Source organism: Dyadobacter crusticola DSM 16708, from assembly GCF_000701505.1.
Taxonomy (GTDB): Bacteria; Bacteroidota; Bacteroidia; order Cytophagales; family Spirosomataceae; genus Dyadobacter; species Dyadobacter crusticola.
The window spans coordinates 57,672-115,342 of the sequence record NZ_JNJB01000004.1 but is presented as its reverse complement, the minus strand read 5'-3'; the positions used below and the strand labels follow the sequence as shown (position 1 = coordinate 115,342).

Annotated in this window: 48 protein-coding genes and 2 riboswitches (2 of these 50 cut by a window edge); of the genes, 27 read left to right on the top strand and 21 right to left on the bottom strand. The window is 50.2% G+C overall.

Annotated features, from left to right (window positions below):
- Nucleotides 1-200, bottom strand: the start of a protein-coding gene (locus Q369_RS0103955; protein WP_031526505.1) for an OsmC family protein. 286 nt of this gene lie to the left of the window's left edge; 200 of the gene's 486 nt are visible here — the first part of the coding sequence; its start codon is at nt 198-200; its stop codon lies beyond the left edge, outside the window.
- A 107-nt stretch (nt 201-307) separates the two neighbouring features.
- On the opposite strand from Q369_RS0103955, the gene Q369_RS0103950 reads away from it, so the two are divergent.
- On the top strand, nt 308-1,252 hold the full coding sequence (locus tag Q369_RS0103950; RefSeq protein WP_035332970.1) for an MBL fold metallo-hydrolase: 945 nt from the start codon (nt 308-310) through the stop codon (nt 1,250-1,252).
- 35 nt (nt 1,253-1,287) lie between these two features.
- The gene (locus Q369_RS0103945; protein ID WP_051663908.1) at nt 1,288-1,806 is read left to right on the top strand and encodes a hypothetical protein; all 519 of its coding nucleotides are present in this window, start codon (nt 1,288-1,290) and stop codon (nt 1,804-1,806) included.
- A gap of 78 nt (nt 1,807-1,884) precedes the next feature.
- Here the strand turns inward: Q369_RS0103945 and Q369_RS0103940 are convergent, their stop codons facing one another.
- The 4 genes from Q369_RS0103940 to Q369_RS0103925 all read right to left on the bottom strand — a co-directional run bounded on the left by Q369_RS0103940 (nt 1,885) and on the right by Q369_RS0103925 (nt 5,124).
- The gene (locus Q369_RS0103940; protein WP_051663907.1) at nt 1,885-2,739 is read right to left on the bottom strand and encodes a hypothetical protein; all 855 of its coding nucleotides are present in this window, start codon (nt 2,737-2,739) and stop codon (nt 1,885-1,887) included.
- Between the two features lie 79 nt (nt 2,740-2,818).
- Nucleotides 2,819-3,337 (bottom strand): DUF4142 domain-containing protein, encoded by a 519-nt coding sequence (locus Q369_RS0103935; protein WP_169739234.1) that lies wholly within the window; start codon nt 3,335-3,337, stop codon nt 2,819-2,821.
- Nucleotides 3,338-3,414: 77 nt separating this feature from the next.
- On the bottom strand, nt 3,415-4,161 hold the full coding sequence (locus tag Q369_RS0103930) for an OBAP family protein (RefSeq protein ID WP_031526499.1): 747 nt from the start codon (nt 4,159-4,161) through the stop codon (nt 3,415-3,417).
- Nucleotides 4,162-4,215: 54 nt separating this feature from the next.
- Entirely contained in the window at nt 4,216-5,124 is a 909-nt protein-coding gene (locus Q369_RS0103925) for an isoaspartyl peptidase/L-asparaginase family protein (protein WP_031526497.1), read from the bottom strand.
- A gap of 263 nt (nt 5,125-5,387) precedes the next feature.
- Between Q369_RS0103925 and cphA the strand changes: the two genes are divergently transcribed.
- The 3 genes from cphA to Q369_RS0103910 are packed head-to-tail and all read left to right on the top strand — an operon-like array spanning nt 5,388 to nt 9,635.
- The gene (gene cphA, locus Q369_RS0103920) at nt 5,388-8,033 is read left to right on the top strand and encodes a cyanophycin synthetase (protein ID WP_031526496.1); all 2,646 of its coding nucleotides are present in this window, start codon (nt 5,388-5,390) and stop codon (nt 8,031-8,033) included.
- A gap of 9 nt (nt 8,034-8,042) precedes the next feature.
- A complete protein-coding gene (locus Q369_RS0103915) occupies nt 8,043-8,894 on the top strand; it encodes a cyanophycinase (RefSeq protein WP_229206728.1) in 852 nt (283 codons plus the stop codon).
- 9 nt (nt 8,895-8,903) lie between these two features.
- Nucleotides 8,904-9,635 carry an FRG domain-containing protein gene (locus tag Q369_RS0103910; RefSeq protein ID WP_031526494.1) on the top strand — a complete coding sequence of 244 codons (732 nt, stop codon included), beginning with the start codon at nt 8,904-8,906 and terminating at the stop codon, nt 9,633-9,635.
- Nucleotides 9,636-9,650: 15 nt separating this feature from the next.
- Here Q369_RS0103910 and Q369_RS0103905 read toward each other — a convergent pair whose 3' ends face one another.
- From Q369_RS0103905 to Q369_RS0103895, 3 genes are read right to left on the bottom strand one after another with little or no spacing between them, the layout of a single operon-like run.
- Nucleotides 9,651-10,520 carry an alpha/beta fold hydrolase gene (locus Q369_RS0103905; RefSeq protein ID WP_031526493.1) on the bottom strand — a complete coding sequence of 290 codons (870 nt, stop codon included), beginning with the start codon at nt 10,518-10,520 and terminating at the stop codon, nt 9,651-9,653.
- Between the two features lies 1 nt (nt 10,521).
- Nucleotides 10,522-11,964: a baeRF7 domain-containing protein gene (locus Q369_RS0103900; protein ID WP_031526492.1), complete on the bottom strand. Its 1,443-nt coding sequence runs from the start codon at nt 11,962-11,964 to the stop codon at nt 10,522-10,524.
- A gap of 27 nt (nt 11,965-11,991) precedes the next feature.
- Nucleotides 11,992-12,381, bottom strand: a complete 390-nt coding sequence (locus Q369_RS0103895) for an SPW repeat domain-containing protein (RefSeq protein ID WP_035332968.1) — start codon at nt 12,379-12,381, stop codon at nt 11,992-11,994.
- Between the two features lie 160 nt (nt 12,382-12,541).
- On the opposite strand from Q369_RS0103895, the gene Q369_RS0103885 reads away from it, so the two are divergent.
- Nucleotides 12,542-12,787, top strand: coding sequence for a hypothetical protein (locus Q369_RS0103885; RefSeq protein WP_031526490.1), 246 nt, complete (start codon nt 12,542-12,544; stop codon nt 12,785-12,787).
- Nucleotides 12,788-12,980: 193 nt separating this feature from the next.
- Here Q369_RS0103885 and Q369_RS0103880 read toward each other — a convergent pair whose 3' ends face one another.
- Nucleotides 12,981-14,240 (bottom strand): sensor histidine kinase, encoded by a 1,260-nt coding sequence (locus Q369_RS0103880; RefSeq protein ID WP_031526489.1) that lies wholly within the window; start codon nt 14,238-14,240, stop codon nt 12,981-12,983.
- A gap of 201 nt (nt 14,241-14,441) precedes the next feature.
- Here Q369_RS0103880 and Q369_RS0103875 point away from each other — a divergent pair, with 201 nt between their 5' ends.
- From Q369_RS0103875 to Q369_RS0103845, 7 genes are all read left to right on the top strand, one after another.
- Nucleotides 14,442-17,540: a SusC/RagA family TonB-linked outer membrane protein gene (locus Q369_RS0103875; RefSeq protein WP_084165640.1), complete on the top strand. Its 3,099-nt coding sequence runs from the start codon at nt 14,442-14,444 to the stop codon at nt 17,538-17,540.
- Between the two features lie 31 nt (nt 17,541-17,571).
- Entirely contained in the window at nt 17,572-19,116 is a 1,545-nt protein-coding gene (locus Q369_RS0103870) for a RagB/SusD family nutrient uptake outer membrane protein (RefSeq protein WP_031526487.1), read from the top strand.
- A 113-nt stretch (nt 19,117-19,229) separates the two neighbouring features.
- Nucleotides 19,230-20,321 (top strand): glycoside hydrolase family 43 protein, encoded by a 1,092-nt coding sequence (locus Q369_RS0103865; RefSeq protein WP_031526485.1) that lies wholly within the window; start codon nt 19,230-19,232, stop codon nt 20,319-20,321.
- A 47-nt stretch (nt 20,322-20,368) separates the two neighbouring features.
- Nucleotides 20,369-21,856 (top strand): family 43 glycosylhydrolase, encoded by a 1,488-nt coding sequence (locus Q369_RS0103860; protein WP_031526484.1) that lies wholly within the window; start codon nt 20,369-20,371, stop codon nt 21,854-21,856.
- 38 nt (nt 21,857-21,894) lie between these two features.
- Nucleotides 21,895-22,497, top strand: a complete 603-nt coding sequence (locus Q369_RS0103855) for a hypothetical protein (RefSeq protein ID WP_031526483.1) — start codon at nt 21,895-21,897, stop codon at nt 22,495-22,497.
- A gap of 31 nt (nt 22,498-22,528) precedes the next feature.
- Nucleotides 22,529-23,140 carry a hypothetical protein gene (locus Q369_RS0103850; protein ID WP_031526482.1) on the top strand — a complete coding sequence of 204 codons (612 nt, stop codon included), beginning with the start codon at nt 22,529-22,531 and terminating at the stop codon, nt 23,138-23,140.
- Nucleotides 23,141-23,342: 202 nt separating this feature from the next.
- Nucleotides 23,343-23,876: a YciE/YciF ferroxidase family protein gene (locus Q369_RS0103845; RefSeq protein ID WP_031526481.1), complete on the top strand. Its 534-nt coding sequence runs from the start codon at nt 23,343-23,345 to the stop codon at nt 23,874-23,876.
- A gap of 15 nt (nt 23,877-23,891) precedes the next feature.
- On the opposite strand, the gene Q369_RS0103840 is transcribed toward Q369_RS0103845, so the two are convergent.
- The 6 genes from Q369_RS0103840 to Q369_RS0103815 form a co-directional block, all read right to left on the bottom strand.
- Complete coding sequence (locus Q369_RS0103840; protein WP_051663905.1) at nt 23,892-24,287, bottom strand: response regulator; 396 nt, start codon at nt 24,285-24,287, stop codon at nt 23,892-23,894.
- 80 nt (nt 24,288-24,367) lie between these two features.
- Nucleotides 24,368-25,054 (bottom strand): YetF domain-containing protein, encoded by a 687-nt coding sequence (locus Q369_RS0103835; RefSeq protein ID WP_031526478.1) that lies wholly within the window; start codon nt 25,052-25,054, stop codon nt 24,368-24,370.
- Entirely contained in the window at nt 25,051-25,767 is a 717-nt protein-coding gene (locus Q369_RS0103830) for a DUF421 domain-containing protein (RefSeq protein WP_031526477.1), read from the bottom strand. Before Q369_RS0103830 ends, Q369_RS0103835 begins: the two co-directional genes overlap by 4 nt.
- 27 nt (nt 25,768-25,794) lie before the next feature.
- Complete coding sequence (gene glgX / locus Q369_RS0103825) at nt 25,795-27,987, bottom strand: glycogen debranching protein GlgX (RefSeq protein WP_031526476.1); 2,193 nt, start codon at nt 27,985-27,987, stop codon at nt 25,795-25,797.
- Nucleotides 27,988-28,073: 86 nt separating this feature from the next.
- Nucleotides 28,074-28,334 carry a hypothetical protein gene (locus Q369_RS0103820; protein WP_157488026.1) on the bottom strand — a complete coding sequence of 87 codons (261 nt, stop codon included), beginning with the start codon at nt 28,332-28,334 and terminating at the stop codon, nt 28,074-28,076.
- Nucleotides 28,335-28,360: 26 nt separating this feature from the next.
- Nucleotides 28,361-28,918 carry a DUF4142 domain-containing protein gene (locus Q369_RS0103815; protein WP_169739233.1) on the bottom strand — a complete coding sequence of 186 codons (558 nt, stop codon included), beginning with the start codon at nt 28,916-28,918 and terminating at the stop codon, nt 28,361-28,363.
- A gap of 321 nt (nt 28,919-29,239) precedes the next feature.
- On the opposite strand from Q369_RS0103815, the gene Q369_RS0103810 reads away from it, so the two are divergent.
- Nucleotides 29,240-29,713 carry a hypothetical protein gene (locus Q369_RS0103810; protein ID WP_031526472.1) on the top strand — a complete coding sequence of 158 codons (474 nt, stop codon included), beginning with the start codon at nt 29,240-29,242 and terminating at the stop codon, nt 29,711-29,713.
- An 8-nt stretch (nt 29,714-29,721) separates the two neighbouring features.
- Here Q369_RS0103810 and Q369_RS0103805 read toward each other — a convergent pair whose 3' ends face one another.
- A complete protein-coding gene (locus Q369_RS0103805) occupies nt 29,722-30,393 on the bottom strand; it encodes a DUF6766 family protein (RefSeq protein ID WP_031526471.1) in 672 nt (223 codons plus the stop codon).
- A gap of 34 nt (nt 30,394-30,427) precedes the next feature.
- A complete protein-coding gene (locus Q369_RS0103800; RefSeq protein WP_031526470.1) occupies nt 30,428-31,153 on the bottom strand; it encodes a hypothetical protein in 726 nt (241 codons plus the stop codon).
- A 167-nt stretch (nt 31,154-31,320) separates the two neighbouring features.
- Here Q369_RS0103800 and Q369_RS0103795 point away from each other — a divergent pair, with 167 nt between their 5' ends.
- Together Q369_RS0103795 and Q369_RS0103790 are read left to right on the top strand one after the other, a co-directional pair.
- Nucleotides 31,321-31,575: a hypothetical protein gene (locus Q369_RS0103795; RefSeq protein ID WP_031526469.1), complete on the top strand. Its 255-nt coding sequence runs from the start codon at nt 31,321-31,323 to the stop codon at nt 31,573-31,575.
- A gap of 174 nt (nt 31,576-31,749) precedes the next feature.
- Complete coding sequence (locus Q369_RS0103790) at nt 31,750-32,277, top strand: DUF4142 domain-containing protein (protein WP_084165638.1); 528 nt, start codon at nt 31,750-31,752, stop codon at nt 32,275-32,277.
- Between the two features lie 139 nt (nt 32,278-32,416).
- Here the strand turns inward: Q369_RS0103790 and Q369_RS0103785 are convergent, their stop codons facing one another.
- Both Q369_RS0103785 and Q369_RS0103780 read right to left on the bottom strand, forming a co-directional pair.
- A complete protein-coding gene (locus tag Q369_RS0103785) occupies nt 32,417-32,854 on the bottom strand; it encodes a response regulator (RefSeq protein WP_084165637.1) in 438 nt (145 codons plus the stop codon).
- Between the two features lie 61 nt (nt 32,855-32,915).
- Nucleotides 32,916-37,457, bottom strand: a complete 4,542-nt coding sequence (locus Q369_RS0103780) for a CheR family methyltransferase (protein WP_031526466.1) — start codon at nt 37,455-37,457, stop codon at nt 32,916-32,918.
- A gap of 219 nt (nt 37,458-37,676) precedes the next feature.
- On the opposite strand from Q369_RS0103780, the gene Q369_RS28195 reads away from it, so the two are divergent.
- The 3 genes from Q369_RS28195 to Q369_RS0103765 all read left to right on the top strand — a co-directional run bounded on the left by Q369_RS28195 (nt 37,677) and on the right by Q369_RS0103765 (nt 41,503).
- Nucleotides 37,677-38,108 carry a response regulator gene (locus tag Q369_RS28195; protein WP_205624298.1) on the top strand — a complete coding sequence of 144 codons (432 nt, stop codon included), beginning with the start codon at nt 37,677-37,679 and terminating at the stop codon, nt 38,106-38,108.
- 63 nt (nt 38,109-38,171) lie between these two features.
- The gene (gene pta / locus Q369_RS0103770; protein ID WP_031526464.1) at nt 38,172-40,277 is read left to right on the top strand and encodes a phosphate acetyltransferase; all 2,106 of its coding nucleotides are present in this window, start codon (nt 38,172-38,174) and stop codon (nt 40,275-40,277) included.
- 8 nt (nt 40,278-40,285) lie between these two features.
- Nucleotides 40,286-41,503, top strand: a complete 1,218-nt coding sequence (locus Q369_RS0103765; RefSeq protein WP_031526463.1) for an acetate/propionate family kinase — start codon at nt 40,286-40,288, stop codon at nt 41,501-41,503.
- Nucleotides 41,504-41,520: 17 nt separating this feature from the next.
- Here Q369_RS0103765 and Q369_RS0103760 read toward each other — a convergent pair whose 3' ends face one another.
- Nucleotides 41,521-43,782, bottom strand: coding sequence for a TonB-dependent receptor plug domain-containing protein (locus Q369_RS0103760; protein ID WP_084165636.1), 2,262 nt, complete (start codon nt 43,780-43,782; stop codon nt 41,521-41,523).
- A 192-nt stretch (nt 43,783-43,974) separates the two neighbouring features.
- Entirely contained in the window at nt 43,975-44,607 is a 633-nt protein-coding gene (locus Q369_RS0103755; protein ID WP_031526461.1) for a hypothetical protein, read from the bottom strand.
- A 128-nt stretch (nt 44,608-44,735) separates the two neighbouring features.
- A riboswitch (cobalamin riboswitch) is annotated at nt 44,736-45,147 on the bottom strand.
- Between the two features lie 121 nt (nt 45,148-45,268).
- Nucleotides 45,269-45,415, top strand: a riboswitch (cobalamin riboswitch).
- Between the two features lie 229 nt (nt 45,416-45,644).
- Between Q369_RS0103755 and Q369_RS0103745 the strand changes: the two genes are divergently transcribed.
- The 8 genes from Q369_RS0103745 to Q369_RS0103710 form a co-directional block, all read left to right on the top strand.
- Nucleotides 45,645-46,973 carry a cobyrinic acid a,c-diamide synthase CobB gene (locus Q369_RS0103745; protein ID WP_031526459.1) on the top strand — a complete coding sequence of 443 codons (1,329 nt, stop codon included), beginning with the start codon at nt 45,645-45,647 and terminating at the stop codon, nt 46,971-46,973.
- A 63-nt stretch (nt 46,974-47,036) separates the two neighbouring features.
- Nucleotides 47,037-51,320, top strand: coding sequence for a cobaltochelatase subunit CobN (gene cobN / locus Q369_RS0103740; protein WP_031526458.1), 4,284 nt, complete (start codon nt 47,037-47,039; stop codon nt 51,318-51,320).
- Between the two features lie 15 nt (nt 51,321-51,335).
- A complete protein-coding gene (locus Q369_RS0103735) occupies nt 51,336-53,381 on the top strand; it encodes a magnesium chelatase subunit D family protein (RefSeq protein ID WP_031526457.1) in 2,046 nt (681 codons plus the stop codon).
- 85 nt (nt 53,382-53,466) lie between these two features.
- Nucleotides 53,467-54,948 carry a cobyric acid synthase gene (locus tag Q369_RS0103730; RefSeq protein WP_031526456.1) on the top strand — a complete coding sequence of 494 codons (1,482 nt, stop codon included), beginning with the start codon at nt 53,467-53,469 and terminating at the stop codon, nt 54,946-54,948.
- Nucleotides 54,949-54,954: 6 nt separating this feature from the next.
- Nucleotides 54,955-55,977 (top strand): pyridoxal phosphate-dependent aminotransferase, encoded by a 1,023-nt coding sequence (locus tag Q369_RS0103725; protein ID WP_031526455.1) that lies wholly within the window; start codon nt 54,955-54,957, stop codon nt 55,975-55,977.
- The gene (cbiB, locus tag Q369_RS0103720) at nt 55,956-56,894 is read left to right on the top strand and encodes an adenosylcobinamide-phosphate synthase CbiB (protein WP_031526454.1); all 939 of its coding nucleotides are present in this window, start codon (nt 55,956-55,958) and stop codon (nt 56,892-56,894) included. The genes Q369_RS0103725 and cbiB overlap by 22 nt, the downstream gene beginning before the upstream one ends.
- A complete protein-coding gene (locus tag Q369_RS0103715; RefSeq protein ID WP_051663899.1) occupies nt 56,894-57,424 on the top strand; it encodes an AAA family ATPase in 531 nt (176 codons plus the stop codon). Before cbiB ends, Q369_RS0103715 begins: the two co-directional genes overlap by 1 nt.
- Nucleotides 57,421-57,671: the beginning of an ABC transporter substrate-binding protein gene (locus Q369_RS0103710; RefSeq protein ID WP_031526451.1), read on the top strand. Its footprint extends 925 nt past the window's final position; 251 of the gene's 1,176 nt are visible here — the first part of the coding sequence; its start codon is at nt 57,421-57,423; its stop codon lies off the right edge, out of view. Before Q369_RS0103715 ends, Q369_RS0103710 begins: the two co-directional genes overlap by 4 nt.

Sequence of the window (57,671 nt, the reverse complement as noted above, 5' to 3'; positions counted from 1 at the left end):
AGCTCTTCCGGATTGTGGCGGGCGGGATCACCGCGGAATGCAGGATCTGAGGAAGTAGCGATATCCACCTTTCCATTCACTTTTACAATGTGGTTCCGTTCGTAGGAACGGTAGTCGGCAGTTCCTTTTCCCAGGTTACCGGTCCATTCGATAGTGGTTTTGTACAAATGTTGTTTCATATAAGCTTTACCGATGTGCATGAAGAAAGCGTCTGAGCGCTTGAACCAAAAATATATAAATACCACCAGGGAATGCACTCAATGGCACAATTTTTAAACTCAACACGAAACTTTCAACAATACTAAAAATGGAAAAAGCCACAATCATGAATGCATCGCATTTCAAGGTAGCGGAGGGAGTATGGGGGCTACGGGACATTTTTGTCAATGTATTTTTCATAGCCAATCCCGACAAAACCTGGGTACTGGTGGATGCCGGCCTCAAAACTGCATATCCTAAGATAAAGCAGGTCGCCGCGGAGATATTCGGTGAAAATATGCCGCCCGAAGCGATTGTTCTCACGCACGGACATTTTGACCACGTCGGCTCACTTAAGAAGCTGCTGGAAGACTGGCATGTTCCCGTCGTAGCGCACTTTTTAGAGGTGCCCTACCTGTCAGGTAAGTCTGCTTACCCGCCCGCCGACCCAAGCGTAGGCGGAGGGTTAATGGCGTACATGGCAGATTTGTACCCCAACGATCCCATTGACGTATCCGACTCCATACAAACCCTGCCTGTTACGAGCTCGGTACCTGTATTACCCGAATGGAAGTATTACCACACGCCCGGCCACGCGCCCGGGCATATCAGCTTGTGGCGTGAAAAAGACAAGCTGCTGCTGTCTGGTGACGCATTTGTAACCACACGCCAGGAGTCTGCGCTTTGCGTAGCAACACAGCGGAAAGTGGTGTCGGGCCCGCCTAAATATTTCACTTATGACTGGAAGCAGTCGAAGGAATCTGTCAACATGCTGGCCGAGCTTAATCCCGAAATCGTTGCGTCCGGTCACGGAAAACCAATGTCCGGCGCCGAAATGCAGCAGGCACTGCGCGAGCTGGCCTACCATTTTGAGGAGTCAGCTGTTCCGAAGGTTGGTCGCTATGTAAATGATCCGGCTGTCGCCAATCGCGATGGGGTAGTGTACCTGCCTAAAAAGAAGGCAATGTCCGTCGCCGCCGCAGTTGTGATCGGTGTCGCGCTGCTTGGCATTTCGCTGGCGGTGATCGCCAGCAAACGCGGCCAGCTGTCCTGAATGCGCATATTTCATCAATTCTAAAAATGACTATCATGAAAAAATCAATGAACATTACACTGGCAGCACTGCTGTGTACCGCCACATTATCTTACGCCCAAAGTACGTCGGGCTCCGGCGGATCAGGTAGCGGGGCTGCGAAGAAAACCGAATCGACTTCTTCCCAGCAAACCCAGAGTGGGCAATCTGATACTCAGAAACCAGCTCGCGGCGGCCAGCAAAACGACCGGAAACTGAATGCAAGTGAGCAGCAGGGTGTAAAAGCAAATGAGGTAGGTTCCAGCGTAAGACCTGGCGGCGAATCGAATGAAAACGCCAATTACGTAGGTTCGAACCGCGACGGCGAAGGCGATTCCAAATCAATGCTTAACTCGAAAGAGGCGCGTGAAAAGCGGAGAAAGAATATGACTGAGCCTGATACCACTGTAAAAAGAGGAAGCGGATCATCCCGCAGGAATACCAAAGACCACACAGGTGTTACCGGAAATTACAGGAACCAGGAAATCAAGCATAATCAGAAAACCGGGCCGAGACCATCTACCAAAAAGGATTAAGGTTTAGGAGTATAAAAAAGACGCCCCCGCAGATTTTCTGCGGGGGCGTCTTTTTTATTTTAAAACAACAAAGGAATATTAGTTGTCACCAGAGGCTGAACCGCCTTTGCTTTTGTTTTTACGTTTCTTTTTGCCTTCTGTCTGGCTGGAAGTTCCGGAAGTTCCAGAATCACTTGCGCCTACGCTGCTGGATGATCCAGAACCTGACTGAGAAGAACTGCTACCCGATGATCCGGTTGTTGATCCAGCGCCAGAGCCTGTTGTGCCTGATCCGCTTGTGCTTGAACCCGATCCGCTGGTCCCTGAGCCTGTGGAACCTTGTGTCTGCCGGCCAGTGCTGCCAGAAGTGCCGTTATTTTGCGGATTTGAAGAGCTTCCGCTTTGTGATCCGCTGCTCTGAATATGCGTTGGCGGTGTGCCTGTAGTACCTTGGCTGGTTGAATTAGCACCACCAGTTCCTATTGTACCGCCGGTAGAAGTACCACTTGTTCCCGACGTATTGCCTCCGCTTCCCGCAGTTCCAATGCCGCTTGATCCTGACGTACCTGAACCGCTGGTACCGCCTCCGCTGGTTCCTGAACCGGACGTACCAGTTGAACCGCTACCTGTTGTTCCGCTGGTGCCGGTACCTTGTGAACCCGCAGTTCCCTGTCCAGTGCTTTGTGGCTCAGTAGTTTCAGCGCCGGTAGTGCCGGTCGCTTGTGGCCAGGCAGAGGTACCTTGTGCGCTGCTTCCTTGCGTTTGGGTGGTAGTACCTGTATTATTCCCTGCTCCCTGTGAAGATCCGCTTTTCTGAGACTGCGAACCACTCTGGGTGCTTGTTCCCTGGCTGCTGCCCGTTCTTGGCGTACTTTGTCCTGTTGTCGTCTGTGCGAACAACGATCCTCCTGCTAACAGGAGTAATGCGGCTACGCTAAATGTTAACTTTTTCATAATTCTTAATTTGGTTGATGAACATTTAATTATATAAAAAAACCGGCCGCGTGTGCGATAGTACCGCGGCCGGGTACCTTTACCAGACCATCTCTTTGAGGGCCTCGGCTTTTTGCAGGTGGTGATGCAGGTTGGCCAGCTTACTGCCCGCAAAAGACCGGACTTCATGATCCTGGCCTGATGTAAATTCTTGGTCAAACAACATAATGGTCTCTTTGTGAGATACTACCATCATCAAGGTGTACTTCTTGTCAAATTCCATTCCATTCAATGCGGAAAGGCTGTCTATTTTCATCTTTTTTTCTGGCGACAGCGTTTCAGGCAGATCAACGCCCTTTTTGGCAGCCAAAGCTTTTAATTCTGCTGTTGCCATAGAGTGGTCCATGACCATGTGTTCCCCATAATGCTTCACAGAATCGTGTGCAGCTTTTGAAACCGCGAGCTCGCCCGCTGTAATTTCAAATAAGTTGGCGTCTGCTGCTTTAATCATAAATGTCCTGTCCATTTCTGACAAGTTGTTGTCAACTTCATGGTCCGTGCAGGAAAATGCTGAGATGGACAAAAACGAGATCAAAAGGTAACGTAGTGACTTTTTCATTTTAATTGTTTTTAGTTGGGAAAAATTGAAGTCGCAGCCCATTGATAATAATTGTGCCAAACCCCAGGTTTCCCACATTAATGTTTGTGTACCGCAGAATCTGCTTTGTTGGTAATCACAAACTGGCGTATCTCCCCTTTTTCCCACGCATTCGCCCCGGGTATCAGCTGGGGCATCGGGATATCTTCCCGGTTTTTCCTGGTTTCTTCGGTAGATACATTGAACCTTTTGTCGCGCTCGCTCAACATTTTCTTGTCCAGCTGGCCTTCTTTGGTAAAGCCCATCATGATCATAGGCGAGCCAACTGGCAATCCTCTCTGCTGGTCTGTGTGCCAGGTGTGGATTGTTTTTCCGTAAGTGGAAACCAATTTTTCCATTAGCTCGTGCTCGGCGACTTTGGGAATGCCGGGGGCGATAAGCGAGCCGGATTTAACTTCGTGATGGTGGCTGTGCCAAAGCTTCTTCTCTTCCTCATCCAGCGTCTTAAAAGCTTCTGCCGTAATAATGTACTCCACGCCCATCAGTTTTGCATCTTTTCCATTTCCGTCAAAAATGATGGCCTGATAAAGATCATCGTTAAGCTGACTTACATAATGATGGGCTTCCATTTGTGCATGGATGTTCCCGTTATAAAAATGAAAACCGTCGAGGTAGGCATTGAAATGTTTCAGCGGGGTTTTGTCCTGCAACATATCCGCGCCGGTATTCAGCAGGCGGTCTTTTGCGGTCATTGAGTCCCCGGGCGAGGTAACCTGGGAGCCGGAATTTTTTCCGCCGCAACCCGCGGCGATCATCATCATCAGCAGCAATGTAGTTTGCTTCATAAAATCATGTTTTGATAAAAAAATATAAAATGTATCTGTGGTAAACCCGCCACGTTATTCCGGATCGGCCCAGATGCGGGTACTGCCTTCGCCACGGTCATTTTTCCAGGCGCGCAGCATGCTTTCACAGTTAAAAACCAATTCCACATTTCCCTTTGTATCCACCGCAATCAGCCCGCCTTCACCGCCGAGCCCGGTAAGCTTCTCCATCTGGGTATTGCAGGCTTCGTGCAGGCTGGCGCCTTTGTATTCCACCATGGCGGCAACATCGTAGGCGCTCACAAGCCGGATGAAAAATTCACCGTCGCCGGTACAGGAAACTGCGCACGTTTGATTGTTGGCATAAGTGCCGCCGCCGATTACCGGGCTGTCGCCCACGCGCCCGAACTTCTTGTTGGTAATTCCTCCGGTGGAAGTAGCCACAGCTAAATTTCCTGCCGCATCCAGGGCCACTGCGCCCACGGTGCCTTTCCCGGTATTCCGGCCTTCTTCCTTCTTTTGTTCCTCGGCCAGCTGTTCACGCCGGTGGTCAGTGTCGAAATAGGTATTTTCTTCAAATGCAAGATCATGAACCCGGGCGAAATCCATAGCGCCTTTTGCTACAAGCAGCACATTTTCCGACTCGTCCATCACTTTCCTGGCAAGACTGATCGGATTTCTGATATTCGAAATGCCCGCAACCGCACCAGCACGGCGCGTTCGTCCACACATGGTCGCGGCATCGGCTTCGTGGGTACCTTCGGCTGTGAACACCGAGCCACGTCCCGCGTTGAAGAGCGGATGGTCTTCCAATTCCCGCACAGCCATTTCAACGGCATCCAGGGCGTTGCCGCCATTTGCTAAAACACGATACCCTGCTTCCAAGGCTTTGTCAAGGCCTTTTTGGTAATCTGTCTCCTGTTCGGGAGTGGTGGTTTTCCGGGTCAGCGAACCAGCGCCTCCGTGAATGGCAATCGTGAACATGCTTTGTATTTTTTGGGGTAAGGTCTCCAAATGGAAACTGCGGCCAAATACAAAAACTCTGCCAGCAAAACAGATTTTAGGCAACTCCGCTTCTAAATGCGCAAAATATTCTACGAAAAAGATAACAATCCGACCATTCAAAAACTTTCAAGAGCGTAAGCATGTACAAAGCCGATTGGCATAATATTTAGTAGCCGCCGGATCTGGCCTTTTCAGGGCCAGTTTAAATACATCCACAGTAAGTAAAAGTATCCGGAAACAGTATGAAAATCGTTGATATCCGTTGCATGCGCGGCCCAAATGTTTGGTCGGTACGCAAGAATAAGTTGGTCGTAATGAGGTTAGATCTTGAGGAGCTGGAAGAGCTGCCCACCAACAAAATTGAAGGCTTTTACGAAAGATTGCGAAAGGCAATGCCGAGCCTGCAAAGCCATTATTGCTCCGAAGGCCACCCCGGTGGTTTTTTCGAGAGGGTCAAAGACGGGACCTGGATGGGACACGTCATTGAACACATCGCGCTGGAAATGCAGTCGCTTGCGGATATGGATACAGGTTTTGGCCGCACCCGGGGCACCGGCGAATATGGCGTTTATCATGTGGTGTTTGAATACTATGAGGAAAGCGCCGGCACAATGGCCGCTGAGTATGCCGTGCAAATGGCCGCCGCACTCGTAGCCGGGGCCGCGTTTGACCTGGCAGGTGCAATACAGCAGCTCAAAAAAACATATCAGAACGCGCGCCTCGGCCCAAGTACACAGTCGATAGTAGATGCATGTACGCAGCGCAATATTCCATTCATCCGGCTTAATAAAGACGGTTACGTTCAGCTGGGTTACGGAAGCAAGCAGCGGCGCATTGAGGCAACTACCACCAGCTACACGGGCAGTATCGCGGTATCACTGGCAGGTGACAAGAATGCAACGAAGGAAACGCTGGGCAGGGCTGGTGTGCCTGTACCGGCCGGGGTCACCATCTCCACAGAGGAAGAATTGGAGGGTGCCATTTCAAAGATCGGCTTTCCGGTGGTGATCAAGCCACTTGATGCCAACCAGGGAAAAGGCGTAACTACCGACGTGCAGGATATGCGTGCTGCAGTAGAAGCTTATAACTGGGCTTGCTGTTTTTCAGACCAAGTAATTGTTGAGAGGTTTGTGGTTGGAAGCGACTACCGGCTGCTGGTGATCGACAATAAATTCTGCGCGGCTGCCAAACGTACACCCGCAATGGTTTTCGGAGATGGCATCTCCACAATCAGAGAGCTGATTAACCAAACCAACCTGGACCCGAGAAGAGGCGACGGTCACGAGAACAAGCTAACGCGCATTGTGGTAGACGACATGTTGCTCGGCCATCTGGAAACACAGGGCCTTTCCATTGATACTGTACTTCCATCTGACGTGAACGTAACGGTATCGGACGCGGCTAATCTGAGCAGGGGAGGTACTTCCGAAGACGTGACCGACCGGCTGCATCCGGAGATCGTGATGATGGCCGAGCGTGTCGCGAAGCTGATTGGACTGGATATCTGCGGAATTGATATCATCGCGCAGGATATAAGCCTCCCATTGAAGGCGTCGGGTACTTCGGTGATTGAGGTAAATGCGAGCCCGGGATTTAGAATGCACTTGTATCCTTCATCCGGCAAGGCGCGCAATGTGGGTGACAATGTAGCCGAAATGCTTTTTCCCAACGAGGAAACAGGCCGCATTCCGATTATCGCCATTACCGGTACCAATGGAAAAACAACTACTACCCGCATTACCGCGCATTTGATGAAGCAAAGCGGTGCGACTGTGGGCTTCACTACTACCGACGGGATTTACGTCAACGATTATATGATCGAAGAAGGAGATTGTACGGGGCCGGAAAGTGCGAGGACAATCCTGAAAGATCCGACTGTTGACGTGGCAGTACTTGAAACGGCACGCGGCGGATTGTTGCGGTCGGGGCTGGCGTTTGATCAATGTGACGTAGGCATTATCACCAATGTAGCCGCTGATCACCTTGGCCTGAAAGGAATTAATACGGTGGAAGATATGGTGCGCGTGAAAGCAACTGTTGCCGAATCGGTACGTCCGGATGGTTTCGCGATCCTGAATGCAGACAATGACGAGAGTTACGGGATCGGTGAGCGCCTTAAATGCCGCATAGGACTTTTCAGCATGAACCCCGACAACGAACGCATTCTTGCCCACACCCGCGACGGCGGCCTGGCCTGCATTTACGAGAATGGAGAAATCCGTCTTGTCAACGGAAGCATTAAGGTAACCATAGCCGATGTACAGGCAATTCCTGCCACTTTCGGGGGCAAATGCAATTTTATGATCGAGAACATCCTTGCTGCGGTACTGGCCGCCTATTCGCAGGGAGTGGACGTGCTTCGGCTGACGCAGGGGCTGTACAGTTTTAGAGTTTCCGACGAGTCTACACCCGGAAGACTGAACCATTTTCATTTCCGCAACTTCGATTTTCTTGTCGATTACGCACATAACCCGCACGGCATGAACGCGCTGGGAAATTATTTAGGGAATTTGCCGGCAACCAGCAAGCTCGGGATCATCACGGGAGTAGGAGACAGGAGGGACGAGGATATCCGTGAGCTTGGCAAAGTGGTTGCCGGCATATTTGATGAAGTGATTATCCGCCTGGACGAAGACCTGCGCGGGCGCAAGCACCAGGAAATTATCGAGCTGGTCAAAGCGGGTATCCGGGGTGCTAACCCGCTTTGCAAGATCAAGGTGATCCAGGACGAATTGCAGGCGATCAACTATGCAATCAGGCACTCACGCCCCGGACAGCTGATCGTGCTCACCACCGAGAAAATCAAAATCGCTATTTCACTCATTAAAGGATTTAAAGAACTGGACGATCAGGCCGGCCATTACCAGGGCCAGCTGGCGCTTCATTAGCATTTACACATGATGGATATACCTAAAGGAAAGCTGATACCGATTGGCGGGAAAGAAGCCCGCAGCCCGCAGGATGACAATGGAGGCGGATCCCGCCAGATCACATTCGAAAACGAGGGCATTTTGCAGGAGGTACTTACAGAAATGAAAGGGCCTGAATCGCGGCTGGCGGTGGTGACAACAGCATCGGAGCTGCCCGACGAAATGCGCGATATGTACGTAGATGCATTCGGCAGTCTCGGTTGTAAAAACGTGGAAGTACTCCACCTGGACGGCCGGAATGTGGATAGTAAAAAGACGCTCGGTATTCTGGCAGATGTGGACGGCGTGTTCTTCACCGGCGGTAACCAGGCGCGCCTGATCGACAGGATCTGCGATACGAAGTTTATGGATTTGCTTAAAGAGCGGTACCGTAATGAAGATTTCGTAGTGGCAGGTACAAGTGCGGGTGCAATGGCCATGTCTGCGGTGACGATCCGGGAAGGTTCGAGCACCGAGTCGCTGCTCAAAGGGATTGTGGAGGTGAGCAGGGGATTTACATTATTGCCCAAAACCATTATAGATACCCACTTCATGAGCCGCGGCCGCTTTTCACGCCTGGCCGAAGCATTGCTTCTGAACCCGGGTTTTATGGCACTGGGTATTTGTGAAGACACCGGGCTTGTGATCACGGGAGGGAACCAGCTGCACACGATCGGCTCGGGTGTCGCGCTGATCCTCGAAGCAGACAATATTAAGAGTACCAATTTTGAAGAAGCCAAGAAAATGCAGCCGGTGTATGTAGAAGGGCTAGGAGTACATGTACTTGCCCGCGGCGCGGGGTATTCTCTTAGTGATCGAAAATTCATTGTCGAGAAGTAACGAACAAATATGAAGTCTATCGAAATCAAATCCATTGACCAGTTTATTAGGGATATCGTGGGATTGAAAAATGACGAATTCGACTTTTTCATTTTCAGGGGCCAGCGGATCAATGCACCGCTGGTCCCTTCCATTGCCCGCTACCACCAGGGCCAGGATATCAAGGCTATTGAGAAACGGATGCTGCTGGACCTGAAACGGCGGGGCAAGTTGCTGCTTCCCGATACAATTGGCGAGGAATGGGAGCTGTTGATCCTGGCGCAGCATTACGGGCTCAAAACACGCTTACTCGACTGGTCGAGCAACCCGCTCGTTGCCTTGTACTTCGCGATATGCGACATAGACGATTCTGAAACTCCTTCGTTTGTATACCTATTCCGGGGCTATAATGACCAGGTGATCGACAAAGATGAATTGACGGGGGGTACAACGCTTGACTCGCCGTTTGAAATACAGGAATTGAAAGTACTGCGGCCGTCCCTCAACAATGAGCGCATTATCGCACAATCAGGCTGGTTTACGGTGCATCCTTATTCCGAGGAGAAATGCGGATTTGTACCCATGCAGTTTGATGAAGATGTAAAAGTGAATGTAACGGAATTCACCATTCCGCCCGGCTTGAAACGCGAGCTGATGGAGCACCTGGACATGCTGGGCTTTAACGCACAGACCCTTTTTCCTGAACTTGCAGGACTATGCCACTACCTCAACTGGGAATACCTGTACCAGGTAGCCAACTGACGTAATAAGGAAAAGTCACTGTTTCAGGAATGCGAAAATGTATTCGTTGACGAGCTCGGGCTCTTCGTGATGAAGCCAGTGTGTAGCATTTTCGAGCAGGATCAGTTGCCCGTGGGTGCATCTGCCGACACTTTGTTCAGCCATTTTTTTAGATAAAAAAAGATCTTTTGTTCCCCAGAGGATCAATGCGGGTACTTCAATGTTCCCACTCAGATCCGGCGGGCTTTGGGCAAAAGCACGGTACCAGTTGATCATCGAAGTAAGTGCATTCGGTTGCCGCCACGCGCGTTTGCAAGCTGCAATATCGCTTCTTGAAAACGTACCCGGCCGCGCTGTTTTGCGCATGCTGGCCGCCAGCCATTTGTAATTGAATGCACTGCAAAGCTGTTCTGGTAGAAAAGGAAGCTGGAAGAATGCCACGTACCAGCTTTTCAGCATTTGCTTGGGATTTCTGAGCAGGTTTTCCTGCATTACCCCAGGGTGGGGCATATTGAGGATAATGAGCTTTTTCAGCAGTTCGGGATGTTGCTGCGCGAGCGTCCACGCTACGCCTCCGCCCCAATCGTGCCCGGCGACTGTAACCGGGCACGTGGAGATGGAGGTAATCAATGCAGCGATATCGGCAACCAGGTTATTCAACGCGTAATCTTTTATCGCAATTGGCTTTTTACTCAGATTGTAGCCCCGCTGATCGGGAACTATAACGTGGTAGCCATTCATTGCAAAAAACTCCGCCTGTTTCTGCCAGCTTTCGCTGAACTCGGGAAAACCATGCAAAAACATGATTATCTCGCCGGAGGCAGGGCCCATATGTCCCACGTGCAGCATCAGTCCGTTGACATAATGGTACTCATACCTGAACTTTACCTGTGCCGTTCCCTGCATCCTAATACCTGAAAACAGCGGCAATAACACCTTCTACGGGCATTTCTTCCTTATCCAGCACGTACACTTCGCCACCCGTCTGAATGGTTTTGATCAGCGCCAGATCAAGCAGGTCTTCTGAGTCTTCACCCTCCTGCAATTTCAGCACGTTGTTGGCCTCGTCGAAAGTACCCCAGATATGCTCCGCTTTTTGTACAAAAATGTGCGAAACCCTTCCGTAATGCGCGCCGGGTATGATATCGTTTGCACTTGAAGAAGTAAGCTCGGTGGCAGACTGGTTGGCATAGATCGTCAGCGCCTTTTCAAGCGGCTGTCTGAAATACGGCGTCATAATCTCCCTGGCTTTTTCATAAAGCGCCTGCTTCTCGTCGTGTTCGTGGCTGCCGGTGAGTGCCTCGCTGCAAACATTATGGTAATCGCACACCGACCGGTAAATGGGGATCTCGTACTCAACGCCTGCGAGCAGCAGCGGCACATTCTCGGTATTGAGGATCTGCTTGTACAGGATATCGTCCACGTATTCGAAGTAGGTAGCGATATTCGCTTTTTCATCGGGGTTGCCGCCGCCCATTCCGTGGAAGTTGGCACCGCCTCCGGAACTGTTTGCTACCCGCACAGTGCTCGCGTCTTTTTCAGAAAGACGTTTTACATCCATCATATCCTCCGGCAGATCTTCCACGGGCACATACTGCATGCCGAATGCATCGGCTTTGAAAAGCTTGCATTTAGCTTTACTGATCACCAGCAAATAGAAATATGCCTTTGAAGCCATGATCGGGATCAGGGGAGAAACGTAAAACGTTTTCTCGCACATCACCTCGCTCTCAGGAGCTACCGGCATTTTAATGTATTTGAAATACCCTTCCGAAATGAACACCGCAAGTCCGTTATCCATACTTGCCCAGAAAGCGTCGTCTTTCAGCAGCTCGTAACCAGGAGAAAGCATTTGCTCGATCGCAGCTACCGGTATCTCTTTTTCTGCAAACCTTTTAGCAAGATCCTGTAATGTATTTTTAAATACGATCGCATCCTTTTTCTCATTGACGGCTACGCCGGCTTTATGGGTAGGGATGTATACAGTTGCACAGCAGGAAGAGGTATAGTTTGCCAGCTCGATAAACAGCTCTTTACTGAGTACCTGCGGCAATTCTTCCGGCTCCACGTCTACCGAATCAACAATAGCAAGGTCCTCCGTTTTATCACTTTCGGGCTTGTTTTCCTTGCCTTTGAAGGAATTTTCACCTTTTGAGGTATTTCTGTTCGGGTGACGGATCGGTATCGACGGATCAATGGTGAGGTCATCTTCCACATACTGATCGTCCAGTTCCAGAAATTCTTCCAGCTTGTCTGCCGGTGCATTGGGTATGCCTAATCCCTCTACTTTATTAACCGCTGACGGTTTGCCTTTCGGCGGATGAAACCCGCCTGATTGATCTTTTCCCATAATTCAAACTGATTTTGTACTAAAAACTTAATTTACATTGTGGCTGCGTTCAAAGGCGTTTTCTTCTGCTCCCGTGGCAGTACGTGAGGTCATCAAGCCAGCCGCAGTTTCAAATAGACCCAGTATTACGTGTGGCAGGTAAACCTGATCTGCAAAGCCGAATATCCAGGGAGAAGCGGCCAGGAACAGACCTGTGACAATATCCACATTCAGGTGCACCGACATTGGGATACTTCTTACCATACCTCCCTCATAGTCGGTGAAAATCGACATCAGGATCGCCATCGCACCTACGGCCACCAGGGTCCAGGTAGCGGGCAGTACGTCTTCAAAGTTGGCTATCCAGGGCATTGCGATAAACAGTGCGCCGGTCAGATAGTCCAGTCGGCTGTGGAACTTTGTGCTGATGATTTTCATAATGGTACCCGTTAAATAGTTAGTTGATGATTTGCAAGAATTCCGCCCCGTTAAAAATTATGCCAAAAAGAAGCAGGCAATTCGGGGAAAACGGGATGCCTCAGTCTGGAACGGTTTTGATAGGTCGGCTGGCGCAAATTGAAAACCAAACACTTTTGAGATGAGAAACACGATCAAAGCTTTCGGAATGGTAATGTTGATGGCACTTGCTGCATGTTCACAAGGAGAGAAGGGCGGCGCTGGCGGCAGCGAGGAAAGTACCGGTGCTACTATTGATTCGTCGGTAGTAGGGAAAGACTCAGAAATGGTAGATACCAGGAAGAATATTGAAATGACTGACGAGCAAAAGCAGTCGCTGCCGGGACGAAACAAGGAGGCCACAGAGTCGGATGAAACGAAGCAGTAGGGAGTATTCCAGGAAGTTGTAGCGATCGTTCCCAAGGAAAAACTTCCACGCTCATTAGCACTGAAAATTCTGGTTTTATCGACCCAGATAGCGTCTAAGCAGCAAAACAACATAGTGATCCTGAACGGGCATTATGCATACAGAGCCGGCCAGCTCTTCACAAAGGCTGGCCGGCTGTATATTTTGTGCGGTCTCATTCCGGTTGCATCATAAAGCGTATCCGCACGAGCGTACCTTTACCCGGAATGCTCTCAATGTCCATGGACGCCTTCATCAGCTCGCAAAGTTTTTTGACAATGAATAACCCGAGCCCTTCACTCTCCTTTTTCTGTGCCTGTTCCGCCTGACCAGGAGGAAGTTCTTCCATCAATTGTGGCTCCTGGTGGCTTGCGCTGGTAATTACATTTGGTTTGAGCTGTTCAGCCAGCAATGCAGCCGGGCTGTTGGCGGCAAACCCGGGACCAGTATCCTGGATACTCAGGCTCCATCGCAGCTGATTGTCCAGTGCCCAGGTCACGTATACACTACCACTTTTGGTGTATTTCAATGAGTTGTAGAGCAGATTAATAAGTATCCGCTGCACTTTGACGCGATCGCCCGTTACTTTGAGCTTGTCGGGACCGGCGCCTTGTAAAATCAGTTTGTGGTGCTTGGCAAGCGGTTGCGCTGTTTCCAATGTATCCTTTATCAGCTTTGCCGCGTCAAACTGCTGAATGTCCAGCGCGTCCTGGCCAGCTTCGATTTTGGCATAATCGGTCAGCTGCAGCAGCATTTCACGGATAGATGCCAGGTTCCGGTTAAGCATATCCATCAGCTCCGTGCGCTCTTTTTCGGTTTTGGGATATTCGAGCATTTGGGAGGCTACTGTCATGATGCTGAAACTGGTACGCAGGTCGTGGGAGCTTTGCCGGAGGTGCTCGCCGCGTTTTTCGCCTAGCTGGTGCAGCTGGTCCAATGCAAATTGCAGGCTGCGGGCGCGTTCGGCGGCGTCGTTCTGAAGAAGCTGGTGATAGTAGATCAAGCTGCCTCTGTTGGATTCTCCGTAAACTTTGAATATTTGCTGTTGTACAAAAAGCAGCGTCTTGGGATCCATTTTCCCGGACAATAACTCAAAAGCCTCTACTTCGTCGAAAATCGTTTTAAAAAGGTGCTCCATTTCCGCAATCAGCTCAGCGAGCGAGTAACCTGACTGCCAGCGGTGGAGACCGTGCTCGCTGGCTACTGTGCCTGGATCAAGGGGTACCTCCTCTTTTTTGAGCCGGAGAAACAGCAGCTGTATCAGCACCGGCACCTGATCATTAAATTCTTCCCGGGAAAAGCTGCTTTTACTGCTCATTGTGGGGTCAGCCTCACATGCGAGTCGCCAGTTGGCCAATATCGTTTCGAGCTTTGCCCGCAAGTAGTCTACCAGCTCGTCGATCAGAGCCTCCGTATCGGGTTTTTTTTTGCCCATAAAATTTTAGAGATAATTCACAATCAGACCAATGCGTGTACTAATACCATTCCAGTTGCTCCTTGCTGATTGATGTTACTAGTACAGTTTTGCATTATTTTTCGGATCAATGGCATAATTTTTATCAATAGGCATACCTACATTCTTCGTCACGACCACGTGCTTTCATTTATGTAAAAACCAGTTTACAATCAACAAGCTATGCGCTATTTTACCCTGATTAATCTTGTTATCTTCTTTCTTGGATCGCTGGGGCAGGTTATCGCTCAGGACAGGACAATTTCCGGACTCGTACAAACCGCCACCGGCGAGACGCTTCCCGGTGCGACTGTTCTCATCGCAGGAACCAGCACTGCCACCATCACCGATGCCGACGGTAAGTTTTCCATTAGTGCCCAAACGGGGCAAACGCTGCGGGTTTCATTCATCGGTTATCTTACTTCGGAAGTCCCGGTAACTGAGCAAACCAGTTACACTATTCAGTTGGCCGAGGATGCTCAAAACCTCGAAGAATTCGTTGTAATCGGCTATCAGTCAGTGAGGAGAACAGACCTTACCGGCGCTACGGGAATCATCGATGCCCAAAACACCAACAAACGTATTGCCCGCTCCGTACCCGAAGCTTTGCAGGGGATGACGCCTGGCGTGTCTGTGCGGAACGGCGGTGCTCCGGGGCAGGAAGCGGTTGTCAATATACGCGGGCTTAGTACACTCTTCGGAAATGCAAGCCCATTATATGTGATCGACGGGATGTTTGCTGATGCGAACGTAACCGTCAACCCGAACGATGTGGAAACGATACAGGTACTGAAAGATGCCTCGGCAGCAGCTATCTACGGGTCGCGCGCTGCAAATGGCGTAATCATCATCACCACCAAAAAGGGAAAAGAAGGCACATTGAAAGTGGATGCTTCCGTACGCGTGGGCGTTTCGTCGATTCCGAAAAGATGGGATATGATGAATGCACAGGAATATGTGGAAACCAATACACGCGCCTACCAGGCGGCAGGTTATGCTTTGCAGCCGGCTGTTGCAAATTACAATGGAGGTGTAAATACCAACTGGGCCGACGAGCTGTTGCAGACGGGCAGTATCCAGGATTATAACGTGAGCTTGTCGGGAGGAGGAAAAGACAGCAAGTACCTGATCTCGGGCGGCTATTTCTCCGATAAGGGCGTACTCAAAGCGCGTGACTTCAAGCGCGGCTCTTTGCGGATCAACACGGAAGCGAAACGTAACAATTTTACTTTTGGTGAAAACCTGATGGTTTCAAGCACGGAACGCAATGCGCCATTCCAGGGCGGGTTCGCGGAAGGAAACGCCTGGTACGATATGTGGACAAGCCTGCCGATCATTCCGGTGAAAAGCCCTGATCTGATGAGTACTTCCAATCCGGGCGGCTGGGGTTTTGGTTCATTCAATGCACGGTCGTTTTCAAGAAACCAGGCAGCGATCAATGATATCACACAGTCTACCGCCAATTTCTTCAAGATATTGGGAAATGCGTTTGTCGATTACCAGCTTTTCAAAGGTGTGAATTACCGCTTTAATGCAGGGTTGGAAACAAGCTTTGATAAGACGACTGATCTCAGACGGGAAGGTTTGTGGTACTGGAACCAGTCACCCGAATTTAGCAGCATCGGACAAACTCGGGGGCAGTTCCTGAGCTACCTTTTTGAGCATACCCTCAACTTTAATTTTGCATTCAACAAACACAACCTGAATGGGGTAGTGGGTTATACCCAGCAAACGATCCGCAACGACGATGTGGGCGGGCGCAGGCTGCAACTCGGCTTTTATGGAGGTGAATACTTCACCACGATTAACTCGGCGAGCGGCGGAATGACGGCTACCGGAACACGCTCGCAAACACTGATCAACTCTGCACTGGGTCGGTTGAACTACAACTATGCCGAAAAATATTACCTGACTTTGACATTCCGGGCTGACAAAGACTCTCGCTTCTCGCCAGCTCACCGCACCGGCTATTTCCCTTCGGCAGCGGCTTCCTGGAAGATCAGTAATGAGGAGTTTTTCAAATCGGATATCATCGATGAACTAAAACTGAGGGGTTCTTACGGTGTACTTGGCTCTGCTAACCTGAGCAACTACCAGTTTACGGGCTTTTTGAACCAGGCGCCTCGTGCGGTTTTTGGATCTGGTCAAACTGAATTCCCTGGCGCTACCCAGGCGAGATTGGTTTATGAAGATATCAAATGGGAACAAAAGGCGACCACCAACATTGGTGCAGACCTCACTTTGTTCAATAACAAGCTGTCGATCACCGTCGACGCATTCCGCTCGGTAGCGAAGGATGTGCTGCTCTCGCTGCCGCTGCCGCTTTACATTGGCAACCTGCAGGGTGATCCGCTGGTGAACATCGGGTCCATTGAAAACAAAGGGATCGAGTTTGATTTTACTTACCGGCAAACGTCGGGCCCATTCACATGGAGTGTTGCGCCGAATTTCAGCATTATCCGTAACAAGGTGCTCGAACTCGGCAATCTCGGTGTGGATGAGGAAACGGGACAGCCCAGGAACTACATTCAGTCTGGTAACACGCGCTCGCAGGTGGGCCGCTCAATCGGTGAATATTACCTGATCCAAACGGATGGACTGTTTCAGAACGACGAGGAAATCCAGGCGCACGGAGCCCAGGCTGCTTACGCGAAACCAGGCGATATCCGTTATGTGAACCGGGTTGACCAGGGTACCAACGACGATATCAACGACCGTGACCGGACATTCGCTGGCAGTCCGTGGCCGAAGCTTACTTCCGGGCTGATCCTGAACGGAACCTGGTCGGGCTTGTCGCTGAACATCCAGTTTTACGGTGCTTTTGGACAGAAGATATATAATGATGTGAGAAGGGACATTGACGGAATGGGCTACTCCAACTACCGCAGAGGCATCAATCCCTGGACTCCTGAAAATACGAATACCGATTTCCCCAGACTGGGCGTATCCTACGCCACAGGCGCAGCAGGCGACCCTGCTTCTGCCGATCGCGGGATTGTCTCCAACGTGCGCGCTAATACCGATCGCTGGCTGGAAAATGGTTCTTATCTGAGACTGAGAAATGTGGAGCTGGGCTATTCAATCCCGGAAAGTGTGACGGGGAAATTGCGTGTAAGCAATGCGAGAGTGTACGTGAGTGCGCAAAACCTGCTGACTTTCACCAAATACACCGGACTTGATCCTGATGTAGTGGGCGCCAACTTCAACCTTGAACCGGGTGTGGATGTAGGCGGCTATCCTGCTTCACGAATCATTTCTTTCGGCCTGAACCTGGGTTTCTGATTTCCGGCCTTTTATCTCAAAATACATCGATATGAAAAAGATATTTTTGCTTACCTCATTCATTCTGCTTGTTGCCAGTGCGTGTAACCGCGACTTTGACGAACCCAATCCAAACAATCCAACTATCGCATCTTTCTGGAAAAGCGAGGGCGATGCGATCAAGGGGATCAATGCAGTTTACAGTACTTTCCACCGCTCGGCGACCTTGTATTCACGCTTTTTGTTCTACCACGGAATGCTCCGGTCCGACGAAGGTTACGGCTCGGGCGGCGATATTACGCTGAACAACATCATGAGCTTCAACCAGACCAATTACAACGAAGGTCTGACTGCCGGAACGTGGCAAAATTTGTTCATCGGCGTTTTTCGTGCCAATCAGGTGCTGGCTTACGTGCCTGGTATTGAAATGGACGAAGCTTTGAAAAACCGCATTATCGGTGAGGCAAAATTCCTGCGCGGCTTGTTTTACTTCAACCTGGCGCTGTATTACGGCCGGCCGCCCATTATTCTTACACCTTCTACACCCACCGACCGTCCCTCCAATGCAACCAATGCAGAAGCCTGGGCGCAGGTGGAGCGTGATCTTACCGAGGCTGCGCCTGCATTGCCTTTGCGCTACACAGGCGATGATCTTGGAAGGGCAACCCGGGGCGCGGCAATGGGACTGCTTGGGAAAACTTATCTGCAGCAGAACAAACACCAGGAGGCTGCCAATGCACTTGCCTGGTTTATTACAGGCGAAGGAAACGGTGTATACACTTTGGTGCCGAATTACCAGGACAATTTCAAGGCTTCAACCGAGAACAACAGTGAATCTGTTTTTGAGATACAATTCCGGTTTAACCCCAATGAAAATACCGACGATGACGTAGACGAAACGCGCATTAATAATACGGGTACTTCTATCGCACAATTCTATGCACCTCGCGGCGTAGGTTTCTCCGATGGTGGCGCCCGGCGCTGGCTGGTCAGTGAATTTGAAAAAGAAAATACGGCTCTTGGTACCCGTGACCCGAGACTGGCGGCGACTTTGCTTTTTGATTCCACTGATGTACGCGGACCACAATTTACAATGGTTTACGGGCAAACATTCGCTTCCCGCTATGGTACTTCTGGCGGTGAAAGCAGCTCGGTTTGGTTTAGGAAACAGTTGAATGACAATGAAGCAGGTCGGACCGAAGAAGGTTTCCGCTCACCAAATAACCACCGGCTGCTGCGCTATGCGGATATTCTGCTGATGTACGCTGAGGCATTGAATGGGATCGGGCAAACAGCACAGGCTTACCCCTTTGTAGATATGGTGCGGGTACGTGCAGGACTCCGTCCTTTGACAGTTACCCGACCTGGTCTCACACAAGCTCAGTTTCTGACGCAGATCAAACATGAACGCATTACCGAGTTGACCGGCGAGGGCTGGCGCTTTGCGGACTTGCAGCGGTGGGGCGAGCTCGGCCCGGAACTTGCTGTGCGCGATCCGGAATTCACCAACTTCGTCAAAGGCCGGAATGAGTGGTACCCCATTCCGCAATCAGACATTGACCTTAACCCGAATTTGACACAAAATCCTGGTTACTAACATAAGTCGGCGCTTATCGGCTGCTTTTGAGAATTCCCCATTAAATGCAATGGTACCGGGTAGCTGCCTTGGTACCATTGTTTTTTGTTAAAATGCATTAACCAATTCAAATAATGAATCACGTTTTCAGATCCGCTCGAAATTTCCTGGTTAGCTGGTGCTTTCTGGTGTTGTTCCTCGATGCTTCCTGCAAAAAAGAAGCGAAGAACCCGCTACCTGGAAGCCCCGAGCCCGGCGCACAGCCGGCCGCCACATTTACAAATCCACTGCTGAATGCAGCTCCCGATCCGTGGGTTTACCAAAAAGACACTACCTATTACTACCTCCACACATTGGGTAACCGGATACAGATCTGGAAAACAGGAAAAATGAGCCGGTTGAAAGACGCAGCGCCTGTCACCGTTTTCAGTGCACCGGCTTCGGGTGGCAACTCACGGGATATCTGGGCGCCGGAGCTGTTCTTTCTGAATGGGAAATGGTATATCTATTACACCGGCTCGGATGGGAACGACCGTGAGCACCGCATGTGGGTACTTGAAAATGAAAATCCCGACCCTACGCAAGGTACCTGGACCGACAAAGGCCGACTTACCACCCAGCCTGCGGATCTCTGGTCGATCGATGCGACTGTTTTTCAGCAGGATACTGCGCTTTTCCTGATTTGGTCAGGCAGGCCTTTTGCAGGGGGAAGTACAGACCTGACGCAAAATCTATATATCTCTAAAATGAGCAATCCCTACACACTTACCGGCCCGACTGTCCAGATTGCTTCGCCCCAAAATGAATGGGAGAGACGTGGCTTCCCGGTGAATGAAGGCCCCGAAATATTGCGCAACCCGGCCGGCAAAGTGTATCTCGCCTACTCGGGCAGCTACTGTGGCGACGACCGTTACTCGCTCGGGCTGATCAGCCTGAAAGAGGGAAGTAACCCGGTGGATGCTGCCAGCTGGACTAAAATAGCTGCGCCGGTTTTTACAGGACTGGCGTCGGCAAATGCATTCGGGGTAGGGCACAACAGTTTTTTCAAATCGCGTGACGGAAAAGAAGACTGGATCATTTACCACGCCAACTCGGCCGCAGGGCAAGGTTGCGGCAATGCGAGGAATGTGAGAATGCAGAAATTCACGTGGACTGCGGACGGTTTACCCAATTTTGGAGAGCCTGTTGCAACCGGACAGATAATTCCGGTTCCTTCCGGTGAGTAACCGTTGTTATATTTGGGCATTGTAAAGTATTCACATCAAAAATATCTATGAAGAAACTGACATTTGGTCTGCTATTGTTTTCATTGGTTCAGCTTGCAAATGCGCAGCGTGCGGTGGTACGCGGCGATTTTGCGGATCCATCTATTATCAAAGTCGGAGATACTTATTACGCATCTGCGACAAGCTCCAACTGGGGGCCTGCTTTTCCGATCATGAAATCGAAAGATCTGCAGAACTGGCAGCATACGGGTTCCATTTTCCCCGACCTCACTTCCTGGGCGGATTATTATTACTGGGCGCCCGAGCTCAGTTATGAAGACGGCAAAGTGTATGTGTATTACACTGCTCACAAAAAGGGCGGGAATTTGTGCGTTGGGGTAGCCAGCGCCGATTCACCTGAAGGTCCGTTTACAGACCACGGCCCGCTGGTATGTCAGGAAGTAGGTTCGATAGACGGATTCCCAATACGCGATGAAAACAACAAGCTGCACCTGATCTGGAAAGAAGACGGGAATAGCGTAAATAAGCCAACCCCGATCTGGATCCAGGAAATCAATGCAGATCGCACGGCTTTGATCGGCGAAAAAAACGAGCTTTTCAGAAATGATACGCCCTGGGAAGCGAACCTGGTGGAAGGGGTGTCGGTGATCAAGAATAATGGGTACTTCTATGCCATCTATGCGGCGGCAGGCTGCTGCGGGCCTGGCTGTACTTACGCCACCGGCATTGCCCGCTCTAAAAATCTAATGGGCCCCTGGGAGAAATTTCCGGGCAACCCGATCCTCACCGCACAGGGCGACTGGATGTGCCCCGGCCACGGAACTGCGATCCAGCACAATGGCAAAAATTACTTTATGTACCACGCCTACGACAGGGTATCCAATAAATACACAGGCCGCCAGGCTTTGATCCGCGGGTTTGAATTTACAGCAGACAACTGGCTGCGTTTTACGGACGAGTTCATTGAACCCACCGGAAAAGCAGGTTCTTACACGGTTACTGATAATTTTGACAAAAAAAATCTGGATTTGCAGTGGAGCTGGTCTGTTTTTAATAAGCCGGAAATGAAGCTGGAAAACGGACGGTTGGCAATGGAAATCAGCGACGACCGGGAGGCTTTTATCGCCCGCAGGATAGATAGCCGCAGCTATGAAGCGGTAGTGGAAGTAGTACCGGGCAAGAGCGTGAATGCAGGGGTTGCATTGATCGGGGATGATAAAAACATGATTTATGCTACCACGAAGCAGGATAGTATCGGCATTTCGCTTGTTAAAGACGGCGCAAAAAGTTCACTGGGCAAATTCCCGGTTGCTGCCAAAAACAAGCATGTGTTCCTGAAAATGACGGTAACCAATAACACGGATATCCGTTTTTCATACAGTTTGAATGGAAAGGATTTTAAGTTTTTAAAGATCGACAGTCCGGACATTACCTACCTGCCACCTTGGGACCGTGCTGTGAGAGCCGGGATCGTGGCCAAGGGAATAGAAGGTGATGTTGCTGTTGTTGAGGGATTTGTATTTAAAAGTTTGTAATACGTGATCGTTTAACAATTCATCCAAACAGTTGAGCCATGCAAAAAATAAGGCTATTTTCTCAGTATGATCCGGATGCACTGCTCCTGAAAACCAGGAAGGAAATTCACGATCAGGTGGGCCAGTGGCCGGAAGAGTATCTTTCTTCCGAAAAGATCGGGGAGCACGTGGATGCCCTTAGAAAAACGCACGAGTTGTATTTGCCTGATGTTGATTTCGCAAACGGGCGTGCGATCCTCATTGAGCGCATTTACCCGCTATCGGTATACCAGCCCGGCTCCAAGCCGGATGTAAAAGTCCGGGTGAATGTGCTGATCTACAAATATCCGTTCAAGGCGCAAACCTACCTGCTTGGCTGCCGGCCGCCGGTGCCCGTACCCGATCCCGCAGGTGACTGGTATGCAGATCAGATCAACCAGGAGATTTACCTCGAATATCCCGAATATGACAAGCGACCTAAAAAGACAATCATAGCCCATAACAACTACATTGCCCAGCTGCAACCCTGCTACGCTGCCTTACAGGAGGAAGCGCAGCGGTTTAATGCCGGGCTCGACAGCATCATAGACGAGGCTATCGAGCAGCGCAGGAGTGACATTGAGCATATGAAACGGCTGTTGTCGATGCTGAGCCAAGACTGAATTTTACTTACACTTCACAACCAACTGAAACATGGAAAAAAAGAATCACACAGACGCGGTACCTGAAAACAGGACCGGCGATGAGGTGGATGCCGAAACCGTAAAGGAATGCGCAACCGTAGCGGAAGCAGTCGCGCTTTATAACACAGCAAAGCGAAGACTGCTTGATGTGAACAGCTGGCACGAGGTTTCGGGCGAGCACCTGGCGCATTTTATGCTGGCCGACAGTGCGGGTAACCCCCTGACCGGCCCGGTTCAGAAAGGTGCAATGATCCGGATCGACATTCCGGGGCCAGGTACCAAAGAAGCCGATGGATATGACTGGGTAATGGTGGAAGAAGTAGCCGAGGAAACATCAGAAGGCGTCGAGTCTGTTGCAGTGCGTGTGCGGCCTGCTTCTGATCCCACGTCGGCCACAACTGAAACGGCGCACTTTTATGCGCCGGAGGCTACGAGTACATTCACCATTTCGCGAAATCACCTGACAGTATCAGCCGGCGTGTACGACCGCAATCTGTCGCCCAACCAGGATTCGGAGGGACTGTTCGATAAGATCAGGAATGCGATTGTGGGATTTATAGGTGAAAAAGCCTTGTCAGCAGTTCAATGGGAAGCCTTTACCGAGGGACTGCTCGCCACTTAGGACATTATAACTCTGGGTTGGAAGAAGCCGGGCTGCACTAGTCCGGCTTTTTTCGTTGCCGACTGGAACACTTTTTATATTCAGCAGTGACTTCTTAGCTGTCAATTACACTTCATTCATTTCTGTTACTAGCTGTTAATCAGTGCGAAGCGGCATGATTTGAGCGCGGGCGGTGGGGGATTTATCAACAACAAAGAACCAGATGGAAACTACAATCAAGAATTCACAGTTCTACGACCTTTTTCTTTCCGAGCTGAGAGAGATGCTCTGGGTGGAACAAAAGATGTGGGGTATGCTGCGCCTAATGCAGGGAGTTGCACAGTCACAGGATTTTTCGAGAACATTGGGACAAAGCAGGGTACATGCTTCGGCGCACATAGACCGCATCAGGCACTTGTTTGAGGCGCTGGATGAAACGGCCGCAGGCACCGCGTCAGCCGCGATGGGGAAGCTTCTCCATAGTGTAGAAGCCACAGTGAACAAGAATAAAGACGGGGCAGGAACAGGAGATTTCGCATTGATCATTGCGGCACAAAAAGCCGGTCAGTACAAAATTGCGAGCTATGAAAACCTGATTACGCTGGCGCAGGTGCTGGGGAACAATGAAATGGAAAAAGTGCTTGAAGCCAATATCATCGAAGATGCAGGGACAGACCTGCTGCTGAGAGAGCTTTCTGAGCGGTTTATCTATAAGGAAGCAGCTTCGAGGAGAGTAACCCGCCAACCGGCATTATGATGTAGCCTGGCCGAATCAGGCCAGGCTACTTTGTCTTTCTTTCAATAATCTGGATAATTCAGACAGGTCAACAGGTTTCAGTAAATGCGCATCGAAACCTGCCTGAGTACTTTTAAAGCGATCTTCATCCGCTCCGTAGCCTGTTAATGCAATAATAAGGGGCGATTGTCCCCAAGCTGTCTCGCGGATCTGCCGGCAAGCTTCGTAGCCGGTGATGTCCGGCATTCCTATATCGAGTACAATCGCCATAGGCTGGTATAGTTCAGCGGTAGCGACCCCTTCTGTGCCGCTGTAGCAGGCTCTCGTTTCGTAGCCGGTCAGCTTTAGCATCATGGCGAGGGTATCCGCAGCATCCCGGTTATCATCAACCACGAGTACCCGCTGCTTTTCTGAGCTGGTTCCTGTTTCCATATTTTTCCTGGTTAGTTTATCACGGCAGCCGCGTTACAAATTCATTGCCAAGGCGCTTGGTTTACGGCTAAGCGAATGTATTATTTCACTGCGGCGATAAACTTGTCATTGCCGCAGTTGCTGCACTTCTCATCGGCTTGATTTCCCTTTGCGTAATTCCCGCACTGCTCGCAAACCTCTTCGTTGCAAGTCTCGCTGATCTCGTTTTGGTACTCTTTGTCCCAGATAGGCAAGATCGGCAGACCAGGTACGGTGTCATAGTTTTTGATCATGGTAAATGAACCGCCTGCTTCAAAATAAAGCCTCTTCACTTCACCCAAATGCCGGATATTGTTACCACGCAGCTGCGCAAATGCACGCTCCCGGGTAATACCGGCCCGCTGCATTTGTTTTAGGTTCAGGTGGCTATCCTCGATAATCGGTGTCATGTTTCCCTGGGTAACCGTCTCCAAACGCTGGTTTTTAGCAGAAACACGGGCTACAATCTGCTGAATGGATACGACAATGGCCGCGATTACAATAACGGCCAGGATGCCACGGTCGGGAGATTGAAGCGGTACCCCGATAGCCGCAGCCAGGGACACCATGGCGATCATCTCGTTCCGGCTCAGCTGCGAGGCCATCCTTTTGCCCATCAGCCGCATAGAGATCATCAGTACCAAATAGATAATGACGATCCTGAGTATCACTTCCAGATAAAACTCACCTGGTACGTTCCCGATGAATATTCTTTGCCAATCATTGATTTTGATTTCTTCGGGTTTCATGAACTTACTAGTTGAGATTTAACGGAAACAGTTGCAGGCAGCCAGTCTTGTGAACCGCAAGCCTTACATGGTCGGTCTTCCTTGGTATCATAGATTACCTTCCCGCAGTTGGCACATACGGAGGCTCCATCCACCGGTTCCTGCGAAAACCCAAGTATGGAATCGTCGCTTGGCGGGAAGATCTGCAATCCAGGCTCAGGTTCATCCCTTTTGTAAATGCTGAAAATACCACAGGCTTCCAGATACACACGGCCAACATCTCCCAGGTTGTACACATTCTTGCCCCGTAGTGCCGAGAAGAGCTGTTGCCTGGACACTTTCGATCTAGTCATTTCATTGAGCTGGATCACGCCGTTTTTTACCATCATTACAGAGCCGCCCTGGCTTGCGTGCTCAAATTTCCTGCTCTTGAATTCAGCCCGATGAATGCCCCTTTGAAAAATAAGCGCGCACACCAGGATCATAATTCCCAGTAAAACTCCAAGCTGAGGAATTTGCATCGCAGGCGAGACAATCGCACCGAGCGTGACCATCACCGCCATTTCAGATATGGTAAGCTGGCCGCCCATTCTCTTACCCATCATTCGTACGATGATCAGCAGGGCAATATAAATAATTGCGGTCCGGACGAACACCTCCACAAGGAACTCCGGCGGGGCCTGTCCGAAAAGTATACGCTCCCAATCCCAGGGTATTATTTCTTCCTTTTTCATATCTCCTCAGTCGCTCTATGGTGTTTGTTAAAAGTTGTTGCGTTTCATATTCGGACATTTCAGCACCATTACAGAGCGGTCGGGAATCATCAGTACCTCGCCTGGCTTTAAATCATCGTTTTCTTCGGTGATCATCCCGGCATTGGTATCGATTACAACGTGCCATTCATTGCCGCATTCGGCTGAGGGAAGTGTAAACTCCACCTGCTCAGCTGTACTGTTGAAGATCAGGAAAAAGCTGTCGTCGACAATGCGCTCATTGTTCATGTTCACACAGCGGATACCGTCTCCATTCAGGTATACACCCATCACACGCGCGCTTTCCGTTTCCCATTGCTCATCGCTGACCTGGTTACCGTCCGGCATTACCCACATAATATCCTTTACTTCTGATCCGTGAAGGGGTAATCCCTGGAACCAGCGCCTGCGGCGGAAAGTAGGATGGTCTTTTGAAAACCGGATCAATGCCCGCGTAAAATCCAGGAGATTGCTGTCTGCTTTGTCCCACAGGATCCAGGAAATCTCGTCGTCCTGGCAGTAGCTGTTGTTGTTACCTCCCTGGCTGCGGCCCAGTTCGTCTCCGGATACCAGCATAGGAACTCCTTGTGAAAGAAACATGGTCGCTAGGAAGTTGCGCTTCTGCTTGTTACGGAGCTGGATGATGCTCTCATCGTCCGTTTCGCCTTCTACGCCGCAATTCCACGACCGGTTATCGTCAGATCCGTCATTGTTATCTTCCCCGTTTGCCTCGTTGTGCTTTTCATTGTAGGAAACCAGGTCGTGCAATGTAAAGCCGTCGTGCGCGGTAATGAAGTTGACGCTTGCGGTAGGACGGCGGTAATCTCCCCGGTACAGGTCGGGACTGCCGGTAATCCGGTTAGCAAATGCGCTGAAGGCGATTTCTTCTCCCCGCCAGTAGTCGCGGATCTGGTCGCGGAACATATCATTCCATTCAGCCCAGCCCGGAGGGAATTTACCTACCATATAGCCTGAGTCGCCAATATCCCAAGGCTCGGCGATGAGCTTCACCCGTGAAATCACCGGATCCTGGTGTATGATGTTGAAGAAAGAGCTTAGATTGTCGGTTTCGTGCAAAGTGCGCGCGAGGGTGGAGGCGAGGTCGAACCGGAACCCGTCAACGTGCATTTCAGTGATCCAGTAGCGCAGGCTGTCCATGATCAGCGCGAGTACGTTGGGCAGCTGCACGTTCAGTGTATTGCCGGTACCCGTGTAATCCATGTAAAAACGCGGATCATCTTCGGTAAGCCGGTAATAGGAAGCATTGTCAAAACCTTTGAACGAAAGGATCGGCCCCATGTGATTTCCTTCGGCGGTGTGGTTATACACTACATCCAATATCACTTCGATACCAGCCTTATGCAGCTCTTTAACCATATTCTTAAATTCCCACACCTGCTCTCCATTACGTCCGGTGCTGCTGTAGCGCGAGTCTGGTGCGAAGAAGCCGATCGTGTTGTAGCCCCAGTAATTGGTAAGCCCTTTTTCAAGCAAATGCTGGTCAGCCACAAACTGGTGTACCGGCATCAATTCAATGGCTGTAATGCCAAGCGATTTAAGGTATTCAATCGTAACAGGATGCGCCACGCCTGCGTAAGTACCCCGGATCTCTTCCGGAATATCGGGGTGAGTCATCGTTAATCCTTTCACGTGCGCTTCATAAATGATCGAATCGTGGTAAGGAATGTCGGGGCGTGTGTCGTTTTCCCAATCAAACTGGCAGTCTACAACCACTGACTTGGGGATAAATGGTGCGCTGTCCTTATCGTTAAAGCTCAGGTCTTCCTGCTCGTCGCCGAAGTTGTACCCGAATAATGCCTCATCCCATTTCAGCTCTCCGGCCAAAGCGCGGCTGTATGGGTCGATAAGCAACTTATTTGCATTGAAACGGTGACCGTTTTCCGGCTCAAAGCGACCGTGTACCCGGTATCCGTACAATTGTCCCGCTTTCAGGCCTGGCACATATACATGCCAGATATGGTGCGTAACTTCTTCGATCTTGATCTTAGCTTCTTCCTCCGTGTCGTTTTCAGAATTGAAAAGGCAAAGCTCCACTCCGTCTGCATTCTCGGAGAATACTGCAAAATTTACCCCATTCCCGTCAAAGCTGGCGCCGAGTGGAAACGGTCTTCCCGGAAGTACTTTCAGCTGATTTGAAGAAGGGGATTCGAGCAGCTCGTTTTCTATATGTCTGTCCGCCATGATATTTTGAAAAACCGGGTTAATAAATTGTCTTTTGAGGTCCTGCATTCAGGCGGGCGCCTGAATGCAGGATAAAATAATAGCTCCTATTTATTGTCCTCGAACTTGTCATCGTATTCGTCATTGGGGTTCCTGTCGCCGCTATTGGGCCCGCGTCCTCCTTTGTTGGTAATGCGGGCTTCGAGCTGCTCTTCGGCATCAGGTGCACTGTAGTCAATCCCGTAATCGTCCACCTCGTCGTCATTGAAGTTGTCGGTGCCATTACGCCCGCCCGAAGTGGGGTCATTTTTCAGAACCCTTTCCTTATCGGATTGTGCTTTATCTGATTGTGCTTTATCGTTTTCCATGATCATTCTTGTTTAAAAAAAGCACCTTACATTTCATCCTGCATCATTTCTGCCATTTCCAGGTGGTGCCTCAAAACAGGCAGCTTCTGTGAAGCCCATGATTTCAGCTCAGCATCCTGGCCGGTATTGGATTGTTTCTCAAATAGCGAAACTGTTTCCTTGTGAGAAACCACCATCATCCGCACATACATCATGTTGAATGCAGCGCCGGTAGCGGTGTTCAGACTATCCAGCATTTTTTGTTTTGCCGCACTTAATGTGGTCGGGATTTCCACTCTTTTCGGTTCCGCAAGTCCTTTCAGTTCATTATTCGCTTTGGTGTGGTCGGTGATCATCATTCGTCCAAAGGATTTGACGCTCATTGTATCCGTTCCCATCACCATACCTGTTTTAGTGCTGTCGCCTTTGGCTACGGCAAGTTCTCCTGCTCTCACCTCAAACATGCCACCATCTGCCGCATTTACCACAAACATCCTGTCGGCTTCGGGTACTGTAGTCCCCACATTGTCATCGTCATCATCATTACAGGAAACGGCTACGAACATTCCGGCTGCAAGCATTAACATCAATTTCAACTTTTTCATAAGATGCATTTTTAAGTTTGTTGTTGATAAATTTTCGCGGTCGGTTATAAAAATGTATGCCAGCAACTCTGACATCCCCACTTCCCACCTGTGTGGAAGCGATCTTGGCATGGTTTTTATAAGGGCGTCGCTGGAAAATTTATGGACGGACTTAAACATCGTGTGATATGCTTGTACCCATAGGTATTCTTGTCGTGGCCATCGTGGTCGGGTTGGTTCTCTATCTGAGATCAAAAAAGGTTTAAAATCAACGTTTTTATTCATTTCGCTTATCCCAGTCTCCGGCTGAATACCGGCTGGGAAGTATCATTTTACAGTACCATGTCGGATAATTCAAAGGATATCGTCAAATGTATAGCCCGGGTTTGGAGGTTGATGAAAAAGCAGGAGGAGCTTTTTAGATCGGTAATGGGGCTTGAAATCTCAGCGCGGCTGCGCAGGACCTGCAGTAACGGCTATATGATCTCACTGGTGTATAAAAAGGAGATAGGGGAGCTTTACGAGACTGTCAAATGCAATTTGAATGACGGAGATCTTGCCAGTATTACAAAGAGCAAAAACGACAGGGAAGTGGACGGAGAAGATCTGGCGAAACTACTTTCGCAGCTGATTGAGGAGCAGAAGATTCTGATTAACGCTTACGAACCTCTGCTCGCGCACCTGGATGAGGAAAGCGAGGCAGCATTAGCTTGTCAGGCACATATCACCCAGCTAGCCGAGCTGGGTGATATGCTGGCCGAGGAGTTTGCCGAAACCGCGGAAGATACCGCAGCTTCGTACCCCTCAGTAGCATAACTTACCCTTCATTTGCCGGTTTCCGAGTCGGGGGCGTCTACCGGCTTCGACTCGGGTGAACCTTTCTGGCGGAGGAAAATGGTGAATACCACAATGCTGGCAATCGACAGAAATTCACTTTGCCAGTTCTGGAGGGTTTCAAACCAGAAAGTAGCCTGCATTAAATACTCGCCAACTGTATCTGGTGCTTTTCCCGAAGCTATATTCTGCACATTATGATCAACCCAGCTACCGTAGAAGTGTAGTACCCAGCTGATCAGGAACAAGATCAGGAAGAGCAGGAACAATGAATTCTCATAAATTTTCAATATCCACCCGCCTTTGTTGACTGCCCAGGGCGCATCTTTTCCCGGCCGCGGTTCGCGGTCTACCTCTTCTTTTTCATCCAGCGACTTGGATTCTGCCGAGCCTTTCTGACGCAGTCCCACCGTGAGTACCACGTACAGGGCCATTTGCAAAAATTCACTTTCAAAATTTTCAAAAGTAGCAGAGATAAAGTGGCCGCTTTGCAGGTAAGCTGTAAAGGCGATCCCGGCCGCATTGTCTTTTTCGAGCTCCGAATTGTGCTCGTGCCAGCCGGTCACCGCCTGCGCTACGAGGGTCACCAGAAACAAGGTGATGAATACAATGCTCAGACTGTTGCGATAAAAGAAGGAATGTTTTGGTTCGGCTGTTTTCATGACGGGTTTGTAAGAAGATCGGGAATATTTACACTTATTTGGGTAAAATCGTTAACTGCAAGACTGCAGCTTGCGAGCCGTCGGAATTGGCGCGTTGCCAGCCGAGTGAAAGCGGGAAACGCTCTGCTATGAAAATTTCGATCCCTGCGGTAAGTCGCCCCTTGTTATGTGACCCGGAGATCCAGTCTGCTAGAAAGTGGACTCTTTTATACCAAAATCCAAGATCCACTCCGCTTTGAACGCCATAAACCGGACCATCGCTGAGGTAACGGTGATTACTAATGTACGGACCTGCCACAAACTGGTACTGATCGCGGCTTCCCACTTTGGCGAGTAGATTGGCATATCCGTAATAAACAAATCTGTGTCCGTGCCCGCCGGTAAGGTTTGTGCCCGCAACTGCCCCGAGACCGGTAGAAAAATGCTCGTTCAGTTCAAAGGATTTTTGTGCATTAGCCAGCAGGAGCGGCGCGAATGGAAGTGCTGTTGTGGTATCATTTACCTCAAAATGCCTCGTTTTATAATTGTAATCTACATTAAGGAGGTTAAGCCCGGCTTCCCAGCCTTTTCCGAGACCGTAGGTAAGTGTGGTAGAAGATTCGATCTGGTCGTTAATCTCAAACTGCTGCTGGATACTGATCTGGCGTGCGTCGGCAATGTCTGATGAAGAAACATTAAAAATCGTCAATTGGGCAAAAGAGGGGCTGCACGCAAACAAACTGAAAAGTGCTGCGAGGCAAGTTCTGGAAAGTGTGGTCATACGGTGCTGTGAAGAGTGTGATTTGGGCTGAGAAGAGAAAAAACTGTTCCACTTAGAACCGCAGGTTGTAGCCATTTGAATGGGAAATGGGAAATGTAAAGGTCATTGGAACAATTTTTTGTTCAAACCGGGTGCCTGCAAACGAGTGCAGGTTTAAATCAACAGATATGAAAGATCAAATCAATCCGCAACACCGCGAAGGAAAAGTAGCAGAAGCAATCGAGGAGCAAACCGCCAAGTTGCCTTCGGACATCTTTTTATGGGCTGCCATTGCATCAATGGGAGCGTCACTTACATTGAAAATCCTGGGAAGGAAACATACTGCATTGTTTGTAGGGCAGTGGGCGGCGCCATTCCTCCTGTTGGGAACTTACAACAAGATTGTAAAACTAGAAGGCCACGACGCTGCCGATCATAACTAGTAGTCAGACACACCAGGCAATGCGGCCTGATTATGCATAACCAGTTTGAAAACGTGGGACGCATAATCGGGCCGCTTCCTTTTAGCCGGTTCGGCTTGCAGATATAATCGCCGCATTGGCATACATTTTTAGCCTTAGCGCTCGCTAACTCATTAACATTCAAACCAAACATTTATGAAGACGATTATCATATGGGCAAGTTGCCTCACCGCAGTGGTCATGCTGGCAGCATTGTCGGACCTACAACTTGAATCGCCGGACCAGGAATTTGTCATGAAAGCTGCCGAGGGAGGTATGCTCGAAGTACAGCTGGGTAATCTGGCTGCGAAAAACGGTGTTTCTCCGAAAGTAAAGGAATATGGTAAAATGATGGTGAAAGACCACTCCAAAGTAAATGATGAGCTAAAAGCACTCGCCAAAAAGAAGCAGATCCAGGTGCCTGCTGAACTGGGTAGGGCAGCAAAGCAGCAGTACGATAGTCTCGCAGCGATGAAAGGCGAGCAATTTGATATGCTTTACATGAATATGATGATCGCTTCACACGAACAAACGATCGGTTTGTTTCAGACCGAGTCTAATAAAGGGCAGGATAATGAATTGAAAAAATGGGCGGATACCAAAATTCCGGCATTGAAGCACCATCTCGAAATGGCCGAGGAACTGTTCAAACATTCCAGCAACTCGTCGGCGTCGCACAAATAAGTTAACTACCATTTCCTGCTCGTTTAGCCAAAACGAGCAGGAATTGTGCTGTATTAATTGTAGATAAACTTCATCAGCGGATTCGAACGTCATTTCAATTCAATAGCGTTCGCATAATTTTGCAGCTGAATATGCAGGTTCACTTCACAGTAACCCTGCCCAGCCAGAAATTGCAGATTCCCTGCAAAGTATTTTTGAGATTTTCGAACTCCATCGGCTTAACAACGTACGCGTCTGCGCCGAACTGGTAACACTGATGGATTTTGTCCGTGCGTGTCTCACTGCTCATGACAACTACAGGAATTTCGTTGAGGTAGGTATCGGCTTGGGCTCTTTGCTGTCGGAGGGCTTTAAGGAGGTCAAGTCCGTTCATGCCTGGCATGTTCAGGTCTACGATGATCAACCCCGGCAGCTGATCACTCTTTTCCTGAGTGATGAGCGTGTTCAGGTGGCGGTGCAGCACTTTACCGTCTTCGAAAAATTTCATCGCGTACTGTCCGCCGAATTGTTTAAAAGCTTTGTACAGCAGAAAGTGGTAGTCGGGATTGTCGTCGACAATGTACATTTCTCTAATCATATCAGTTATATTTTCGCCTCCGAGACTACATTGTTCAACTTATGCCACCCGGTTTCACTGGTTAATACGTTTTTGGAAGAGTAACTACAAAGGTTGTACCCGCTTCGCTACTACTGACCTGCAAATCTCCCTGGAGCAGCCTGATCAGGTGCTTTACAATAAACAGTCCGATGCCTTCTCCGTTGTTTTCTTTCTTTCCGGTGCCCTTTTTCTGTTGATTTTCCTCATTCTCATCTCCCAAGATCCGACTGATCAGCTGAGCGGAAATCCCGGTTCCAGTGTCCGAAATGCTGAACTGCCAGCCTGCATTGCCACGAAAGTCGATTTCCTTCCAGCTCACAAGCACGCCGCCGGTGGCAGTATACCGGATCGCATTCAGCAGGAGATTTTGAGCAATGCGCCTGATCTTTACTGAATCCCCGTCAATCAGCAGTTTGGCTGGCCCTTCATATCTAAGCCAGAGATTTTTGGATGCCGCCATTGGGGAAGAACCATCACACAACTCCCCCAACAACTGGGATGCGTCGGCCCTCGCTAATTCCAGTTTTTCCTCTCCCGATTCAAGCCTTGCAAAATCCAGCAGCTGGTTCATCATTTGCGTAACATGCCCGAGGTTACGCTGGAGCATATCGACTGTCTTCCTTTTATCTTCCTCAGTCTCCATGATATTCATGAGCGAAGCTGCCCCACTGATAATACCAAAGCTGCCGCGCAGGTCGTGAAAGGTCGAGCGAAGGAAAGATCCCCGCTGGCGCACATATTCTTTTACCACAGAAAGCGACTCAATCATTTCAACTGAACCGTTCAGCCGCTCGATTAGCTCGTCCTGATGCATTTTCGCTTCTTTCAACAAGCTGATGTCCAGCTCGGTGATCGCCACACCGTGGTCGTGCTGGGATATGGATACACCTGCCCATTTACGTTCAGGTTCTTCGGTGACTATCTCTTCATAGCGGTACTCTTTTCTGGCAAGGACCTCCGTCATTGTTTTTACCTTTTCTGCCGAATAAAGCTCAGAAGCAAGCATTCCTAACAGTTCGCCGACGCGCTTGCCCAGACCTGCTGCAAACTTCTCATTACACACTGCCAGTCTGAAATCAACAGGCTCATCACCCTCGTAAATCCCTTTGAAAAAACCGATAGAAGCAGGTGAGCTGTTGAGCACAGCCTGTAAACTCTCGGCAGTCTGGACCAGTTTCGTTTCTGCCTGTTTGCGGTCAGTGATATCCAGAATAGTTATTACGATTCCTGCCAGGTCCACTTGTCTTGTGATCAGGAAGGCGGCTGTTCTTTCAGGTGCAATCCGCATCCCGCTCACTTCGCGATAGGCGGTGTTTCCTGTTGTAAGTACTTCTGTATAAAGGTCAAACAGCCCAGTTTCGCGGAAGTCAGGATACCATTGCAGCAGCGATTTTTCTGTCAGATCCGCCTCGCTCATTCCGGTGAGTTCTAGCGCCACGTCGTTGTAAATGGAAGTAATAAAATCAACAACTTCCCCCTCAGGCGAATACACGGCTTCCATTAACATCAGTGCGGCTGGTACACCGTTCAGTACGCTGCGCAGCCGGGCGGCCGTCCGCCTCAGTTCGGCATTGGCCCTTTCAAGACCGATATTGGCACTGGTCAGCTCTCTCGTTCTTTCCTCAACATGGAGGTTAAGCTGCTGGGTCAGTGTCTTTTGTAAGTGAATATTGGTACAGGTCGCTATATAGCCGGAGAAAAAGCCTTCTGCCGAAAACATCGGCTTGGTATTTTCCAAAACCCACTGGTACTCGCCGTCGCCTCTGCGCAGCCTGTATTCAGCCGTGTAAGGCGATCTGTCATTCATGCTTTTGACAGAAAGAGCTTTATACCAGTCCTGGTCTTCGGGGTGCATGCTTTCCGCCAGTATATGTCCCTTTTCTTTTTCGTAAGATTGTCCGGTAAAATCCAGCCACGCCTTGTTCAGGTAGTTTACCTTTCCGTCGGGCTGGGAGACCCGGATCATGGCGGTTGCATTGTCGACAAGCTCTTCAAACCATTGCTGGCGCTCTTTGAGCAGATTCTGTGCCTTCTGGTGCTCGGTATTGTCTTCAAAAACAAGCAGGATCGTCTGCTTGCGGTGCAGCAGCACTTTGCGGGCGTTGATCAGCATAATGCGCTCATCCCCGGAGTTTACTTCCAGTTTGACCTCGAAGCCGGTGATAGGTGCATTGCGGCTCACCAGGTTATGCATCAGCTCACGGAAGCCGCTGAAATCAAGTTTGCGATTACCCAGCTCATAGATCGTGCTGCCGACGGTACTCTCCGCATTGGTGCGGAAAACGCGGTAAAATGCTTTATTCGCAACCTTGATCCTGAGCTGGTCGTCGAGCACGAGCGTGGCTTCATTGATGGTGTCAAGGATCGCTTCCGAATAGTCGTAGGATTCGCTGAGCTGGTCGTTTCTTACCTGCAGTTCCTGATTGATCGTCTGCAGTTCCTCGTTCGCCGACTCAATCTCCTCCTTGCTGGTTTCGAGCTCTTCATTAATACTTTGAAGCTCTTCATTACTGCTCACAATTTCCTCATTGGCCGATTGCAGCTCTTCATTGCTGGCCTCCTGTTCTTCAATGATGGAGTGCATATCCTGTCGGAGTGCGGCGAGCTCTGCTTCCAGCATCAGCACGCGCTTGTCCGCTTCCATCTCCACGAAGCCCAACGCCGCCGGATGTTCCTTTGACTCCTCAAAAAGAATCAGGAACAAATGCTGATTGGCCGAATTCGTAATCGGCACGGCTTTAATCTCAACATAGTGTACAACACCATCTACAATTACTTCTAGGCCCGACTTGCTGGCGGGCTGGGAAGTTTTCCGCGCTTTGTGAATCGCATTGCGCAATTCGAAAACAAGTGACGGCCGCGCCATTTTAGACAGGTTCAGGCTGGCTTTGCCCGTGGCATGTTCAAGGTATAAACTCGTGGAGCCGCGGAACTGGAGAATTTCCATGTCCTGATCCACGATAATGCTCGGTGGGACAAAATTGTTAAGCAGCCAGGTGTCAACAAGTTTGTCCAGGTCTTGTGGAGGTAACATCTCCTGGCTCTTGGAAGTAGAAGTTTTGGTGTCAATGACAAAAGAATTCCTCTTGATACTGATATCCGATGGTATCCTGGCGACGGTGTTATTTTTTCTCGCAAATACCTTGTATTCCTTCTCAATCTGCGAGAAGTGCGAAGGCGAGCTTCCCACAGCTTCGGATTTCCCGAGAACAAGCACGCCGCCTGGGTTCAGTGAATAGTGGAAAGTAGCGAGCGCTTTCTTCTGCAGCATATCATCCAGATATATCAGCAGATTACGGCAGGTAACCATATCCAGTCGTGAAAACGGCGGATCTGTGAGCAGGTTATGTGGCGCAAAGACACAAAGATCACGCACCGGCTTGTTGATCCGGTAGTGCTCATCTGTTTTGGTAAAAAAGCGGTCGAGCCGCCGGACTGAAACATCTTTGACCTCACTTTGGGTATACACCCCGACGCGTGCTTTTGCAATGGCAGTTTCACTCAGGTCGGTCGCAAAGATCTGTATAGGAATACTGGCTGTACGTTCACCCAGTATTTCCATGATGATCATCGCAATCGAATAAGCTTCCTGGCCGGTGGAGCAGGCTGTGACCCATAGCCGGATGGGATCTCCCGGGTTTTTGTTTTTGATGATCGCGGGCAGGATCTGCTTTTTGAGGTAATCCATTGTCTGCTCATCCCTGAAAAAGCTGGTTACATTGATGAGCAGGTCATTGTAGAGGATCATCGCTTCGGCAGGATGCTGCTTCAGGTAAGCCATATACTGGCTCAGCTTGTCGAGCTTGTAAAGCAGCATTCGCCTGATAATCCTCCTGCGGATCGTGCTTTTCTTGTAATTGCCGAAATCCATTCCCGCCGAAGACTTTACAAAAGCCAGGATTTTTGCAAGGTCTTTGTCAGTGGAATCTTCTTCGATGCTCTCCTGCGCTTCGTGGGTAAGCTTGAAAACATCGGCATGCTGGCTCAACCGCACCAGCTCGGCAGCGATGTCTTTGGGGCTTAAAACCATGTCAACCACCCCTTCGCTGATCGCAGACTGGGGCATTTCGGCAAACTCCGCACTTTCATCCTGGGCAAAGGTGATACCCCCTGCTACTTTAATCGCTTTTAAGCCCAGCGTTCCGTCGCTTGCCAGACCGGACAGCACAATGCCGATCGCGCCGTCTTTTTGTCTTTCGGCAAGGGAAATAAAAAACTGGTCTATCGGCAGATGAATGTGCGGGCGCGGCTTCCTGGGGACGAGCACCAGTACGCCGTCGATAATTTCCATTCCCTTGTTCGGCGGAATGATATAAAGATGATTAGGCGAGACCTGCATCAGTGGTGTTGCTTCCACCACTTTCATTTTTGTCACCTTCGACAATATGGACGAGAGTCGGCTTTCGAATTCCGGCGAGAGATGTTGAATATAAACAAAGGCGAGGCCGGTATCCGGCGGAAGATGCTGTAAAAGCTCAGTAACAGCCTGCTGCCCTCCCGCAGATCCCCCAATCGCTACCACAGGCACTGGCCCGCTACCAGGTACCAGGTTTACGTAGCCGTTATCAGCATTTTCAGACATTCATTTATTATTTATGGAGTATAAAGGTTCTTGTTTGTAGCGTAAGAGGAAGTAGGTAAAAGTAAAAGTTTTGCATCTATATAAAAAAAATGTGACAGTAGTCTACTTTGATATCAGGAAGATTATTCAAACGCGTACTATTTCGAAAGTGGCATGATTGTTGCTTTTAGCCAAGATTCTCGTGCGTACATTAATCATCCGTATCTGACCAGCGAAATCATGCGACCCGTTTTTATCGTCGACGACTCTGCCGATTACAGGTTCCTGCTGAACCATTTCCTGGGAAGGTTTTTGCCAAAGGAAAAGATCGAGTTTTTCGATGGCGCAGGTTCACTGCTTGACAGAGTCGCTGCAATAGATGGTACCGCAAAAGATGAGGAGTTTCCGGCTTTGATCATGCTCGACCTGAATATGGAAGAAATGAACGGATACGAGCTCCTGCAAATGCTTAAAAACTCCGGCGATGAGATCAATCCAAAATGGAGAGAGATCCCGGTGGTAATTAATAGCGCCGATTATACTGATAGTGTGGCCACTAAGAGCCTTGAATTAGGAGCGATGACCTTTATAAGGAAGTCGGCCGATCTCGCTGATCTCCACAGCCTCAAAGATTTTCTGGCGGGCTATTTGCAAAAATATGGCTCAGATTAGCCACATTGCCTTTAATAGGGCTCGGTTCTGGCTTAGCAGAACTGTCCAAACAGACTTCCTTTTATGACAAAATCCATTTTTATAGCTTCGGCGGAACCATTTACGGGCAAATCTGTGCTTGCCCTCGGCCTGGTCAATATGTTGCTCGGCAAAACCGAAAAGGTAGGGTATTTCAAACCGATCATCTCCGAGCAGCCGCCCGGTAAAAAAGAGCGGCACGTGGAAGCCATTCTCGACTATTTCTCTCTGCCGGTACCTTACGAGGATACTTTCGCATTCACCCGTCAGCAGGTACTACAGTTTACCGAGTCGGAGAACCAGGGTGAAATGCTCGATACTATTATCAGCAAGTACAAAAAGCTTGAAGATACCTACGACTTTACGGTGATCGAGGGCAGCGATTTCCTGGGTGAAGGCATTGCATTCGAGTTTGAATCCAATGCAGCAATCGCCAAAAACCTCGGCGCGCCTGTGCTCGCTATTGTGGGCGGACAGAATAAATCTACCTCGCAGATCGTGAGTGCGGTACTGAATATCCTGCACAATTTCGAAAACAGGGAAGTGCAGGTGGTAGGAATCGTCGTGAACCGCGTAAAGGCGGAGCAACAGGAAGATATCACCGCATTGCTGCAAATGCAGGTACCTGCCCAAATCATGCTGTCGGTCATTCCGTGGAACCAGGATTTACAAAGTCCGACGATGCGGGAAATATGCGATGCGTTGCAGGCTAAGCTGCTTTTCGGCGAAAGTCTCGTATCTAACCAGGTGGACAATTTTGTTACCGGCGCGATGATGCTTCCCAACTTTCTGAACCACATCAAAGAGAATGTCCTCATTGTAACACCGGGAGACAGAGGCGATATTATCATCGGCGCGATTCAGGCCAATCTTTCCACCAACTACCCGAAAGTGGCAGGCCTTGTGCTCACAGCAGGTACCTTGCCCGACGAACCCGTAGTGCGGATGATCGAAGGTTTGCAAACAGTGATCCCGATCCTCGCGGTCGAGAAAGGTACCTTCGAAACGACCACTGCCATTGGCGCTATCCATTCCAGGATCACAGCCGATAACAAGAAGAAGATCGGGCTGGCGATTGAGATTTTCGAGAAATATGTGGATGTGCAAGCGCTCGACGAGCGGATCATTACTTTCCAGCCGCAGGGCATTACGCCGCACATGTTCCAGTACCAATTGGTAAAATGGGCTAAAAACCAGAAAGAACATATCGTATTGCCCGAAGGAAATGACGACAGGATACTGAAAGCGGCTACCCGCCTTGTGAACCAGCAGGTGGTACAGCTGACCATTCTCGGCGACCCTGCGGAGGTAACTGCGTCCTTCAAGCGGCTTGGGTTAAGCCCCGACATGAACGAGATCCGTATCATTGATCCGGCCAACTCGGACAAGTACGAAGTGTATGCTGAAAAGCTGTACGAACTCCGCAAAAACAAGAATGTAAACCAGGAAATGGCGCGTGACCTGATGCAGGATGTATCCTATTTTGGTACCATGATGGTGTACCTGGGCGAAGCTGACGGAATGGTTTCAGGCGCGATACACACGACGCAGCATACGATCAGACCTGCATTGCAGTTTATCAAAACCAAACCCGGTGTATCCATTGTATCGTCCATTTTCTTCATGTGCCTGCCCGAGCGCGTCTCCGTTTTTGGCGACTGCGCAGTGAACCCGAACCCGACGGCCGATCAGCTGGCCGACATCGCGATTTCGTCGGCTGAAAGCAGCGCGAGGTTTGGTATCGAACCCAGGATTGCGATGTTGTCGTACTCGTCGGGATCCTCCGGGGAAGGGGAGGATGTGGAAAAAGTAAGAGAAGCTACGCGCATTGTAAAACAGAAAAGGCCCGACCTGAAAGTAGAAGGCCCCATTCAGTACGATGCGGCTGTGGACCCGATTGTCGGAAAGCAGAAGCTGTCAGAATCGGAAGTCGCCGGCAAGGCCAGCGTGCTGATTTTTCCAGATTTAAATACCGGGAACAATACCTACAAGGCAGTTCAGCGGGAAACGGGTGCACTCGCGATTGGTCCGATGCTGCAGGGGCTGAACAAGCCGGTTAACGACCTAAGCCGCGGCTGTACAGTCGACGATATTTTCAACACAGTAGTAATTACAGCGATCCAGTGCCAGGAAGGCTTGCAGCCTCTTTAATAAAGCCTATGAACATACTTGTCATCAATGCGGGCAGCAGCTCGCTTAAATACCAGTTTTTCAGAATGCCTTCGGAGGCGCCTCTTTGTACAGGTATCATCGAGAAAATAGGCGCAAAAGATGCTTTTATCAAACACAAAACTGTAAATGATGGTATTGAAAAACTGCTGGAAAGCGAGGAACATATCGCTGATCATGCGGTTGGTCTGAACAAAGTACTCCGCCTACTCGCTGATCCTGTTGACGGTTTGATCCAAAATCCTGATGAAATTGCCGCAATCGGCCATCGCGTTGTGCATGGTGGAGATTATTTTTCAAAAGCGACCCGCATTACTGCCGATATCAAAGAGAAGATTAAAGAACTTTCCGGTCTGGCTCCCTTGCATAATCCCGTGAGCTTCGAATGCATTGAAGTAGCAGAAGGGACCTTTCCCCAAGCTTTACAAGTGGCGGTTTTTGATACTGCATTTCACCAGACTATCCCGGAAGTAGCGTACCGGTATGCGATACCGGAGAAGCTTTATGCGGAGGAAAAAATCCGTGTATATGGTTTTCATGGGACTAGCCATGGTCATGTTACGCAAAAAGCAATGCAGTGGCTCGGGAAGCCGGATGCCAAAATCATCAGCATTCACCTCGGCAACGGATGCAGCATTACCGCAGTGGATAGTGGCCGCTCTGTGGACACGAGTATGGGTTTCGGACCTTTGAGCGGATTGATCATGGGCACGCGCTCCGGGGATATTGACCCCTCGGTGCTCCTGCATTTAATGGACAATGGGACGTACACACCCGATGAAATCAGTGAAATGCTGAACAAGCAGTCGGGCCTGCGCGGCTTCACCGGTTCGAACGATATGCGCGACGTGCGCAGGATGGAACGGGAAGGCAGCCGCGCGGCCATCCTGATCCTGGATATGTATGCCTACCGAATTAAGAAATACATAGGCGCTTATGCAGCTGTTTTGAACGGGTTGGATGCCATTGTTTTTACGGCCGGCGTCGGAGAAAACGACAGTGCGATCCGCGAGGCAGTGTGCACGGGAATGGAGTACCTTAATATCCATCTTGACAAAGAAAAAAACAAGATGCGCGGCGCTGATATACGTGAAATCAGCCTTGCCGGCACTGTTGTGAAAATCCTGGTGGTACCTACCAATGAAGAGCTGGAAATCGCACAGCAAACCCTGGCATTATATAAAGAGTTGCATCCAGGTCAGGATTAGATCGCCGCTTTTGTTAGTTAAAACATGATCTGATAGCGCAGCGATACAGCCCTTCCAGGAAGATTATAGCCCCTTTTTTCGTAATAATTTTCGTCCGTTGCATTAGCTAGTTTCATCGTAAGCGAATGCATTGGATTGATCATGAAAGAAGCAGCAAGGTCAAAAACCATGTATTGCGGGTACTCGATCTCGGGATTGACCGGGTCTGTGTAATCAATATCTTTCCGCGTCCCGACCGACCTGCCTGAAAGGCGTACGCGCAGCCATTTGCGGTTGTCATACTCCAAACCATAGTTGAATGTATTTCTGGCTACATTCTGGATATCCCGGGTAGTAGCGGCACCGTCGGTTTCGATGATGAGCTCGCGTGCTTTGAAGATGGAAGAGCCGTTCCAGTAAGCACGCAGCGAGTACCTGAAATCGTGCAATGCGCCGAGGTCGTACGAGAGTTCGGTTTCAAGTCCGGATATATTTGCATCGGCAGCATTGACGAAAGTGGCCCGCGATACGATCACGTCGCCATTTGCCAGCGGCTCGCTGGTCGTTTTGATGATCTTCGCAATGCGGTTATCCACTTTGGTAGAAAAATAAGTAAGCCCGGCGGAGAAGCCCGATTTTGGTTTACGGTAATGCAAGCCCAGGTCCCAGCTGAAGCTGCTCTCATTTTTGAGGTCCGCATTTCCGGCTGTCACCGCGATCCTTCCTTTCGCGTCCCGCACTTCATTGTAACCTGCTACGCTATAAGCATCGGTAGTGACGAATGCACGACCCAATGCGGCTTTAAGTTGCAAAAACGGTATTAGCTGATAAGTCACACCCAAGCTCGGACTGGCAAACGGGTTTGTCTTTTTGCCGGCTTTATAAGTTGGTAAGAGCGCCGTTTCGCGTACATCGAAGGTGATATTGTCGTACCGGATCCCTGGCTGTAAGGTCAGTTTATTGAAAGTCAGCAGTGCCTGGGCGTAAAATGCAGAAGAAATGATCGCGTAGGCTGGCTGTGTAGGTCCGCGCTCTGTGGTATCGTTTGTCCAGCGCCTGCTTTTTGTGGCTGCATTCAGGTAATCATAGCCGAGGATCAATGCGTGTTTTCCCAGTTTCCAGACATCTTTTACCTGTAAACCCTTCCATGTATTCTGTAACTCAGCCGAGCGGAAAGGTACTACCGGCTTGCCGGATACATTCAGGGTGAAATTTTTGGTGTTTTCTTCCGAGGTAAACACTTTCACGGATGGACTGTGGTTGCCGATCTTGCCGGAGAGGGAAAAATCCAATGCTGCCCGATCCACATTCTTGGTGCTTGCCTCAGAGCTTCCCGAGGAGATCTCGCCGGGAGATTCCACATCTTTGGCTTGAAAACTTTCGCCGCTTACATCCACGCGCCAGTTGGTGGTAAGCTGGTACCCCGCCCGCAGTCGCCCGGAGTAATAATGTAATTTGGTGAAAGGTCTTCGCTGTCCATCAGTAACACTTTCATCCACAATTTCAGGTGCACCGGACCTATAATTTCTCTGCGCATTCTGGAAGTCAAATGCGTTACGCAGCCAGTTGTTTTTGCCGATTTTGTAATCTTTCGCACGTTCCAGGTAGTTGAAAGAAAGGTCGTAATCCAGCTTTTTGGTGAGGTTACCTCCTGCATTCAGTCCTGCCTGAACAGTCTGGAAGCTGCCATACTCGGCAAATGCGGCGCCCCCTGTCTCCCCTTTCGAACGAGCAGTAATTACATTGATCACGCCGCCCATTGCCTGCGAACCATACAGCGAAGAAGCAGGGCCTTTCAGCACTTCAATCCGCTGCACGCCATTCAGGTTTATCTGTGAAAGGTTGGTAGCGCCCGCAGGCCGGCCGTCGATCAAGAGCAAAGTCCGCTGGTTCAACCCCGAAAACTGCGGCCGGAAGCCTCTGATCCCGATACCCGACGACAAATTGGGATATTGTATCACATCCACAGCCGCCGTTTTACGAACAATGTCAGTCAGATCAGCCGCAGGAGTAAGGTCAATATCCTCTTTTGAAATCAAAACCATCTTCTGCGCAATCGCCTCAATTTTTGTTTCAAACCGCGTTGCGGTTACGACGACGGGATTCAAAAAATTCTGCCGCGATGAATCAGGAGTTTGTGCGGAAGCAAAGAGGGGTAGCAGGAGGAGAAAGGCATTTGCCACATTAGCTCTTCGTTTTAATCCGCTGATTTGCTTTGTCACACGGACTTTTCGCTTTGTCGCACTTGTTCCCTCTTTTGTCACACTGAGCGCAGTCGAAGTGAAGGAGTAGTACGCCATTTCACTTCGACTCCGCTCAGTGTGACAAAGGGGAGGAGAATCAGTGTGACAAAGGGAAGGAGAATCAGTGTGACAAAGAGGAGAATCAGTGTGACAAATGGAAGGAGAATCAGTATTACAAGGAGAATAAAAAAATAAATACAAGTGCTTCATTTGCATTAGATTGGTTTAAAGCCGAAAAATTACTTGCAGTTACAATCCCGCCGAGCCTGCCAGCGTAACTGCTCCTATGAAAATCGAAAATGCGCCTACCAGGTAGTTGACAATGCGAAGGAATTGCTCGCGGTGGGAGACGAATTTGCTGATTGAGAACGCGAAAAAGTAGCCGTAGGCGGACATCGACAGGATGATACCCAGGCTTTGAATAACAATAATCCATACCGCAGTGCGGGCGTCGCTGGCGGCGAGTGTCAATGCGACTGCGCAGGCGCCGCCGGTACCGGCCAAACCGTGCACCATACCTACCCAGAACGAGCGGCTGAACTTTTGTGAATGGACGCCAGGTGACTGCGAGGTGGGCTTTTTAAAATTTCGCAGGATAGCAACAACACCAAGCCAGATCATCAACGGTCCGACGAGCAGCTCAACTTTGCCGGAGACTTCCAGCGAGAAGGTGGATTTGAGCAACAGCACCAGTACGGCGAAGAGGATCAGGGTGAAAGAGTGCCCGAGCGCCCAATGCGATGATCGCCAGATCAGTTTCCAGCGCTGGCCGGGACTGCGTTTTTTATCGGTAGCCAGAACAGAAACGGCCGCCATGTGGTCGGGCTCGAAGGAATGCTGCACGCCGAGGAGCAGGGAGTCAATAAGCAGAAAATTGATCATCGAATAAAATTTAACCCTGCCAGCGCAGGCTGATTGATTTGATCCGGATTGACAATGGGGGAAACAGGGAAGAAGGCAGGGCGCTATACCGCCTGCCAAAATCCTCTCGCCTTTCTTCCCGAAAGCAAAACGGATATTCTCAAATGGCAGGTCTTCTGGCTCGTTCAGTAGTAGACGCCTTCCCGGAAGGATAATGATCGAATGATCGAATGATTGAATGATTGAATGAGTGAATTTTAATTTTGAATGATTGAATGATCGAATGATTGAATATGGGACGGTCGCAGTTTTGAATAATATTAACTAAAAAACCACTCGTCCGCCGTAACCCAGCCATTCACTAACTCACTCATTCACTAACTCACTCATTCATAATTCTATTCAGTCATTCAATCATTCAATCATTCAAAATTCCCTTCTTCCAGTGGCAAAATGTCAACTCCCAGTAAATGAACTTACAGCAGCGGGTACTGCTCCGGATTTGCACCGGATTCCCTTTTAATCACACCATAGGCGTGAACCAAATGAGGCGCAAAGCTATACCTTTTTGGATGCGGGGAGCAAAAATTTTTGGGACTGCGAAAAGTTCTTCCTCTTGCCCGCCGCCTTCGGGGATTTCTGCAAAATCGTGCTACATTTGCCACAAACAAGTTCTTTGCTATCTTTTTCCAACAGGAAAGGTTTTACTAATCAGTGAATTATTAGGGGAATCGTGTGAAAATCACGAGCTGTCGCGCAACTGTAAGTAACGTTTGAAATTTGATGAAACGTTACGAGTCAGAAAACCTGCCTTTTCTTTGTTGACAATGCTTTCGCGGAATGAAGCTAGTCAGATCTGGATATTGCGTTTCAGGGCTAATGCCCTGTGCTCTTCATTGGGTTTTCTTCTTAATCCAACCTTCCTGTCTTTTTCTTTTTTCTGCCGATCGTATTGTGAGATTTAGCTTGGGGCTTTCGTAATTTTTGTTTGCCACGAATGCACGAATGGACACGAATGCGTGTGCAGGCGGGTGTTGGTGGCGCTAGCAGCAGAACCAATGACCCAGTCCCATTTTCTCATTTCTGCTCCTGCGAGCAATTCGGGTAAGACGATCCTTACGCTGGGCTTACTGCGCGCGCTTACCAGGCGTAGCCTGAAAGTACAGCCCTTTAAGTGCGGACCAGATTACATTGATCCCATTCACCACACCGAAGCGGCTGGGAACCAGAGTATCAATCTGGATACATTCATGTCCTCGGAGGCGCACGTGCAGGCGCTTTATAATCGGTATTCGGCTGGGAAAGATGTCTCAGTAACCGAGGGTGTAATGGGACTTTTCGATGGCGCGCAGAAAATGGATGGCAGCAGTGCGGCAATCGCCGGGTTGCTGGGCGTGCCGGTTGTTTTGGTCGTCGACGCCCGGTCGATGGCGTACTCGGCGGCGGCTTTGCTGTACGGATTCAAAAATTTTTATCCCCAGATTACCATTGTAGGAGTGATTTTCAACTTCGTGGGAACGGAGTCGCATTATCGGTTTTTGCAGGACGCCTGTGCGGATGTGGGCATTGAGGCACTTGGGTTTTTGTCTAAAAACAGTGCACTTGCAATTCCGTCGCGACACCTGGGTTTGCATATTTCCTCGGAAACCGACTACGGGCAAATCATCGAAAACGCAGCCGATGCAGTTGAGCGAACGGTAAACCTGGACCGTTTGCTGGAACTGACCAAGGTTGATTTCAGCCATGGAGATATGCGGCCACCGGAAATAGCAGAAACGGCGGGTAACAGGCTCAGAATTTCCATTGCTCGGGACGAAGCATTTACATTTACTTACCATCAAAATATGGCGGCGCTTGCTGATCTGGGAGATATCACCTGGTTCAGCCCGATTCACGATCACGTCCTGCCTGCAACGGACTTTCTCTACATTCCCGGCGGCTACCCCGAGCTACATGCAGCAGCGCTGAGTGACAACGAAACCATGCGGGAGAGTATCAAAGCTTATTGTGCAAATGGCGGCCTGGCCTTCGCGGAATGCGGCGGACTGATGTACCTCGGCGAGCAACTTACCAACGCGCAAGGTGAAACATTTGAAATGACAGGCGCACTCCCATGCAGCACCAGTATGCTGCATTCCAAAATGGTATTGGGCTACCGCACCGGAGACTGGAATGGGTTGCAGTTCAAAGGCCACGAATTCCATTACTCCGGATTTACAAAAAACAGCTTAACCGAAACCAACGCGCAGATTACGAATGCAAGAGGCATTGAAACAGATACGAAGCTCTACCGCAAAAACAACACTTTCGCCACCTACATGCACATATACTGGGGCGAAAATCAAAGCTTTATAAAAAACCTGATAAATATAAAAGTGAACAACTAAAAAGCTATCGGCCGTCGGCCTAATTATCCGATAGCCGATAGCTGACAGCCGATAGCCATTGAAATGACTCAACACAAACGCCAGCGCGTCACGCGCTCAGACGGAAAATCCATTAACCTTGTGCAGCGCAGGGGACATTTGTCCTACTGCTACAATGCCTGCTGCTGCGGCCGGGTTGACCGTGGCTATGCGGCAATTCCGGTTGAACTTTACAAAAGCGAGTGGCTGAAACGAAAGCTGCGGAACACCGTGCACCTGACCAAAGGCGGCTGTCTGGGCCCTTGCACGCTGGCTAATGTGGTTACCCTGCTTTTTGACGGGCATTCGGTGTGGTTTCATTCGATCAATAATGACTGGCAGATCTTCGCCATTTTTGATTATATCGAAAGCATGGTCAAGGCGGACAGGTACCTCGTGCCCCCCGCCGACCTGGCCGAATACGTTTTTCAATTTTATACGTGGAAAGGATCTGAGAATGCCACTATCGCCGGCGAAACTGCGCTGCCCACAGAAGGGATCGTTTTCCTTACGCATGCAGATACGGACTTGCTGGCCTTGAACAGGGCCATGGAGCTACTGCCAGACGAATTTCCCAAAACATTGGGAATGAGTTTAATGGGTATTAAAAACGAGGAGCAAATGGCGCAGCTGCTGCAAAGGGAGATTGCGGAAGCCAAAATTGTTGTGATCCGCATTCATGGCAGGCTGAGCAGTATCCCGGGTTTTGGCGAGCTGGTGAACCTGGCCAAACAAAGGCAGCAACACCTGATCGTGGTAAGCGGGACGGGTGAATTGAACCCCGAATTTGCGGCAGTATCCACGGTATCGCCGGCTATTTTGCAGGATACATTAAGTTATCTTCAAGCAGGCGGCTACAACAACCTGGCCTCGCTGTTATTTTATCTGTCAGACCATCTGCTCATGACGGGCTTCGGCGCGGAGCCAGCAGCGGCGTTGCCAGAGCACGGTATCTACCACCCCGACCTGCCTGAAAATGCGGATATAACAGACTGGCTGAAATGGCACGATCCATCGCGAGCGACAGTGGCGATTACATTCTACCGGGCGCATTGGATCAGCGGGAACACGGCCTTTGTAGATGCGATGATACAGTCGCTGGAAGAGCGGGGGCTCAATGCATTGCCCGTTTTTACATCTTCCCTGAAATCCATTGATGCGGAGAGGGGTAAGCCGGCGGCGTTCAGGTTTTTCGAGGCGCCCGTGCGTGTGGATGTTTTGATTAACACTATTTCATTTGCAATTACGGATATCCAGCCTGCGGGTACGATCAGCAAGCCCGTTGCGTCGCTCACAGGATTGGACGTTCCGATTTTGCAAGCCATTACGAGCGGAATGGCGCGCGGCCCCTGGGAATCGTCGGCGCGGGGACTGAATCCGCTGGATACCGCCATGAACGTGGCCATTCCCGAATTTGACGGCCGGATTATCACGGTGCCTGTTTCATTCAAGGAAAAAGGAAAAGAAACAAAAGGCTATGAGCCGCTGGCCGAGCGTGTCGACAGGGTTACAGGTCTCGCTCTCCGTTTTGCCAGACTGAAACATTTGAATAACCGCGACAAAAAAGTTGCATTCATTTTTACAAACTCCAATACAAAAGCGTCGCAGGTCGGAAATGCAGTGGGGCTTGATGCACCCGCGTCTCTGATGAATATTCTGCACGCTATGCAGGCGGAGGGATATTTAATTCAAAACCTGCCTGCGACCGGGGACGAGCTGATGCATTCTTTAATAGACAGGTGTTCCTACGACGAAAATTACCTTACACCTGCACAGCTGGGCAATGCGGCCGGGCGCGTAGCAGCGGCACAATATCAAAGCTGGTTTGAAGAATTACCGCTTTTGATCCGGCAAAAAATAACCAAACAGTGGGGCCCGCCTCCCGGGGAAACTTACATACACGACGGGCACATTGCGCTGGCTGGTCTTGAACTTGGCAATGCATTTGTAGCCTTACAGCCGCCGAGAGGTTACGGTATGGACCCTGATGCGATTTACCACCAGCCCGACCTGCCCCCCACGCACCATTATTATGCATTGTACCGCTGGCTCCGCGATGAGTGGCAGGCAGACGCAATCGTGCATGTGGGTAAGCATGGTACCCTGGAATGGTTGCCGGGTAAAGGAATAGGTTTGTCCGAAAACTGTTTTCCCGATGCTATTCTGGGCGATTTGCCGCTATTTTATCCATTTATTATCAACGACCCGGGTGAAGGTTCGCAGGCCAAACGCCGCGCGCATGCGGTAGTGGTCGATCATCTTACGCCGCCTATGACTTCGGCGGATAGCTACGGTGAACTGGCGGAATTAACCCAGCTTGTTGATGAATACTATCAGGTAGAAAGCCTCGATCCGGCCAAGCTGCCGCTGTTGCAGAGACAAATCTGGGACCTGATCCGACAAACCAACCTGGATGCCGATCTCGCCGCCATGCTGAGCCGCGACCACGGTGATCACAAGCACGATTGGGACGATGAAATGACGCCCGAAGGCGTGCCGGTAAGTCTTGCCGAAATGGATGGAAAAGATATAGCACATTTGATCGAAGATATAGACGGATATCTCTGCGAGCTGGGCGCGGCGCAGATCAGGAACGGGCTGCATACGCTGGGTGAAATGCCGACGGGACAAGCACTGACAGATATGCTGCAATCACTTACCCGCCTTCCAAATGCTGAAATACCCGGTCTGCAATCCGAAATGCTGCGGATGTTCGGACTGGATTATGAAGCTGTTTTATCTAAAAAAGGCGAACGTTTAAGGCACGTACCCATTGCTTTGCAGACGCTCGCCGGTAAGCCCATTGTGACAGGCGCCGACGCGCTGGATGCAGTGGATGAATTGAGCAACCACTTGTTCAGCCTTTTGGAAAGCTACGGTTTTGATGTAAAAGCAATCGATCAGGTCATTTTTGAAACACTGGACTTTGTTCCTGAAAAACCAGGGTTTTCGGGTATCAAACGCATTCTGGAATTTGCCTGCAAGGAACTTGTCCCGAATCTTGCAAAAACAGACGAAGAGATAACAAACCTGCTGCACGGACTCTCGGGCGGTTACGTTCCTGCTGGTCCGAGTGGCGCTCCTACGCGCGGAATGGCGCACATTCTTCCAACGGGACGGAATTTCTATGCAGTTGATCCCCGGGTTTTGCCTTCAAAGGCCGCGTGGGAAGTTGGGCAGCAGCTTGCGCGTGAGGTTTTGGAGCGCCATTTAAAAGAAACGGGACGGTATCCGGAAAGTGTGGGGATCAGTATTTGGGGTACCAGCGCCATGCGGACGCACGGGGACGATGTGGCCGAGGTACTTGCATTGCTTGGCGTGCGCCCGCTCTGGCAGTCGGAGAGTCGGCGCATTACGGGCGTGGAGCTGATCCCACTTGCGGAGCTCGGCCGTCCGCGCATTGATGTTACTACCCGCATCAGCGGCTTTTTCCGCGACGCATTTCCACATTTGATAGAACTGCTTGACGAAGCTGTGCAGCTGGTGATCGCCAGCGACGAGCCGCTGGACCAGAATTTCGTGCGCAGTCATTACCTGAAAGATCTTGCCGAGTTACATAAAAACCAGGAGCTCTCACCCGAAGAAGCCGAGGCGCGGGCAGGGTACCGCGTTTTCGGTGCAGCGCCAGGCACTTACGGAGCGGGCATTTTGCCGCTTATTGATGAGAAAAACTGGCAATCAGATGCAGATTTCGCACAAGCTTATGTGAACTGGGGCGGGTATGCCTATTCCAGAAATGCGCAGGGTGTGGATGCAAGAAGCGAGTTCAAAAACCAGCTCGCAGGCGTTGAAATAGCTTTACATAACCAGGATAACCGCGAGCACGACATTTTCGACAGCGACGATTACCTGCAATTTCACGGCGGGATGATCGCTACCATCCGCAACCTCACCGGCCAGCAGCCCAGGCACTACTTTGGCGATTCGCAAAATCCTGCCAAGCCCGTCGTGCGCGATCTGAAAGAAGAAACATTGCGTGTATTCCGGTCGCGTGTTGTTAACCCGAAATGGATCGAGAGCATCAAAAAGCACGGCTACAAAGGTGGTCTCGAACTTACCGCCACAGTCGATTACCTCTTTGGTTACGATGCTACTGCCAGGGTGGTCGACGATTGGATGTACGAAAAAGTAACAGAGACTTACGCGCTCGATCGTTCCATGCAGCAGTTTTTTGAAGAAAGTAATCCCTGGGCGCTGCACGCGATTTCGGAGCGGCTGCTGGAAGCGGCTCAAAGAGGTATGTGGGCGAATCCGTCCCAGGAAGCTTTGGAGGGTCTAAAGGAGCTGTACCTCAAAAGTGAAGAGCTGGTCGAAATCAGGAGTGAATAGGAGAGTCTGAAATACATGAATTTGAACATACCCATGCATTATTATCCGTTTTCCGCCATTGTAGGGCAAGAAAAGTTGAAGCAGGCGCTGCTGCTCTGTGCGGTAAATCCTGGTATCGGCGGCGTGTTGATCAAAGGTGAAAAAGGTACTGCCAAAACAACTGCCGCACGTGGCTTGTCCGCCGTAATGCCGCTGGTAAAACGGGAATTTAGCTTGCTTTTCGATTCTGCTGAAACGGAACAATCCGTTGATAGTCAATGGGTCAAAACTGATTTTGAGCAGATTGCCCCGCCTTTCGTGGATCTGCCCCTCGGGGCTTCGGAAGACCGGCTGATAGGCAGCCTCGATCTGGAAGCGATCCTGTCTGAAAAAAAGAGAAAGCTGCAACCCGGCCTGCTGGCTGCCGCGCACAGGGGTATTTTGTATATCGACGAAGTAAATCTCCTCGCCGACCACCTCGTCGATATTCTCCTGGACGTTGCTGCGTCCGGCATGAATACCATTGAACGCGAGGGACTGTCTGCAAGCCACCCTTCCAGATTTGTGCTCATCGGTACCATGAACCCGGAGGAGGGGAATCTCCGACCGCAGTTCCTGGATCGTTTCGGACTGATGGTGGAGGTAGCTCCGCCGCAGGATATTGCAGAGAGAACCGAGGTTGTGAGGAGAAGAATGGAGTTTGAAGCAAATCCTGCCGCTTTTGTTGAAAAATGGCGTTTGTCTCAGTTGGCACTACAAGAGAGGATACATCGCGCTCAGCTGCTGCTGCCTTCGGTACAAATGCCGGATGGTTTGCTCTCGCTGATCAGTCAGATTTGTATGGAATGGTCTGTGGCGAGTTTAAGGGCAGATATTGTGATGTATAAAACTGCGGTTACGCTTGCCGCCTGGGCGGGAAGATCAGCTGTTATCTCCGATGACATCAAACAAGCTGCCCAACTTGTCCTCATTCACCGGGTCCCCGGGATAAATCCCGGGGCAAGAGATTTTGGGGCTGCGCCGGGGCTTGCGGCTTCGCCTGAGCTTGGGCCTTCGCCTTCGGCTGGGCTTGCGGCTTCGCCTGAGCTGGGGCCTTCGCCTTCGGCTGGGCTTGCGGCTTCGCCTGAGCTAGGGCCTTCGCCTTCGGCTGGGCTTGCGGCTTCGCCTGAGCTAGGGCCTACGCCTGCGGCTGGGCTTGCGGCTTTGCCTGAGCGTGCGGCTGGGGGTGAACTTTCGGGTTTGCCGGAGAGGGGGCCAGGGGGTGAGGAAAAGGTTCTTGGTGTTGCGGCTTTGGGAAATGTGGAATTGAAGTCAGAGGCTGCGGTGGTTGCTCCTGAACTTTCGGGGGGGCGCAGGAGCAAGGCTTGGGATACTGTCAGAGGTATGCAGGTGCGGGTTGAGAAGGATGTTTTTGCCAAAGACCTTGCTGTTACAGCGAGTTTGATGCACGCAGTTGCGCGGGATCCGGATCAGGTTGGGCTGGCGCGAGAGGATTTGCATAGGAAAGTGAAGCAGGGGAAAGCCGGGAACCTGATCCTTTTTGTTGTAGATGCTTCCGGGTCAATGTCGGCCGGGAAACGAATGGAGGCGGTGAAGGGCAGTGTGCTGAGCTTGCTGGAAGATGCTTACCAGAAGCGCGATACCGTGGGCGTGATCTCCTTTCGTGGGTTGAAGGCGGAAGTTTTGCTTGAACCGACTGCCAGTACCGAGCGCGCCATAATGGCCATGCAGTCGCTTCCTACCGGTGGCCGCACGCCGCTTGCACATGCGCTGCAACTCGCGCAGGAACTTCTGACTTCTTATCAAAGCAGGAGTGGGATCAAACCGTTTCTTGTCATTTTAAGTGATGGAAAGGCTAATGTGCCGCTCCCTGGCGGTGGTGACCCCTGGTCGCAAACCGTACAGATTGCTGCACAAATTTCCGGGTTGAACATTCAGTCACTGGTGCTGGATACCGAAAAAGGCTACCTGCGTTTTGGTCGCGCGGCTGAGCTGGCGCAGGCGCTGGGCGCGGAGTGCCTCTCGCTGGATGATATGTCGCAGGAAAGAATTACAAGCTCGGTTACCAGGCGCCTGGGGTAGTTGACGATGCGCCTTTGTAGTGTTTTTGTTTTTGTTAAATGATAATGTAAATGCTAAATAGCTTTTTCAGGACTTTATAAATACAATGTCAATAATCACCCGATTGCGTCCGATTATGTTTGCAGGTACCGGCTCCGATGTGGGCAAAAGTGCCATTGCAGCGGGATTTTGCCGTATTTTTAAGCAGGATGGATTTAATCCCGCCCCATTCAAAGCGCAGAATATGTCGCTCAACAGCTACGTCACTGCCGACGGACTCGAAATGGGACGTGCGCAGGTGATGCAGGCTGAGGCGGCTGGTATCGCTTGCCATTCGGATATGAACCCGGTGCTTTTGAAGCCGACGAGTGACAAGTCGTCGCAGGTGATTTTGAATGGAAAACCCGTGGGTAACCAGTCGGCCTACGAATATTTCATGGCGAATGACAAGCAGGTGCTCTTTACTTCCGCAAAGGACGCTTACGACAGACTTGCAGCTAAGTATTCACCAATCGTAATGGAAGGCGCCGGCAGTATTTCCGAGTTGAACCTGAAACACCGCGATATCACCAATCTTCGCATGGCGGGCCACGCCGGCGCTGCCACTTACCTGATCGGCGACATTGACAAAGGAGGCATTTTCGGGAGCGTGTACGGGACAATCGCGCTTTTGACCCCCGAAGAAAGGGCTTGTATGAAGGGTATTATCATCAATAAATTCCGCGGAGATGCAAGGTTGTTTGAAGATGGGAAGCGAATGCTGGAAGATCTGACCGAACTGCCCGTTACCGGCATTTTGCCCTACTTTCGCGACATTTACCTCGAACAGGAAGATTCGGTTTCGCTGGAATCCAAGTTCAGGAATGCAGCCTCTGGCAAGATCAATGTGGCCGTGGTACTCCTCCGCAGGCTCTCCAATTTTACCGACTTTGACCGTCTCGAAAATGACCCGCGCGTGCATTTGTTCTACACGCAGGACCCGGTCGAATTGGAAAAAGCATCGATTATCATTGTCCCCGGAAGCAAGAATACCATTGATGATCTGCTCGTCATCAAGAACAGCGGAATGGCAAAAGGCATTATAACTGCACACAAAGCAGGAAAAACAGTTGTCGGCATTTGCGGCGGATACCAGATGCTCGGCACAAGTATTGAAGACCCGTTTCAGGTGGAGGGAAGTCTTGAAAGCATTCCCGGGCTTGGGATTTTACCGGTATCTACCATTTTACAAAAAGAAAAAACAACGCTGCAATGCCAGTTTACCTTTGCTCAAAACGGGCTGCCAGGGAGCGGGTACGAGATTCATATGGGGAGTACGGAAGTGAAAGGTGCGCATTCGCCGGTCGCAACATTCTCAGACGGAAGAACCGACGGCTATTATCTCGATCACAAAACCTGGGGAACTTACATTCACGGTATCCTGGATAATGATCATGTGATCGATTACCTGCTGAGTCCATATACCTCCGAAGTAGCGGAAAAAGGGTTGGATTTTCAGAAATTCAAGGAGCAGCAATACGATAAGCTCGCGGATCTGATCCGCGCAAATGTGGATATGGACCAGATTTACAATACCCTAAAATTTTGACAAACGATGTTGAGCGGACACGGAGATGATGGCTACACTTTCGGGAAGGATATCGTCGCCGATTTCAGTACCAATGTGTGGTACGGCGGCGAGCCTGCGGGCATGAAGGAGTTTGTATGGGACAAATGGAAGGAAGTTAACAGGTACCCCGAGGTAACGGCAGAGCGGCTTTCAGAGAAGATCGCTTCGCATCACGGGCTGCAAAGCGAACAGATATTGGTGAATAACGGCACTACCGAAAGCATTTACCTGATCGCACAGCTGTTTTCCGGGAGCACAACTACCATTCTCACGCCTGCTTTCTCGGAATACGAAGATGCCTGCCACATCTTTGGTCACGAGCTCCGGTTCTTACCCTGGTCGGAGGGCTTGGAGCTGCCACAGCTGCGCTCGGATCTGGTATTTATCTGCAACCCGAATAATCCGACCGGCAAAGTCTTCCCCCACCTGCTGTTCTGGATCAAAAGAAGCCCCGGCTGTCTGTTTGTGATCGACGAAGCATTCATAGATTTTACCGTAGACGTAGAAAGTGCATTCGGACTTTTAAAGTCTTTCCGGAATGTAGTTATCATGCGGTCTATGACTAAAACCTACGGAATTCCGGGCTTGCGGCTGGGATATATCGCCGGTCAGGAGGAGCTGGTATCTCAATTGCGGGCGATTAAGCAACCGTGGACAGTGAATGCACTGGCGCAGGCGGCCGGTCATTTCATCTTTGATAATTACCATAAAATCGCGCCACCCATAGAACAGCTGCTTTCCGACAAACAGGATTTTTTAGATCAGCTCAAACGGAATGACGGCATTGAAACAGAAGAAAGCGCAACGCATTTCTTTCTTTGCAAAACGCTGGTAAGAAGCGCGGGCCACCTGAAACAATTTTTGCTGGATAATCACGGTATTCTCGTCCGCGACGCGGGTAATTTCCGTGGCCTCACACGTCAGTATTTCCGGGTAGCAACACTCAGTCCGGAGAAAAACAACTTGCTTGTTCACGCATTGGAAGAATGGAAAACGCTGTATTACTGATTGTTCCATTGCTGGCGGGTTATGTGCTGGATCTGTGGCTCGGCGATCCCGAAAACTGGCCGCATCCTGTAAAGCTGTTTGGTAACCTGATTTCATTTGGTGAAAAGCGGCTCAACAACGGGAGTTACAGGTTTGCAAAAGGGATGTTCATGGCTGTTGTCCTGGTGGTTTCGGTCTTTGTTTCTTTTTGGTATTTAAACAAAATCACCGCCGCCTTACCCTGGCTTTACCTGCTGCTGAACAGCGTGCTGGTCTGGTACGGGCTCGCTAACAAAACTCTGATCCGGGAGGGCAGGGCGGTTTTCGAAAAACTGGAAACGGAGGGTTTGGCCGCAGGAAGGAGCCAGCTTTCGCGGATTGTGGGAAGGGATACGTCCCGACTTTCGGCGCAGCAAATACGCATTGGTGTGCTTGAAACCATGTCGGAGAACCTGAGCGACGGCGTGGTAGCGCCATTGTTTTTTTATCTGGTGGCAGGAGTGCCGGGTATGATGGCTTATAAAATGGTGAACACGCTCGACTCGATGATCGGGTACCGGAATGCACGCTATGAAAAGTTCGGCAAATTTGCCGCGCGGCTTGATGATGTCGCTAATTTCATTCCTGCAAGGCTGACTGCGCTTTTGATGGTACTTGTCACCGGAAGCTGGCGCGGACTGGATTTCATGTTCCGCTTCGGGAGCAAACACAAAAGTCCAAATGCGGGCGTCCCGGAGGCAGCGCTCGCGGGAATTCTCGGCTGTCGTTTCGGAGGGCCAAACGTGTACCACGGGGTGGTCGTCGACAAACCTTACATCGGTGAAATGGAGCGGGAAATTGCACCAGGTGAGAGTGCAATTGTAAGCCGGATCAATCACCGCGTTTGCTTTGTGATGGTACTGCTGGTGTGCTTTTCCGTGTATTTAATAACAACATAATGCGATCAATTGTCATAACAGGCGGCCCAGGTTCGGGCAAATCGACCTTGCTGAATGCATTGCAGGAGCAAGGCTTCAGGGTAATGCAGGAAGTATCGCGCGGGCTGATCCGCGAGCAGGTCGCATTGGAAAGTACGTGCCTGCCCTGGCTTGATCTGAATGCATTCGCCGCACTTTGTCTGGAAAAAATGGTGGCTGATTTCAAATCCGCCGATGCAAATGCAGCCACTTTTTTCGACAGAGGTATCCCGGATATTGTGGCTTATTTAAAAGTGGGCGGCCTGGAAATTGGCCCCGCACTTTCGGCAGCTGTGCGCGAATGCAGGTATGCGTCAACTGTTTTGATCGCGCCGCCCTGGGAAGCGATTTATGTGAATGATGAGGAACGCTGGCAGACGTTTGAAGATTCAGCGGCTTTGTATGAAGCTGTTTTTCAGGTGTATCAGGAGGCGGGTTATGAGCTGATTATTCTTCCATTTGGCACGGTGGAGGAGCGGGTAGAATTTGTGCTCAAAACATTGAATCAATGAGTTTTAAACGAAATATAGGAATTGCCTTTTTGCTTGTCCCGCTTCTGTTCGGCTGCGGGAGCTCATCTTCCCTCTACGAAAAAAATGAAATTCGCAGGGGCGGCAATGCGCACTTTTCAGGCGAAGTGCAGGTGAAATATGCGAAAGGTTTCAGGATCAGCTATCACAAAAAATTCAAGGTGGTGCAGATTGCAAGCCCGTTTGAGAAATCGGCCGATACGATGACCTACCTGCTGGTGCCGCGCGG

Excerpts from the sequence above, each read along its gene's own strand:
- glgX (WP_031526476.1), bottom strand. The coding sequence starts at position 27,987 with ATGGCGGACAGACATATAGAAAACGAGCTGCTCGAATCCCCTTCTTCA.
- Q369_RS0103945 (WP_051663908.1), top strand. The coding sequence starts at position 1,288 with ATGAAAAAATCAATGAACATTACACTGGCAGCACTGCTGTGTACCGCC.
- Q369_RS0103935 (WP_169739234.1), bottom strand. The coding sequence starts at position 3,337 with ATGAAAAAGTCACTACGTTACCTTTTGATCTCGTTTTTGTCCATCTCA.
- Q369_RS0103875 (WP_084165640.1), top strand. The coding sequence starts at position 14,442 with ATGCGCTATTTTACCCTGATTAATCTTGTTATCTTCTTTCTTGGATCG.
- Q369_RS0103910 (WP_031526494.1), top strand. The coding sequence starts at position 8,904 with ATGAAGTCTATCGAAATCAAATCCATTGACCAGTTTATTAGGGATATC.
- Q369_RS0103815 (WP_169739233.1), bottom strand. The coding sequence starts at position 28,918 with ATGAAAAAGTTGAAATTGATGTTAATGCTTGCAGCCGGAATGTTCGTA.
- Q369_RS0103870 (WP_031526487.1), top strand. The coding sequence starts at position 17,572 with ATGAAAAAGATATTTTTGCTTACCTCATTCATTCTGCTTGTTGCCAGT.
- Q369_RS0103930 (WP_031526499.1), bottom strand. The coding sequence starts at position 4,161 with ATGAAGCAAACTACATTGCTGCTGATGATGATGATCGCCGCGGGTTGC.
- Q369_RS0103755 (WP_031526461.1), bottom strand. The coding sequence starts at position 44,607 with ATGATCAATTTTCTGCTTATTGACTCCCTGCTCCTCGGCGTGCAGCAT.
- Q369_RS0103715 (WP_051663899.1), top strand. The coding sequence starts at position 56,894 with ATGCGATCAATTGTCATAACAGGCGGCCCAGGTTCGGGCAAATCGACC.
- Q369_RS0103880 (WP_031526489.1), bottom strand. The coding sequence starts at position 14,240 with ATGGGCAAAAAAAAACCCGATACGGAGGCTCTGATCGACGAGCTGGTA.
- Q369_RS0103760 (WP_084165636.1), bottom strand. The coding sequence starts at position 43,782 with ATGGCGTACTACTCCTTCACTTCGACTGCGCTCAGTGTGACAAAAGAG.
- cphA (WP_031526496.1), top strand. The coding sequence starts at position 5,388 with ATGAAAATCGTTGATATCCGTTGCATGCGCGGCCCAAATGTTTGGTCG.
- Q369_RS0103725 (WP_031526455.1), top strand. The coding sequence starts at position 54,955 with ATGTTGAGCGGACACGGAGATGATGGCTACACTTTCGGGAAGGATATC.
- Q369_RS0103795 (WP_031526469.1), top strand. The coding sequence starts at position 31,321 with ATGAAAGATCAAATCAATCCGCAACACCGCGAAGGAAAAGTAGCAGAA.
- cobN (WP_031526458.1), top strand. The coding sequence starts at position 47,037 with ATGACTCAACACAAACGCCAGCGCGTCACGCGCTCAGACGGAAAATCC.
- Q369_RS0103855 (WP_031526483.1), top strand. The coding sequence starts at position 21,895 with ATGCAAAAAATAAGGCTATTTTCTCAGTATGATCCGGATGCACTGCTC.
- Q369_RS0103785 (WP_084165637.1), bottom strand. The coding sequence starts at position 32,854 with ATGATTAGAGAAATGTACATTGTCGACGACAATCCCGACTACCACTTT.
- Q369_RS0103865 (WP_031526485.1), top strand. The coding sequence starts at position 19,230 with ATGAATCACGTTTTCAGATCCGCTCGAAATTTCCTGGTTAGCTGGTGC.
- Q369_RS0103820 (WP_157488026.1), bottom strand. The coding sequence starts at position 28,334 with ATGGAAAACGATAAAGCACAATCAGATAAAGCACAATCCGATAAGGAA.
- Q369_RS0103735 (WP_031526457.1), top strand. The coding sequence starts at position 51,336 with ATGAATTTGAACATACCCATGCATTATTATCCGTTTTCCGCCATTGTA.
- Q369_RS0103810 (WP_031526472.1), top strand. The coding sequence starts at position 29,240 with ATGTCGGATAATTCAAAGGATATCGTCAAATGTATAGCCCGGGTTTGG.
- Q369_RS0103745 (WP_031526459.1), top strand. The coding sequence starts at position 45,645 with ATGACCCAGTCCCATTTTCTCATTTCTGCTCCTGCGAGCAATTCGGGT.
- Q369_RS0103790 (WP_084165638.1), top strand. The coding sequence starts at position 31,750 with ATGAAGACGATTATCATATGGGCAAGTTGCCTCACCGCAGTGGTCATG.
- Q369_RS0103905 (WP_031526493.1), bottom strand. The coding sequence starts at position 10,520 with ATGCAGGGAACGGCACAGGTAAAGTTCAGGTATGAGTACCATTATGTC.
- Q369_RS0103830 (WP_031526477.1), bottom strand. The coding sequence starts at position 25,767 with ATGAAAAAGGAAGAAATAATACCCTGGGATTGGGAGCGTATACTTTTC.
- Q369_RS0103950 (WP_035332970.1), top strand. The coding sequence starts at position 308 with ATGGAAAAAGCCACAATCATGAATGCATCGCATTTCAAGGTAGCGGAG.
- Q369_RS0103730 (WP_031526456.1), top strand. The coding sequence starts at position 53,467 with ATGTCAATAATCACCCGATTGCGTCCGATTATGTTTGCAGGTACCGGC.
- Q369_RS0103800 (WP_031526470.1), bottom strand. The coding sequence starts at position 31,153 with ATGACCACACTTTCCAGAACTTGCCTCGCAGCACTTTTCAGTTTGTTT.
- Q369_RS0103895 (WP_035332968.1), bottom strand. The coding sequence starts at position 12,381 with ATGAAAATCATCAGCACAAAGTTCCACAGCCGACTGGACTATCTGACC.
- Q369_RS0103900 (WP_031526492.1), bottom strand. The coding sequence starts at position 11,964 with ATGGGAAAAGATCAATCAGGCGGGTTTCATCCGCCGAAAGGCAAACCG.
- pta (WP_031526464.1), top strand. The coding sequence starts at position 38,172 with ATGACAAAATCCATTTTTATAGCTTCGGCGGAACCATTTACGGGCAAA.
- Q369_RS0103805 (WP_031526471.1), bottom strand. The coding sequence starts at position 30,393 with ATGAAAACAGCCGAACCAAAACATTCCTTCTTTTATCGCAACAGTCTG.
- Q369_RS0103840 (WP_051663905.1), bottom strand. The coding sequence starts at position 24,287 with ATGGAAACAGGAACCAGCTCAGAAAAGCAGCGGGTACTCGTGGTTGAT.
- Q369_RS0103915 (WP_229206728.1), top strand. The coding sequence starts at position 8,043 with ATGATGGATATACCTAAAGGAAAGCTGATACCGATTGGCGGGAAAGAA.
- Q369_RS0103765 (WP_031526463.1), top strand. The coding sequence starts at position 40,286 with ATGAACATACTTGTCATCAATGCGGGCAGCAGCTCGCTTAAATACCAG.
- Q369_RS28195 (WP_205624298.1), top strand. The coding sequence starts at position 37,677 with ATGCGACCCGTTTTTATCGTCGACGACTCTGCCGATTACAGGTTCCTG.
- Q369_RS0103940 (WP_051663907.1), bottom strand. The coding sequence starts at position 2,739 with ATGAAAAAGTTAACATTTAGCGTAGCCGCATTACTCCTGTTAGCAGGA.
- Q369_RS0103845 (WP_031526481.1), top strand. The coding sequence starts at position 23,343 with ATGGAAACTACAATCAAGAATTCACAGTTCTACGACCTTTTTCTTTCC.
- Q369_RS0103885 (WP_031526490.1), top strand. The coding sequence starts at position 12,542 with ATGAGAAACACGATCAAAGCTTTCGGAATGGTAATGTTGATGGCACTT.
- Q369_RS0103860 (WP_031526484.1), top strand. The coding sequence starts at position 20,369 with ATGAAGAAACTGACATTTGGTCTGCTATTGTTTTCATTGGTTCAGCTT.
- Q369_RS0103925 (WP_031526497.1), bottom strand. The coding sequence starts at position 5,124 with ATGTTCACGATTGCCATTCACGGAGGCGCTGGTTCGCTGACCCGGAAA.
- Q369_RS0103780 (WP_031526466.1), bottom strand. The coding sequence starts at position 37,457 with ATGTCTGAAAATGCTGATAACGGCTACGTAAACCTGGTACCTGGTAGC.
- cbiB (WP_031526454.1), top strand. The coding sequence starts at position 55,956 with ATGGAAAACGCTGTATTACTGATTGTTCCATTGCTGGCGGGTTATGTG.
- Q369_RS0103850 (WP_031526482.1), top strand. The coding sequence starts at position 22,529 with ATGGAAAAAAAGAATCACACAGACGCGGTACCTGAAAACAGGACCGGC.
- Q369_RS0103835 (WP_031526478.1), bottom strand. The coding sequence starts at position 25,054 with ATGAAACCCGAAGAAATCAAAATCAATGATTGGCAAAGAATATTCATC.